General features: G+C 71.9%; 41 protein-coding genes, 1 tRNA gene and 1 pseudogene. 27 read left to right on the top strand and 16 right to left on the bottom strand.

Annotation, left to right across the window (positions count from 1 at the left end):
* Positions 1–150 precede the first annotated feature (150 nt).
* A complete protein-coding gene (gene polA / locus ACFVYK_RS19805) occupies positions 151–2,877 on the bottom strand; it encodes a DNA polymerase I (RefSeq protein ID WP_389775513.1) in 2,727 nt (908 codons plus the stop codon).
* A gap of 337 nt (positions 2,878–3,214) precedes the next feature.
* On the opposite strand from polA, the gene ACFVYK_RS19800 reads away from it, so the two are divergent.
* The 7 genes from ACFVYK_RS19800 (at position 3,215) to ACFVYK_RS19770 (ending at position 12,845) form a co-directional block, all read left to right on the top strand.
* Complete coding sequence (locus tag ACFVYK_RS19800) at positions 3,215–5,506, top strand: FdhF/YdeP family oxidoreductase (protein WP_389775511.1); 2,292 nt, start codon at positions 3,215–3,217, stop codon at positions 5,504–5,506.
* A gap of 49 nt (positions 5,507–5,555) precedes the next feature.
* Positions 5,556–6,023: a PaaI family thioesterase gene (locus ACFVYK_RS19795; protein ID WP_389775508.1), complete on the top strand. Its 468-nt coding sequence runs from the start codon at positions 5,556–5,558 to the stop codon at positions 6,021–6,023.
* Positions 6,024–7,140: 1,117 nt separating this feature from the next.
* Positions 7,141–8,361 carry a branched-chain amino acid ABC transporter substrate-binding protein gene (locus ACFVYK_RS19790; protein ID WP_389775506.1) on the top strand — a complete coding sequence of 407 codons (1,221 nt, stop codon included), beginning with the start codon at positions 7,141–7,143 and terminating at the stop codon, positions 8,359–8,361.
* Between the two features lie 164 nt (positions 8,362–8,525).
* Positions 8,526–9,458 (top strand): branched-chain amino acid ABC transporter permease, encoded by a 933-nt coding sequence (locus ACFVYK_RS19785; protein WP_266651140.1) that lies wholly within the window; start codon positions 8,526–8,528, stop codon positions 9,456–9,458.
* 5 nt (positions 9,459–9,463) lie between these two features.
* Entirely contained in the window at positions 9,464–11,245 is a 1,782-nt protein-coding gene (locus tag ACFVYK_RS19780; protein ID WP_389775517.1) for a branched-chain amino acid ABC transporter permease, read from the top strand.
* Positions 11,246–11,250: 5 nt separating this feature from the next.
* Positions 11,251–12,132 carry an ABC transporter ATP-binding protein gene (locus ACFVYK_RS19775; protein WP_389775504.1) on the top strand — a complete coding sequence of 294 codons (882 nt, stop codon included), beginning with the start codon at positions 11,251–11,253 and terminating at the stop codon, positions 12,130–12,132.
* On the top strand, positions 12,129–12,845 hold the full coding sequence (locus ACFVYK_RS19770) for an ABC transporter ATP-binding protein (protein WP_389775501.1): 717 nt from the start codon (positions 12,129–12,131) through the stop codon (positions 12,843–12,845). The genes ACFVYK_RS19775 and ACFVYK_RS19770 overlap by 4 nt, the downstream gene beginning before the upstream one ends.
* Positions 12,846–12,950: 105 nt before the next feature.
* Here ACFVYK_RS19770 and ACFVYK_RS19765 read toward each other — a convergent pair whose 3' ends face one another.
* On the bottom strand, positions 12,951–13,607 hold the full coding sequence (locus ACFVYK_RS19765) for an ANTAR domain-containing response regulator (protein WP_389775500.1): 657 nt from the start codon (positions 13,605–13,607) through the stop codon (positions 12,951–12,953).
* A 100-nt stretch (positions 13,608–13,707) separates the two neighbouring features.
* Between ACFVYK_RS19765 and ACFVYK_RS19760 the strand changes: the two genes are divergently transcribed.
* A tRNA-Leu gene (locus tag ACFVYK_RS19760) sits at positions 13,708–13,780 on the top strand.
* A 100-nt stretch (positions 13,781–13,880) separates the two neighbouring features.
* Positions 13,881–14,138, top strand: a pseudogene (locus tag ACFVYK_RS19755) (helix-turn-helix domain-containing protein); the annotation flags it as partial.
* Between the two features lie 2 nt (positions 14,139–14,140).
* Here the strand turns inward: ACFVYK_RS19755 and pyk are convergent.
* Positions 14,141–15,577: a pyruvate kinase gene (gene pyk, locus ACFVYK_RS19750; RefSeq protein WP_389775497.1), complete on the bottom strand. Its 1,437-nt coding sequence runs from the start codon at positions 15,575–15,577 to the stop codon at positions 14,141–14,143.
* A 401-nt stretch (positions 15,578–15,978) separates the two neighbouring features.
* On the opposite strand from pyk, the gene ACFVYK_RS19745 reads away from it, so the two are divergent.
* A complete protein-coding gene (locus tag ACFVYK_RS19745; protein WP_389775495.1) occupies positions 15,979–17,790 on the top strand; it encodes a bifunctional metallophosphatase/5'-nucleotidase in 1,812 nt (603 codons plus the stop codon).
* Between the two features lie 268 nt (positions 17,791–18,058).
* On the opposite strand, the gene ACFVYK_RS19740 is transcribed toward ACFVYK_RS19745, so the two are convergent.
* Positions 18,059–19,501: a lysine N(6)-hydroxylase/L-ornithine N(5)-oxygenase family protein gene (locus ACFVYK_RS19740; RefSeq protein WP_389775492.1), complete on the bottom strand. Its 1,443-nt coding sequence runs from the start codon at positions 19,499–19,501 to the stop codon at positions 18,059–18,061.
* Complete coding sequence (locus ACFVYK_RS19735) at positions 19,498–20,862, bottom strand: pyridoxal phosphate-dependent decarboxylase family protein (RefSeq protein WP_389775490.1); 1,365 nt, start codon at positions 20,860–20,862, stop codon at positions 19,498–19,500. The genes ACFVYK_RS19740 and ACFVYK_RS19735 overlap by 4 nt, the downstream gene beginning before the upstream one ends.
* A gap of 173 nt (positions 20,863–21,035) precedes the next feature.
* Here ACFVYK_RS19735 and ACFVYK_RS19730 point away from each other — a divergent pair, with 173 nt between their 5' ends.
* Complete coding sequence (locus ACFVYK_RS19730) at positions 21,036–21,602, top strand: GNAT family N-acetyltransferase (protein WP_389775488.1); 567 nt, start codon at positions 21,036–21,038, stop codon at positions 21,600–21,602.
* A gap of 243 nt (positions 21,603–21,845) precedes the next feature.
* Here the strand turns inward: ACFVYK_RS19730 and pepN are convergent, their stop codons facing one another.
* Both pepN and ACFVYK_RS19720 read right to left on the bottom strand, forming a co-directional pair.
* Positions 21,846–24,347, bottom strand: coding sequence for an aminopeptidase N (pepN, locus tag ACFVYK_RS19725; protein ID WP_389775485.1), 2,502 nt, complete (start codon positions 24,345–24,347; stop codon positions 21,846–21,848).
* A 90-nt stretch (positions 24,348–24,437) separates the two neighbouring features.
* The gene (locus tag ACFVYK_RS19720; protein WP_389775482.1) at positions 24,438–24,824 is read right to left on the bottom strand and encodes a chorismate mutase; all 387 of its coding nucleotides are present in this window, start codon (positions 24,822–24,824) and stop codon (positions 24,438–24,440) included.
* An 85-nt stretch (positions 24,825–24,909) separates the two neighbouring features.
* On the opposite strand from ACFVYK_RS19720, the gene ACFVYK_RS19715 reads away from it, so the two are divergent.
* Complete coding sequence (locus tag ACFVYK_RS19715) at positions 24,910–25,839, top strand: hypothetical protein (protein WP_389775479.1); 930 nt, start codon at positions 24,910–24,912, stop codon at positions 25,837–25,839.
* Between the two features lie 117 nt (positions 25,840–25,956).
* Here ACFVYK_RS19715 and ACFVYK_RS19710 read toward each other — a convergent pair whose 3' ends face one another.
* Positions 25,957–26,889: an SDR family oxidoreductase gene (locus tag ACFVYK_RS19710; RefSeq protein ID WP_389775477.1), complete on the bottom strand. Its 933-nt coding sequence runs from the start codon at positions 26,887–26,889 to the stop codon at positions 25,957–25,959.
* A 1-nt stretch (position 26,890) separates the two neighbouring features.
* Entirely contained in the window at positions 26,891–27,631 is a 741-nt protein-coding gene (locus ACFVYK_RS19705) for an SDR family oxidoreductase (protein ID WP_389775474.1), read from the bottom strand.
* Positions 27,632–27,685: 54 nt separating this feature from the next.
* On the opposite strand from ACFVYK_RS19705, the gene ACFVYK_RS19700 reads away from it, so the two are divergent.
* The 4 genes from ACFVYK_RS19700 to ACFVYK_RS19685 are packed head-to-tail and all read left to right on the top strand — an operon-like array spanning position 27,686 to position 31,053.
* A complete protein-coding gene (locus ACFVYK_RS19700; RefSeq protein WP_389775472.1) occupies positions 27,686–28,447 on the top strand; it encodes an enoyl-CoA hydratase family protein in 762 nt (253 codons plus the stop codon).
* Positions 28,440–29,279, top strand: a complete 840-nt coding sequence (locus ACFVYK_RS19695; RefSeq protein WP_389775469.1) for a CoA transferase subunit A — start codon at positions 28,440–28,442, stop codon at positions 29,277–29,279. The genes ACFVYK_RS19700 and ACFVYK_RS19695 overlap by 8 nt, the downstream gene beginning before the upstream one ends.
* Entirely contained in the window at positions 29,276–29,995 is a 720-nt protein-coding gene (locus tag ACFVYK_RS19690; protein ID WP_389775466.1) for a CoA-transferase subunit beta, read from the top strand. Before ACFVYK_RS19695 ends, ACFVYK_RS19690 begins: the two co-directional genes overlap by 4 nt.
* Complete coding sequence (locus ACFVYK_RS19685; RefSeq protein ID WP_389775464.1) at positions 29,995–31,053, top strand: NAD(P)H-dependent flavin oxidoreductase; 1,059 nt, start codon at positions 29,995–29,997, stop codon at positions 31,051–31,053. Before ACFVYK_RS19690 ends, ACFVYK_RS19685 begins: the two co-directional genes overlap by 1 nt.
* A gap of 334 nt (positions 31,054–31,387) precedes the next feature.
* Here ACFVYK_RS19685 and ACFVYK_RS19680 read toward each other — a convergent pair whose 3' ends face one another.
* From ACFVYK_RS19680 to ACFVYK_RS19670, 3 genes are read right to left on the bottom strand one after another with little or no spacing between them, the layout of a single operon-like run.
* Positions 31,388–32,545 (bottom strand): acetyl-CoA C-acetyltransferase, encoded by a 1,158-nt coding sequence (locus ACFVYK_RS19680; RefSeq protein WP_389775461.1) that lies wholly within the window; start codon positions 32,543–32,545, stop codon positions 31,388–31,390.
* Between the two features lie 53 nt (positions 32,546–32,598).
* Positions 32,599–33,303, bottom strand: a complete 705-nt coding sequence (locus tag ACFVYK_RS19675) for a TetR/AcrR family transcriptional regulator (RefSeq protein WP_389775458.1) — start codon at positions 33,301–33,303, stop codon at positions 32,599–32,601.
* A gap of 26 nt (positions 33,304–33,329) precedes the next feature.
* Positions 33,330–34,121 carry an SDR family oxidoreductase gene (locus ACFVYK_RS19670; RefSeq protein ID WP_389775456.1) on the bottom strand — a complete coding sequence of 264 codons (792 nt, stop codon included), beginning with the start codon at positions 34,119–34,121 and terminating at the stop codon, positions 33,330–33,332.
* A 60-nt stretch (positions 34,122–34,181) separates the two neighbouring features.
* Here ACFVYK_RS19670 and ACFVYK_RS19665 point away from each other — a divergent pair, with 60 nt between their 5' ends.
* Together ACFVYK_RS19665 and ACFVYK_RS19660 are read left to right on the top strand one after the other, a co-directional pair.
* The gene (locus ACFVYK_RS19665; protein ID WP_389775453.1) at positions 34,182–35,324 is read left to right on the top strand and encodes an acyl-CoA dehydrogenase family protein; all 1,143 of its coding nucleotides are present in this window, start codon (positions 34,182–34,184) and stop codon (positions 35,322–35,324) included.
* Positions 35,325–35,344: 20 nt separating this feature from the next.
* Positions 35,345–36,295, top strand: a complete 951-nt coding sequence (locus tag ACFVYK_RS19660; protein ID WP_389775515.1) for an acyl-CoA dehydrogenase family protein — start codon at positions 35,345–35,347, stop codon at positions 36,293–36,295.
* Positions 36,296–36,358: 63 nt separating this feature from the next.
* On the opposite strand, the gene ACFVYK_RS19655 is transcribed toward ACFVYK_RS19660, so the two are convergent.
* Entirely contained in the window at positions 36,359–36,850 is a 492-nt protein-coding gene (locus ACFVYK_RS19655; protein WP_389775450.1) for an FBP domain-containing protein, read from the bottom strand.
* A gap of 121 nt (positions 36,851–36,971) precedes the next feature.
* Between ACFVYK_RS19655 and ACFVYK_RS19650 the strand changes: the two genes are divergently transcribed.
* Positions 36,972–37,544, top strand: a complete 573-nt coding sequence (locus ACFVYK_RS19650; protein ID WP_389775448.1) for a TetR/AcrR family transcriptional regulator — start codon at positions 36,972–36,974, stop codon at positions 37,542–37,544.
* Positions 37,545–37,733: 189 nt separating this feature from the next.
* Complete coding sequence (locus tag ACFVYK_RS19645) at positions 37,734–38,684, top strand: chitosanase (RefSeq protein WP_389775446.1); 951 nt, start codon at positions 37,734–37,736, stop codon at positions 38,682–38,684.
* Between the two features lie 148 nt (positions 38,685–38,832).
* On the opposite strand, the gene ACFVYK_RS19640 is transcribed toward ACFVYK_RS19645, so the two are convergent.
* The 3 genes from ACFVYK_RS19640 to ACFVYK_RS19630 form a co-directional block, all read right to left on the bottom strand.
* Positions 38,833–40,296: a glutamate synthase subunit beta gene (locus ACFVYK_RS19640; RefSeq protein ID WP_389775444.1), complete on the bottom strand. Its 1,464-nt coding sequence runs from the start codon at positions 40,294–40,296 to the stop codon at positions 38,833–38,835.
* Entirely contained in the window at positions 40,289–44,887 is a 4,599-nt protein-coding gene (gene gltB / locus ACFVYK_RS19635) for a glutamate synthase large subunit (RefSeq protein ID WP_389775442.1), read from the bottom strand. The genes ACFVYK_RS19640 and gltB overlap by 8 nt, the downstream gene beginning before the upstream one ends.
* Positions 44,888–45,271: 384 nt before the next feature.
* Positions 45,272–46,003 carry a VIT1/CCC1 transporter family protein gene (locus tag ACFVYK_RS19630; RefSeq protein ID WP_389775439.1) on the bottom strand — a complete coding sequence of 244 codons (732 nt, stop codon included), beginning with the start codon at positions 46,001–46,003 and terminating at the stop codon, positions 45,272–45,274.
* A 282-nt stretch (positions 46,004–46,285) separates the two neighbouring features.
* Here ACFVYK_RS19630 and ACFVYK_RS19625 point away from each other — a divergent pair, with 282 nt between their 5' ends.
* The 7 genes from ACFVYK_RS19625 to ACFVYK_RS19595 are packed head-to-tail and all read left to right on the top strand — an operon-like array spanning position 46,286 to position 54,271.
* On the top strand, positions 46,286–47,368 hold the full coding sequence (locus tag ACFVYK_RS19625; protein ID WP_389775438.1) for an ADP-ribosylglycohydrolase family protein: 1,083 nt from the start codon (positions 46,286–46,288) through the stop codon (positions 47,366–47,368).
* Positions 47,365–48,774, top strand: coding sequence for an ADP-ribosylglycohydrolase family protein (locus ACFVYK_RS19620; RefSeq protein WP_389775435.1), 1,410 nt, complete (start codon positions 47,365–47,367; stop codon positions 48,772–48,774). Before ACFVYK_RS19625 ends, ACFVYK_RS19620 begins: the two co-directional genes overlap by 4 nt.
* Positions 48,775–48,782: 8 nt before the next feature.
* Positions 48,783–49,958 carry an ADP-ribosylglycohydrolase family protein gene (locus tag ACFVYK_RS19615; RefSeq protein ID WP_389775432.1) on the top strand — a complete coding sequence of 392 codons (1,176 nt, stop codon included), beginning with the start codon at positions 48,783–48,785 and terminating at the stop codon, positions 49,956–49,958.
* Positions 49,946–51,358: an ADP-ribosylglycohydrolase family protein gene (locus tag ACFVYK_RS19610; RefSeq protein ID WP_389775430.1), complete on the top strand. Its 1,413-nt coding sequence runs from the start codon at positions 49,946–49,948 to the stop codon at positions 51,356–51,358. The genes ACFVYK_RS19615 and ACFVYK_RS19610 overlap by 13 nt, the downstream gene beginning before the upstream one ends.
* The gene (gene rbsK, locus ACFVYK_RS19605; protein WP_389775427.1) at positions 51,355–52,248 is read left to right on the top strand and encodes a ribokinase; all 894 of its coding nucleotides are present in this window, start codon (positions 51,355–51,357) and stop codon (positions 52,246–52,248) included. Before ACFVYK_RS19610 ends, rbsK begins: the two co-directional genes overlap by 4 nt.
* Positions 52,245–53,441, top strand: a complete 1,197-nt coding sequence (locus ACFVYK_RS19600) for a CaiB/BaiF CoA transferase family protein (protein WP_389775425.1) — start codon at positions 52,245–52,247, stop codon at positions 53,439–53,441. Before rbsK ends, ACFVYK_RS19600 begins: the two co-directional genes overlap by 4 nt.
* The gene (locus ACFVYK_RS19595; protein ID WP_389775422.1) at positions 53,438–54,271 is read left to right on the top strand and encodes an HpcH/HpaI aldolase/citrate lyase family protein; all 834 of its coding nucleotides are present in this window, start codon (positions 53,438–53,440) and stop codon (positions 54,269–54,271) included. Before ACFVYK_RS19600 ends, ACFVYK_RS19595 begins: the two co-directional genes overlap by 4 nt.
* Positions 54,272–54,337: the final 66 nt, after the last annotated feature.

Here is a 54,337-nt window from a genome sequence, read left to right as displayed (position 1 = left end):
GTGCTGGTGCGCCGGTCCCGGGCTGGTGTCCTGCGCCTGAAATTCCTAGGTAGTTCTGGCCGAGTTGCGGACAGTCAACACGCCTGGTCGCGACCGGATTTGGATCGCCACGACGAGGCGGATCCACCGACGGATTGCTGGCGCAGGACACTAGTGGGCCGCCGACTCCCAGTCCGGGCCGGCGCCCACCGAGACGCCCAGCGGGGCCCTGAGGCGGACGGCGTCGACCATCTCGCGGCGGACCAGTTCCTCCACGGCCGCCCGCTCGCCGGGGGCGATCTCCAGGACGATTTCGTCGTGGACCTGGAGCAGCATGCGGGAGGTGAGGCCGGCCTCGCGCAGCGCGCCGTCCACCTTGAGCATGGCGATCTTGACGATGTCGGCGGCCGTGCCCTGGATGGGCGCGTTGAGGGCCATGCGTTCGGCCGCCTCACGGCGCTGACGGTTGTCGCTGTTGAGGTCGGGCAGATAGCGGCGGCGGCCGAACAGGGTCGCCGTGTAGCCCGTCGCCCGTGCCTCGTCGACGGCGCGGCGCAGGTAGTCCCGTACGCCGCCGAAGCGCTCGAAGTAGGCGTCCATGAGGGCTCGGGCTTCGCCCGCGTCGATGTTCAGCTGCTGGGACAGGCCGAACGCCGACAGCCCGTAGGCCAGGCCGTAGGACATGGCCTTGATCTTGCGGCGCATCTCCGCGTCCACCGCGCCGGGCTCGACGCCGAAGACCTGGGAGGCGGCCGTGGTGTGCAGGTCCTCGCCGGAGGTGAACGCCTCGATGAGGCCGGCGTCCTCCGACAGATGGGCCATGACCCGCAGCTCGATCTGGCTGTAGTCGGCCGTCATCAGCGATTCGAAGCCCTCGCCGACGACGAAGCCGCGGCGGATGGCCCGCCCCTCGTCCGTGCGGACGGGGATGTTCTGCAGGTTGGGGTCGGTGGAGGACAGCCGGCCGGTCGCGGCGACCGTCTGGTTGAACGTGGTGTGGATGCGGCCGTCGGCGGCGATCGTCTTGATCAGGCCCTCGACGGTGACGCGCAGCTTCGCCTGCTCGCGGTGGCGCAGCATGACGACCGGCAGCTCGTTGTCCGTCTGGCCGGCCAGCCAGGCCAGGGCGTCGGCGTCGGTGGTGTAGCCGGTCTTGGTCTTCTTCGTCCTGGGCAGACCGAGCTCGCCGAAGAGGACTTCCTGGAGCTGCTTGGGCGAGCCCAGGTTGAACTCGTGCCCGGCCGCCGCGTGCGCCTCCTTCACGGCCTGCTGGACGGCGCCGGCGAACATCTGCTCCATCGCCTCCAGGTGGGCGCGGTCGGCGGCGATGCCATGGCGCTCCATGCGGGCCAGGAGGGCGGAGGTCGGCAGTTCCATGTCGCGCAGCAGGTCGGTCGCGCCGACCTCCTCCAGCCGGCCCCGGAAGGCCTCCCCGAGGTCGACGATCGTGCGGGCCTGCACCATCAGGGCCTCGGCCTCCGCGCTGTCGTCCGCGCCGAAGGCGAGCTGTCCGTCGGCCGCGGCGGCGGGGGCCAGCTCGCGGCCCAGGTACTCCAGGGACAGCGCGTCCAGGTCGAAGGAGCGGCGGCCCGGCTTGACCAGGTAGGCGGCGAGCGCGGTGTCCATGAAGACGCCGGCGACGGACCAGCCGTGCTCGGCGAACACGCGCATGGCGGCCTTGGCGTCGTGCAGGACCTTGGGACGTTCCTCGGCGGCGAGCCAGGCCGCCCACGCGTTCTCGTCGGTCTCGTCGAGTTCCGCCGGGTCGAACCAGGCGGCGGCTCCGCCGCCGGCGGCCAGCGCGATCTCGGCGACCGAGCCCGCGCCCAGCGCCCAGGCGCCGACGGTGGCCACGCCCAGGGTCTGCGTGCCGTGCTCGGCGAGCCAGCCGGCCAGCTCGCCCGTGGCCAGCACCGCGCCGTCCAGCTCGACGCCGGCGGTGATCACCGGGGTGGTCACGGCCTCCTCGCCGCCGGGGTCGACGGCGAACAGGCGCTCGCGCAGCGAGGGGTTCCTGATCTCCAGGGTGTCCAGGACCAGCGCGACGGCCGTGCGGTCGTAGGGGGCGCGCTCCAGTTCGGCGACCCCCTTGGGCAGCTCGACGTCGCGGACCATCTCGGTGAGGCGGCGGTTGAGCTTGACGGCCTCCAGATGGTCCCGCAGGTTCTGCCCGGCCTTGCCCTTGACCTCCTCGACGCGCTCGACGAGCTCCGCGAACGAACCGAACTGGTTGATCCACTTCGCGGCCGTCTTCTCGCCGACGCCCGGGATGCCGGGCAGGTTGTCGGACGGGTCGCCGCGCAGCGCCGCGAAGTCGGGGTACTGGGCGGGCGTCAACGCGTACTTCTCGAAGACCTTCTCGGGGGTGAACCGGGTCAGCTCCGAGACGCCCTTCGTCGGGTACAGCACCGTGGTGTGCTCGGACACCAGCTGGAAGGAGTCGCGGTCGCCGGTGACGATCAGGACCTCGAAGCCGGCGGCCTCGGCCTGGGTGGCGAGGGTGGCGATGACGTCGTCCGCCTCGAAGCCGTCGACCGCGAACCGCGAGACGTGCATCGCGTCGAGCAGCTCGCCGATCAGCTCGACCTGCCCCTTGAACTCGTCGGGCGTCTTGGAGCGGTTGGCCTTGTACTCGGTGAACTCCTCCGAGCGCCAGGTCTTGCGGGAGACGTCGAAGGCGACCGCGAAATGCGTGGGCGACTCGTCACGCAACGTGTTGGCGAGCATGGACGCGAAACCGTAGATCGCGTTCGTCGGCTGGCCCGTCGCGGTGGTGAAGTTCTCCGCGGGCAGCGCGAAGAACGCGCGGTACGCCAGCGAGTGCCCGTCCATGAGCATCAGGCGCGGGCGACTTGCGCCGGTGGGGGTGTCGGTCTTCTTCGCTGCTGTCTCTGCCACGCCCCCGATCCTGCCACGCCCCACTGACACTCGGCTCCGGCCGCCACGGCCCGGCCCGCGAAGCGGCCCGCGCACCCCGCGCCGCGCCCCCGGCACCGACGTCCCCGTGCACGCGCGGACGAGGGCACCCCCATGTCCGCACGCCCGGCCGCGCCCCGGCCCGCTCCCCCGCCCACGCCCCTGTCGGCGCCCGCCGACGCGAGCTCTCCCGCCCGCAGCCCCCGGGCCGTTTTCGTGAGCAGGACCACACGGGATCGTTGTCGGCGCCGCGTGCGAGGATCGCCGTGGCGGCGCGCACGGCACGCGGCCCACCCGGCAGGTCGAAGGAGAGTGCCCGATGGCAAGCAAGCCGCCCAAGAGCGATCCGGTCCAGGACGCGCCGCGGGTCGCCGAGCCCCAGCACGCGGCGGCGGGCCTGCCGGCCGTCGGACACTCCCTGCGCATCGCCAGGCGGCAGATGGGCGTGAAGCGCACCGCGCTGACGCTGCTGCGCGTCAACCAGAAGGACGGCTTCGACTGCCCGGGCTGCGCGTGGCCCGAGCCCGAGCACCGGCACGCCGCGGAGTTCTGCGAGAACGGCGCGAAGGCTGTCGCCGAGGAGGCCACCCTGCGGCGGGTCACCCCCGAGTTCTTCGCCGCGCACACCGTCGCCGACCTCGCCGGCCGCAGCGGCTACTGGCTGGGTCAGCAGGGCCGGCTCACCCATCCCATGTACCTGCCCGAGGGGGCCGAGCGCTACGAGCCGGTGACCTGGGAGCGCGCCTTCGACATCATCGCCGAGGAGACGGCGGCCCTCGCCTCCCCCGACGAGGCCGTCTTCTACACCTCGGGCCGCACCAGCAACGAGGCCGCGTTCCTCTACCAGCTCTTCGCCCGCGAACTGGGCACGAACAACCTGCCGGACTGCTCCAACATGTGCCACGAGTCGTCCGGCTCGGCCCTGATGCAGACCATCGGCGTCGGCAAGGGCAGCGTCCTGCTGGAGGACCTCCACCAGGCCGACCTGATCATCGTCGCCGGACAGAACCCGGGCACCAACCACCCCCGCATGCTCTCCGCCCTGGAGAAGGCCAAGGCGGGCGGCGCGAAGATCATCAGCGTCAACCCGCTGCCCGAGGCGGGCCTGGAGCGCTTCAAGAACCCGCAGACCCCGCAGGGCATGGTCAAGGGCGCCGCGCTCACCGACCTGTTCCTGCAGATCCGCATCGGCGGCGACCAGGCGCTCTTCCGCCTCCTCAACAAGCTCGTCCTGGAGACCGAGGGCGCGCTCGACGAGGCGTTCATCGCACAGCACACCCACGGTTTCGAGGAGTTCGCCGAGGCCGCGCGGTCCGCCGACTGGGACGAGACGGTCATCGCGACCGGTCTGACCCGCGAGCGGATCGAGGAAGCCCTGCGCATGGTGCTCGCCTCACGGCGGACCATCGTCTGCTGGGCCATGGGCCTCACCCAGCACAAGCATGCCGTGCCCACCATCCGCGAAGTCGTCAACTTCCTTCTGCTTCGCGGCAACATCGGGCGCCCGGGCGCGGGCGTGTGCCCGGTGCGCGGCCACTCCAACGTGCAGGGCGACCGCACCATGGGCATCTTCGAGCGGCCGGCGCCGGCCTTCCTGGACGCCCTGGAGAAGGAGTTCGGCTTCGCGCCGCCGCGCGCCCACGGCTACGACGTCGTACGGGCCATCCGCGCGCTGCGCGACGGCGAGGCGAAGCTGTTCTTCGCCATGGGCGGCAACTTCGTGTCGGCCTCCCCCGACACCGAGGTCACCGAGGCGGCCATGCGGCGCGCCCGGCTGACCGTGCACGTGTCGACCAAGCTGAACCGCTCGCACGTCGTCACCGGAGCGCGCGCCCTGATCCTGCCCACCCTCGGACGCACCGAGCGCGATCTGCGGGGCGCCGGCGAGCAGTTCGTGACCGTCGAGGACTCCATGGGCATGGTGCACGCCTCGCGGGGCTCTCTCGCGCCCGCGAGCGCGCACCTGCTGTCCGAGCCGGCCATCGTCTGCCGGCTGGCCCGCCGGGTGCTGGGCGAGGACAGCGCGACGCCGTGGGAGGAGTTCGAGCACGACTACGCGACGATCCGTGACCGCATCGCGCGCGTGATCCCCGGCTTCGAGGACTTCAACGCGCGCGTGCGGGACGCCGACGGCCGCCCCGGCGGCTTCACCCTCCCGCACGCCCCGCGCGACGAGCGCCGGTTCCCCACCGCCACCGGCAAGGCCAACTTCACGGCCGCGCCGGTCGAGTACCCGAAGCTGCCCGAGGGCCGCCTGCTGCTGCAGACGCTGCGCTCGCACGACCAGTACAACACCACGATCTACGGCCTCGACGACCGCTACCGCGGCATCAGGAACGGCCGCCGGGTCGTCCTGGTCAACGCCGAGGACGCGCGCGTCCTCGGGCTCGCCGAGGGCGCGTACGTGGACCTGGTGAGCGAGTGGGACGACGGCGTGGAGCGGCGCGCGCCGGGTTTCCGGATCGTCCTCTACCCCACCCCCCGGGGCTGCGCCGCCGCGTACTACCCGGAGACCAACGTGCTGGTCCCGCTGGACGCCACGGCCGACACCAGCAACACCCCGGCCAGCAAGTCCGTCGTCGTCCGTCTGGAACAATCGAGCACCGACTGAGCGTTTGCTCAGTGACGCCGGATGTGATCGACGAACGGAGCCGGGCCCGATGGGCGAGCAGCAGCACGTGAAGTTCCCGCAAGAGGTCATCGACGAGTACGCCGCCCTCGGCATCGACATCCTCGCCCTGTTCTCCGCCGGGCACCTCGGCTCCCGCATGGGCGTGCAGATCGTCGAGGCGTCCGCGGACCGCGTCGTCGGCACCATGCCCGTCGAGGGCAACACCCAGCCCTACGGGCTGCTCCACGGCGGCGCCTCCGCGGTCCTCGCCGAGACCCTCGGCTCGGTCGGCTCCATGCTGCACGGCGGCAGCACCAAGATCGCCGTCGGGGTCGACCTGAACTGCACCCACCACCGCGGCGTCCGCTCCGGTCTGGTGACCGGCGTCGCCACGCCCGTGCACCGGGGGCGCTCCACGGCCACGTACGAGATCGTGATCAGCGACGAGGAGGGCCGGCGTGTGTGCACCGCACGGCTGACCTGTCTGCTGCGCGACGCCCCCGCCGCCGGGAGCTGACGCCCGGCACCCCGTGCGGTGACACCCGTTGCCCGTCACCGCCCCGGCTGCCTGGCGTCGCGGGCATGACGTCGGTGGGCCCCCCGGGGGGCGGCAGCGACGGCAGTGCTGCTCAGACCGGCCCTGCCGGCGGAGGCGACACCGACGGGCGTGACGCCGACCGGAGCGACGCCGGCGGGGACGGCGACGGCAGGGGCGGAGACGGAGACGGCGACGGCGGGGACGGCGGGGACGGCGACGGCGGCCTTACGCGGCGACGCTCTCCGGGCCGTCGTCACGGCCTGCCCCGTCCTCTCGGCCCGCTCCGGCCCCGCCACGCCCACCGCCGGCCCCGATGAGCCGTGCCCCCCTTGCGGCGCCGAGTCCGCGATCCCACGGACCGTCACCCGACGACGTACACACCGCGCACGCAGCGGGAAGGCAGCAAGGCACGGTATTCGCCGATGAGTTGGCGGACCGTCAGGGACGCGAGAGCCGCGAGGCCCGCGTCGGCCGCGAGGCCCGCGTCGAGCGGTTCCGCCCCCGCGGGCCTGTGAAGGGCTCCTGGCGGTGAACGGCATGGGCGCGGTCGAGCCCGGCGACGGCCCCCGTGGCCGTTCTCCGCGGGCTCCAGGGCTGCCGCCCCCGCCACCCGTTCGCTCGGCCGCCGCTTCGCCCCCGACGCCGGAATGCGGAAAACCGCCGGGGAAAGCGGGCTCGCTTTCGTGGGCGTAACTCTACGTAATGCGCACGCAATACAGCTTCGCCGTTTTCCTCGGGGCCGCCGCTCTGCCCGCGACCTCTCCGCAGCCCTACCGGTCGCCTGCAGCAACGACTTCGCGTCACCACCAAAAAGCCTGAGACGCCTGACTTGATCCGGAGCCGTCCTGCACATTCTCACCATGCGGACAGGACGAATCACCCTGTATTCAGCTGTTCCACCCGCCAAGTACCGCTCTGCATTACCTCGTGTCATAACAAGAGCGTCACAGCCTTCGTCAGACCCTCCTCCACGTTCCCTTCACCCGCCTAGAGTCACGCCCAGTCACCGCGCCACCGGTTTGGAAGTCAATTCGGCCCAGCGCTCGACTCGGCGCGTTCCAGGGGGAACCGCCGTGCCAGGGAAAGGACCTGATTCGTGCGTCAACGTTCGATCATCGCAATAACCGCCGCGCTGTCCGCGGGAGCGCTCACCCTCACCGCCTGTGGCTCACGCGACGATGACAAGGGCGGTGACAGCGGCAAGAAGACCGAGATCATCATCGGCGTTGATGCTCCGCTGACCGGTCAGAACTCGGCCACCGGACTCGGCATTCAGGGCGGCGTCCAGATCGCCGTCGACGACGCCAACAAGAACAACACCGTCCCCGGTGTGACCTTCAAGGTCCAGGCGCTCGACGACAAGGCCATCCCGGCCAGCGGCCAGCAGAACGCCACCCAGCTCGTCAACAACGAGAAGGTCCTCGGCGTCGTCGGCCCGCTGAACTCCGGTGTCGCCACGCAGATGCAGCAGGTCTTCGCGACCGCCAACCTGGTCGAGATCTCGCCGTCCAACACGGCGCCCGAGCTCACCCAGGGCAAGAACTGGCAGACCTCGAAGACGCGCCCGTTCAAGACGTACTTCCGCACGGCCACCACCGACGCCCTCCAGGGCGGCTTCGCGGCCGAGTACGCGTCCACCACGCTGAAGAAGAAGAACGTCTTCGTCGTCGACGACAAGCAGACCTACGGCGCGGGCCTGGCCAAGCTGTTCAAGGCCGGCTTCACCAAGAGCGGCGGCAAGGTCGCCGGCGAGGACCACGTCAACACCGGCGACACCGACTTCTCCGCCCTCGTCACCAAGATCAAGAACTCCAAGGCCGACCTGGTCTACTACGGCGGCCAGTACGACGAGTCGGAGAAGCTCACCAAGCAGCTCAAGGACGGCGGCGTCAAGATCCCGCTGTTCGGCGGCGACGGCATGTTCAGCGACACCTACATCCAGACCGCCGGCAAGACCTCCGAAGGCGACCTGGCCACCTCCGTCGGCCAGCCCGTCGACTCCCTGCCCTCCGCCGCGGACTTCATCAAGAAGTACAAGGCCTCCGGCCTCAAGGGCGACTACGGCACCTACGGCGGCTACTCCTACGACGCCGCGACCGCCATCATCAAGGCGATCGCCAACGTCGTGAAGGACGGCAAGGTCCCCGACGGCGCCCGCGCCAAGATCGTGGACGAGGTCCAGAAGACGAAGTTCGAGGGCATCGCCGGTCCCGTCTCCTTCGACGAGTACGGCGACACCACCAACAAGCAGCTCACCGTCTACCAGGTCGTCGACGGCAAGTGGAAGGCCGTCAAGAGCGGCACGTTCAACGGCTGATGCGATCCGGTCCCAGCTGGGCTCAGCTGACTCCAGTTGATCCCAGCCGATCCGAGATCCGCCGCTAGCTACACCCCAGGGCCGCGCGGCCACGACCACACGTCACCGCGCGGCCCGTCCCCTATGCCCCCGTTCACTCTCCCCACCCACATGGAGGCCATGCGGTGAACACCCTGCCGCAGCAGCTGGCCAACGGGCTGTTCCTCGGCTCGATGTACGGGCTGATCGCCATCGGTTACACGATGGTGTACGGCATCGTCCAGCTCATCAACTTCGCCCACGGCGAGATCTTCATGACCGGAGGCTTCGGCGCACTCACGGTCTACCTCTACGTCCTGCCCGACGGCACATCCATGTGGATAGCCCTGCCGGCGATGCTCATCGGCGGAGGACTCGTCGCCGTCCTCATCGCCGTCGGGGCGGAACGGTTCGCCTACCGGCCACTGCGCGGCGCGCCACGCCTGGCGCCCCTCATCACCGCCATCGGCCTCTCCCTCGCACTCCAGCAGGCCGTCTTCAACTGGTACCCGGACGCCAAGACGGACCGCAACTTCCCCCAGATCGACGCCGGACCCTGGCACATCGGGTCCATCAGCATCAGCAGCGGCTCCCTCTTCGTCATCGTCGCCGCCCCCCTGTGCATGGCGGCCCTCGCCCTCTTCGTCAGCATGTCCCGCACCGGCCGCGCCATGCAGGCCACCGCCCAGGACCCTGACACCGCCCAGCTCATGGGCATCGACACCAACAAGATCATCGTGATCGCCTTCGCCATCGGCGGCTTCTTCGCCGCCGTCGCCGCCGTCTCCTACGGCCTGCGCTACGGCTCGATCCAGTACAACATGGGCTTCCAGATGGGCCTCAAAGCCTTCACCGCAGCCGTCCTCGGCGGCATCGGCAACATCTACGGCGCCATGATCGGCGGCCTCGTCCTCGGCCTCGCCGAAACCATGGCCACCTCCTACATCGACGGCATCCCCGGCATGCAGCAGCTCGGCGGCGGCGGCTGGTCCTCCGTCTGGGCCTTCGTCCTCCTCATCCTCGTACTGCTGTTCAGGCCACAAGGCCTGGTCGGCGAACGCGTCGCGGACAGGGCGTGAACACCATGGCAACCATCGACAACACCGCCGAGATCACCGCCCCCGCGCGCGGCCTGATCGCACTCCCCCAGACCGCCGCGCGCGCCCTCATCGCCACCGGCGCCGTCGCCACCATCGCCAGCACGTTCATGTCCTGGACCTACACCGCCGACTTCCCCGGGGACCTCACCTACTACGGCTCCCCGGCCGGCCTCCAAGTCCTCGACCTCGTCGCCGGCGCGATCACCCTGCTCTTCGCGCTCACCCTCTTCGGCGTCCGCGGCCTGCGCTGGCTCAACCCGGCGAGCGCCACCGCACCCGTCGCCCTCGCCGCCGCCTCCGCGTTCGCCGTCAGCTGGTTCAGCGCCATCGCCATCGCGGTCGACCTCAAAGGCCTCGTCGCCCTCGACCCCGGCGCCTACGTCGCCGCCATCGGCTCCCTGATCGCCCTCATCGGCGCCCTCGCCCTCCCGAGCCCCGGCGACACCTTCAAGGACTGGGTCAGCAAGCCCGACCACATCCCCCCGGCCCGGAACCTCCCCGGCTGGGCCGAGCGCCTCGTCATCACCGGCGCCACCGCCGTCGCACTGATCGTCTTCACCTACGGCATCGGCGTCGACCCCGACGCCAGCGAAACCTTCATCGGCTACCTGCTGCTCGTCATCCTCGGCACCTGGGCACTCCAGGCCGCCGGACTCTTCGACCGGTTCGCCACCCTCAACGCGCACCACAAGGGATTCGCCACCTCCATGGCGTTCCTCGCCGCGGCGATCTTCCCCTTCGTCGAGAACAACGAGCACAACGCCAACCTCGGCGTGAACATCCTCGTCGTCGCCACCGTCGCCCTCGGCCTCAACATCGTCGTCGGCCTCACCGGACTCCTCGACCTCGGCTACGTCGCCTTCCTCGGCGTCGGCGCCTACGCCGCAGCCCTCGTCTCCGGCTCCGAGTTCTCCCGCTTCTCCGGCGTCCAGTTCCCCTTCTGGGCCGCCATGCTCACCGGCATGGCCGCCTCGCTCGTCTTCGGCGTCCTCATCGGCGCCCCCACCCTGCGCCTGCGCGGCGACTACCTCGCCATCGTCACCCTCGGCTTCGGAGAGATCTTCCGCATCTCCGTCAACAACCTCGACGGCTCCTCCGGACCGAACCTGACCAACGGCCCCAACGGCATCTCGATGATCCCGGACCTCGACATCTTCGGGTTCAACCTCGGGAACGCGCACGACATCGGCTCGATCACCCTCGGCCGCTTCGCGAACTACTTCCTGCTGATGCTGATCATCACCGGCATCGTCGTCATCGTCTTCAACCGCGCCGCCGACTCCCGCATCGGCCGCTCCTGGATCGCCATCCGCGAGGACGAGACCGCCGCCACCGCCATGGGCATCAACGGCTTCCGCGTCAAACTCATCGCCTTCGCCCTGGGCGCCTCCCTCGCCGGCCTCGCCGGCACGGTCAGCGCCCACGTCGGCTACAGCGTCAACCCGGCCCCGTACCAGTTCGCCGGCTCCGTACCGCCCAACTCCGCCTTCCTGCTCGCCGCAGTCGTCCTCGGCGGCATGGGCACGGTCAACGGACCCATCCTCGGCGCCACCCTGCTCTACCTCCTCCCCGAGAAGCTCGGCTTCCTGAAGGAGTACCAGCTCTTCGCCTTCGGCGTCGCCCTCGTGATCCTCATGCGCTTCCGCCCCGAAGGCATCATCGCCAACCGCCGACGCCAGCTCGAATTCCACGAAACCGACCAACTCGACATCCCCGAACAAGGCCTGCCCGCCTCCACCGTCGGCGTCACCAAGGCAGGGGCGTAACCCACATGACCACCACCACACCCCTCAGCCCCGTCCTCGAAGCCCGCGGCGTCACCATGCGCTTCGGAGGCCTCACCGCCGTCCGCGACGTCGACCTCACCGTCAACACCGGCGAGATCGTCGGCCTCATCGGCCCCAACGGCGCCGGCAAGACCACCTTCTTCAACTGCCTCACGGGCCTCTACGTCCCCACCGAAGGCAAGGTCTCCTACAAGGGCACCGTCCTCCCGCCCAAACCCCACCTGGTCACCAGCGCCGGCATCGCCCGCACCTTCCAGAACATCCGGCTCTTCGCCAACATGACCGTCCTGGAAAACGTGCTCGTCGGCCGACACACCAGGACCAAGGAAGGACTCTGGTCCGCCCTCCTGCGCGGCCCCGGCTTCCGCAAAGCAGAAGCAGCCTCACGCGAACGCGCCATGGAACTGCTGGAGTTCATCGGCCTGGCACACAAAGCCGACCACCTCTCCCGCAACCTCCCCTACGGCGAACAACGCAAGCTCGAAATCGCCCGCGCCCTCGCCAGCGAACCCGGCCTGCTGCTCCTCGACGAGCCCACCGCAGGCATGAACCCCCAGGAAACCCGGGCCACCGAAGACCTCGTCTTCGCCATCCGCGACCGCGGCATCGCCGTCCTCGTCATCGAGCACGACATGCGCTTCATCTTCAACCTCTCCGACCGCGTCGCCTGCCTCGTCCAAGGCGAAAAACTCGTCGAAGGCACCTCCGAAGTCGTCCAGGGCGACGAACGCGTCGTCGCCGCCTACCTCGGCACCCCCTTCGAAGGCTCCCCCGGCTCCGAGGAAGTCGCCGAAGTCGAAGCAGCCGAAGCCACCGTCGACAACGGCACGGAGAGCACCACCAGCAAGGAAGGAACCGCCCCGTGACCGCGCTGCTCGAGGTCGAAGACCTCAAGGTCGCCTACGGCAAGATCGAAGCCGTCAAGGGCATCTCCTTCTCCGTCGAAGCCGGACAGATCGTCACCCTCATCGGCACCAACGGCGCCGGCAAGACCACCACCCTGCGCACCCTCTCCGGGCTCCTCAAGCCCGCCGCAGGCCGCGTCCTCTTCGACGGCAAACCCCTCACCGGCATCCCCGCCCACAAGATCGTCGCCCTCGGCCTCGCCCACTCCCCCGAGGGACGCCACATCTTCCCCCGGCTGACGATCGCCGAGAACCTGCAACTCGGAGCGTTCCTGCGCACCGACAAAGCAGGCATCGAAAAAGACATCCAGCGCGCCTACGACCTCTTCCCCATCCTCGGAGAACGCCGCAAGCAGGCCGCAGGCACCCTCTCCGGCGGCGAACAGCAAATGCTCGCCATGGGCCGCGCTCTCATGTCCCAGCCCAAACTGCTCATGCTGGACGAACCCTCCATGGGCCTCTCCCCCATCATGATGCAGAAGATCATGGCCACCATCGCCGAGCTGAAGTCCCAGGGCATGACCATCCTGCTCATCGAGCAGAACGCCCAGGCCGCCCTCTCGCTCGCCGACCACGGCCACGTCATGGAGATCGGCAAGATCGTCCTCTCCGGCACCGGACAGGACCTCCTCCACGACGAGTCCGTCCGCAAGGCCTACCTCGGCGAGGACTGACCCACCCCCCTCGCACACCACGAAGGCCCGCGCCCCTTCTCCGGGCGCGGGCCTTCGTCGTACGGCCAGAACAGTGCGGGAACGCGAGCGAGGACGCGAAGGCGACTACCCCTTGTTCGCCTTCTTCTCGTCCGCATCCTGGATGACCGCCTCGGCCACCTGCTGCATCGACATCCGCCGATCCATCGACGTCTTCTGGATCCACCGGAACGCCGCCGGCTCCGTCAGCCCGTACTCCGTCTGCAGAATCGACTTCGCCCGGTCCACCAGCTTCCGCGTCTCCAGCCGCAGCGTCAGATCCGCGACCTCGTTCTCCAGCTCGCGCAGCTCCGTGAAACGCGAGACGGCCATCTCGATCGCCGGGACGACGTCGCTCTTGCTGAACGGCTTCACCAGGTACGCCATCGCACCCGCGTCCCGCGCCCGCTCCACCAGGTCGCGCTGCGAGAACGCGGTCAGCATCAGCACCGGCGCGATCCGCTCCTCGGCGATCTTCTCCGCGGCGGAGATGCCGTCCAGCTTGGGCATCTTCACATCGAGGATGACCAGGTCCGGCCTGTGCTCACGGGCGAGCTCGACGGCCAGCTCACCGTCACCGGCCTCGCCGACGACGCTGTAGCCCTCCTCCTCCAGCATCTCCTTCAGGTCGAGGCGGATGAGCGCCTCGTCCTCGGCGATGACGACGCGGGTCGTCAGCGGAGGCACGTGCGACTTCTCGTCGTCGGGCGCGTCTACGGGCTGGGGCGACTCGGGGGCGGTCACGGGGGCTCCTCGTTCAGGGGCGGGTACTGCTGACAAGAGCCTACCTAGCTGCGGTAAGGTAGTGACACAGCGGGTGACCGCTGACCTTCGTTTCGAAGGGGCCCCGGTAGCCCAGCGGTAGAGGCCATGGATTCAAAACCCATACAGCGTCGGTTCGAATCCGACTCGGGGCACTTTTCCTTGGTTCCCAAGGTCACGAAAGAAAAGCGGATGTTCCCGTTCTCGTGAACATCCGCTTTTTGCTGCGCGTGGCCGCGATCACTCTCACAGAGTGGCCGCATCCACTCCGACGGCTGCCGTATCACCAACTGGACCGAGAAGACCATCGGCGGAAAGCGCAAGCGCTACGAATACCCGCGCTCCTTCTTCACCAACCTGTCCGACGACATCCGGAGGCTCTACACGGACACGCTCGACGAGCTGGGTGTCGAGTGGACCTACTGCCCCCGCAACGGAATCCCCTTCAACGTCTCCGTCGCCCGCAAGGCCTCCGTGGCCCTCATGGACACCCACGTCGGCCCCACATACTGAGGCTACTTCGGGCTGTCGTCCTCGCCCACGTGGTGCACCCGGACGAGGTTCGTGGAGCCCGAGACGCCCGGAGGGGAGCCTGCCGTGATCACGACCACGTCGCCCTTGCGGCAGCGGCCGTAGCGGAGCAGCAGTTCGTCCACCTGGTCGACCATCGCGTCGGTGGACGCCACCGCCGGGCCGAGGAAGGTCTCGACGCCCCAGGTGAGGTTGAGCTGGGAGCGGGTCGCCGGTTCGGGGGTGAAGGCCAGGAGCGGGATCGGGGAGCGGTAGCGGGAGAGGCGGCGGACGGTGTCGCCGCTCTGGGTGAAGGCGACGAGGAACTTCGCGCCGAGGAAGTCGCCGATCTCGGCGGCGGCTCGGGCGACGGCGCCGCCCTGGGTGCGGGGTTTGTTGTTCTCGGTGAGTTCGGGGAGGCCCTTGGCGAGGATGTCCTCCTCTGCGGCTTCGACGATCTTGGCCATGGTGCGGACGGTCTGGACGGCGTGTGCGCCGACGCTGGTCTCGCCGGAGAGCATGACGGCGTCGGTGCCGTCGATGACGGCGTTGGCGACGTCGCTGGCCTCGGCCCTGGTGGGGCGGGAGTGCTCGATCATGGAGTCGAGCATCTGGGTGGCGACGATGACGGGCTTGGCGTTGCGTTTGGCCAGTTTGATCGCGCGTTTTTGGACGATGGGGACCTGTTCCAGCGGCATTTCGACGCCGAGGTCTCCGCGGGCGACCATGATGCCGTCGAAGGCGGCGATGATCTCGTCGATGTTCTCGACGGCCTGGGGTTTCTCGATTTTCGCGATGACGGGGAGGCGGCGGCCTTCTTCGTCCATGATGCGGTGGACGTCGAGGATGTCGCGGCCGCTTCTGACGAAGGAGAGGGCGACGACGTCGAAGCCGATGCGCAGGGCCCAGCGGAGGTCTTCTTCGTCCTTTTTGGAGAGTGCCGGGACGGAGACGGCGACTCCTGGGAGGTTGAGTCCTTTGTGGTCGGAGACCATGCCGCCTTCGATGACGCGGGTGTGGACGCGTGGGCCGTCGACGTCGGTGACTTCGAGGCAGACCTTTCCGTCGTCGACGAGGATGCGTTCGCCGGGGGTGACGTCGTCGGCGAGGCCGGCGTGGGTGGTGCCGCAGTGGGTGCCGTCGCCTGCGACGCCTTCTTCGACGGTGATGGTGAAGGTGTCTCCGCGTTCGAGGAGTACGGGGCCTTCGGTGAAGTGGCCGAGGCGGATCTTCGGGCCTTGAAGGTCGGCGAGGGCGCCGACGCTGTGGCCGGTTTCGTCGGAGGCCTTGCGTACGTGGTGGTAGCGCTCCTCGTGTTCGGCGTGGGTGCCGTGGCTGAGGTTGAAGCGGGCTACGTCCATACCGGCGTCGACCAGGGCTTTGAGCTGGTCGTATGTGTCGGTGGCGGGGCCCAGGGTGCAGACGATTTTCGCTCGGCGCATGTTTCGAGCTTATGTCTTACCGGTGGGTAGGGAATTGGGGGCACATGGCGGCCCAATGGCGCGTGGATGAAGGCGTGTTGACAAGTAATAAATTGTGCGGTCGGCCGCTCTGATGAGCATTTTCTCGAATGGGTGAATTCGGAGGCGGGAGGAATAGGGGGGGCCGATCAGGTGAGGCGGGCGTCGCGGGTGGTCGCCGTCCGCCGGGTTCACGCGGGGGTGCGGGTTCATGACGGGCGGAGGGGAAGGTCGTACGTCCTGCTTGTCACGGCTTTTCCTGGTCCGTGTGCGCCGTTGACCGTGCTGGTCACCAGATCGCAACCTCCTGGATCTGTTGCCGTCGGCCGTGACCGGGTCAGAATCTACGCGCGTCATTGGCCTTCCCCCGAGGAGTACGAGACATGCCGTTGAACCGCCGGAAGTTCCTGAAGAAGACCGCCGTGACCGGGGCGGGGGTGGCGATCGCCGGCGCGGTGGCGGCTCCGTCGGCGCAGGCCGCGGCGGGGAAGCCGGCGCGGCCGGTGCGGCAGCCGAAGCGGTACGCGTTGACGGTGATGGGGACGACGGATCTGCACGGTCACGTCTTCAACTGGGACTACTTCAAGAACGCGGAGTACAAGGACGCGGCGGGCAACGCGCAGGGGCTGGCGCGCATCTCGACGCTGGTGAACCGGATCCGTCAGGAGAAGGGGCGGGAGAACACCCTGCTCGTGGATGCGGGCGACACGATCCAGGGGACGCCGCTGACGTATTACTACGCGAAGGTGGATCCGATCACCGCCAAGGGCGGTCCGGTGCATCCGATGGCGCAGGCCATGAACGCGATCGGGTACGACGCGGCGGCATTGGGCAACCACGAGTTCAACTACGGCATCGAGACGCTGCGGAAGTTCGAGTCGCAGTTGCGTTTTCCGCTGCTCGGGGCGAACGCGGTGGACGCGAAGACGTTGAAGCCGGCGTTCGCTCCGTATGTGATGAAGACGTTCTGTGTGAAGGGCGCGCCGCCGGTGAAGGTGGCGGTGCTCGGTCTGACGAATCCCGGTATCGCCATCTGGGACAAGGCGTACGTGCAGGGCAGGTTGGCGTTCCCGGGGCTGGAGGAGCAGGCGGCGAAGTGGGTGCCGAAGCTGAAGTCGCTGGGTGCGGACGTGGTGATCGTGTCGGCGCACTCGGGGTCGTCGGGTACGTCGTCGTACGGTGATCAGTTGCCGTATGTGGAGAATTCGGCGGCTCTGGTCGCGCAGCAGGTGCCGGACATCGACGCGATTCTGGTCGGCCACGCGCATGTAGAGATTCCCGAGCTGAGGGTGACGAACGCGAAGACGGGCCGGACGGTGGTGCTGTCGGAGCCGTTGGCGTTCGCGGAGCGGTTGTCGGTGTTCGACGTGTCGCTGGTGTTCCAGAAGGGGAAGTGGGCCGTCGAGTCCGTTGCGTCGAAGGTGGTGAACACCAACACGGTGGCGGACGATCCGAAGATCACGAAGTTGCTGGGCGACGAGCACGCGAAGGTCGTGGCGTACGTCAACCAGGTGGTGGGGTCGGCGACGGAGACGTTGACGACGGTGGAGGCGCGGTACAAGGACGCCCCGATCATCGATCTGATCACGAAGGTGCAGGAGGACGTCGTGAAGGCGGCGCTGGCGGGGACGTCGTATGCGTCGCTGCCGGTGATCGCGCAGGCGTCGCCGTTCTCGCGGACGTCGGAGATTCCGGCCGGTGAGGTGACGATCCGGGATCTGTCGAGTCTGTACGTGTACGACAACACGCTGGTGGCGAAGTTGCTGACGGGTGCGCAGGTGCGGGCGTACCTGGAGTATTCGGCGGAGTATTTCGTGCAGACGGCGGCGGACGCGGTGGTGGACGTGGAGAAGTTGACCAACGCGAACAACCGGCCGGATTACAACTACGACTATGTGTCGGGGTTGTCGTACGAGATCGATGTGGCGCAGGCGGCGGGTTCGCGGATCAGGAATCTGACGTACCGGGGTGCGGCGTTGGACGATGCCCAGCAGTTCGTGTTCGCGGTGAACAACTACCGGGCCAACGGCGGAGGCGCGTTCCCGCATGTGGCGTCGGCGCAGGAGTTGTGGTCGGAGTCGACGGAGATCCGTACGCGGATCTCGGAGTGGGTGACGGCGAAGGGTGTGCTGGATCCGAAGGACTTCGCTTCGGTGGACTGGAAGTTGACGCGTAACGGTACGCCGGTGTTCTAGGGGTTCCGGACACACGGGTTGCGGACACACGGGTCCCGGACACACGGGTCCCGGGCTCGCGGAGTTCCTGAGTCCGTGGTGCCGGAGTTCGGGGTGCCGGAGTTCGGGATGCCGGAGTTCGGGGTGCCGGAGTTCGGGGTGCCGGAGTTCGGGGTGCCGGAGCGATGTGCGGTGGGCGGTGGTTCATGCGGTGGCCGGGTCGGTCGCTGCGTGAATCACCGCCCTTTCGCTTGCGTCGGCTGTCGGCGCCTCGCGCGGGCCGTGGCTGCTACCAGCGGTCCACGAGGGGGGTGAGGGCGGGCGCCTGTCGGGCCGATGGGACGCGGTGTTGTCGGTCCTGTTCGAGGCCGAAGGTGGTGAAGGCGGTGCGGGTGGGCAGGGGGTAGGGCTCCTTGGCGGTGAGGGTGTTGAGGATGGTGGCGCTGCGCCAGGCGGTGAGGCCGAGGTCGGGGGCGCCTACGCCGTGGGTGTGGCGTTCGGCGTTCTGGACGTAGACGTTGCAGCCGGTGGCGGTGACGGAGGGGTCGAGGACGAGGCGGAACTGCTCGTCGATGCGCGGCCGTTCGCTGCTGTCGCGGCGGATGTAGGGGTCGAGGCCGGCGAGGATGCGGTCGAGGGGGCGTTCGCGGTGGCCGGTGGCGAGGACGACGGCGTCGGTGGTGAGGCGGGTGCGGGTGTTCTGCTGGAGGTGTTCGAGGTGGAGTTCGATTCTCGTGGTGGCGATGCGTCCCGCGGTGCGGACGCGCACGCCGGGGGTGAGGACGGTGTCGGGCCAGTCGCCGTCGAGGGTGCGGCGGTAGAGCTCGTCGTGGATGGCGGCGAGGGTGCCTGCGTCGATGCCCTTGTGGAGTTGCCACTGGGCGTCGGTGAGGCGGTCCCGGACGTTTTCGGGGAGGGCGTGGAAGTAGCGGGTGTAGTCGGGGGTGAAGTGTTCGAGGCCGAGTTTGGAGTACTCCATGGGGGCGAAGGCGGGGGTGCGGCCGATCCAGTGGAGCTGTTCGCGGCCGGTGGGGCGGTGGCGCAGCAGGTCGAGGAAGATCTCGGCGCCGGACTGTCCTGAGCCGACGACGGTGATGTGGCCGGCGGCGAGGAGGGTGTCGCGGTGGGCGAGGTAGTCGGTGGCGTGGACGACGGGGACGCCGGGGGCGTCGACGAGGGGGCGCAGGGGGTCGGGGACGTGGGGTTCGGTGCCGACGCCGAGGACGATGTTGCGGGTGTGGGTGCGGCCGAGGGCTTCGGCTTCGCCGTCGGTGTCGAGGTGGGTGAAGTCGACTTCGAAGACGTCGTGTTCGGGGTTCCAGCGGACGGCGTCGACCTGGTGGCGGAAGTGGAGTCCGGGGAGGTTGTCGGCGACCCAGCGGCAGTAGGCGTCGTATTCGGCGCGGTGGGTGTGGAAGCGCTCGGCGAAGTAGAAGGGGTAGAGGCGGTGGTGGGTCTTGAGGTAGTTGAGGAAGGTCCAGGGGCTGGTGGGGTCGGCGAGGGTGACGAGGTCGGCGAGGAAGGGGACCTGGACGCGGGCGCCGTCGATGAGGAGGCCGGGGTGCCAGTCGAAGCGGGGGCGTTGTTCGTAGAAGACGGCGTCGAGTTCGGCGAGGGGGTGGGCGAGGGCGGCGAGGGAGAGGTTGCTGGGGCCGATGCCGATGCCGACGAGGTCGCGGGGGGTGTGGGTGTCGTGGGGGGTGTCGGCGCGGTGGGGTGGGGGCGTGGTCATGTGGGGGTGTTTCCTTCCACCAGGTGCAGGAGGGCGGTCAGGTCGTCGGGGCGGGTGTGGGGGTTGAGGAGGGTCGCTTTGAGCCAGAGGCGGCCGTCGAGGCGGGCGCGGCCGAGGACGGCGTGGCCTTCGGTGAGGAGGCGGCGGCGGATGTCGGCGACGGTGGTGTCGTCGGCGCCGGTGGGGCGGAAGAGGACGGTGCTGATGGTGGGCGGGGCGTGGAGTTCGAGGCGGGGGTGTGCGGTGATGAGGTCGGCGAGGCGCCGGGCGTGGTCGCAGACCTGGTCGACGAGGGCGCCGAGTCCGGTGCGGCCGAGGGTCTTGAGGGTGACGGCGATCTTGAGGACGTCGGGGCGGCGGGTGGTGCGCAGGGAGCGGCCGAGGAGGTCGGGGAGGCCGGCTTCGGTGTCGTCGGGGGCGTTGAGGTAGTCGGTGTGGTGGTGCAGGACGGTGAGGTCGTGCGGGTCGTGGACGGCGAGGAGTCCGGCGGCGGCGGGTTGCCAGCCGAGTTTGTGCAGGTCGAGGGTGACGGTGTGGGCGGTGTCGAGGCCGGTGAGTCGGGGGCGGTGGCGGTCGCTGAAGAGGAGTCCGCCTCCGTAGGCGGCGTCGATGTGGAGGCGGGCGCCGTGGGTGCGGCACAGGGCGCCGATGGCGGGGAGGGGGTCGATGAGGCCGGCGTCGGTGGTGCCCGCGGTGGCGGCGACGAGGACGGGTGGGCGGGGGCCGGGCGGGGTGAGGGCGCGGTGGAGTGCGGTGGGGTCGAGGGTGCCGGTGGGGGTGGGCAGGACGAGGGGTGGGGGGAGGCCGAGGAGCCAGGCGGCGCGGGGCAGGGAGTGGTGGGCGTTGGCTCCGCAGACGAGGCGGAGGGTGGGGCCGTGGGTTTCGCGGGCGAGGAGGAGGGCGAGTTGGTTGGCTTCGGTGCCGCCGGTGGTGACGAGGGCGTCGGCGAGGCCGGCGTGGGCGGCGAGGGCTCGGGTGACGAGGGCTTCGAGTGCGGAGGCGGCGGGGGCCTGGTCCCAGGAGTCGAGGGAGGGGTTGAGGGCGCAGGCGGCGAGGTCGGCGGCGGTGGCGACGGCGAGGGGTGGGCAGTGCAGGTGGGCGGTGCAGTGGGGGTGGGCGGGGTCGGCGGAGCCTTCGGCGAGGGCGCGCACGAGGGTGGCCAGGGCGTCGGGGTCGCCGTCGGTGGGCAGGACCTCGCCCGCGGCGTGGGCGAGTCGGGCGGTCACGGCGTCGGGGCCGCCGGCGGGGAGGGGGCCGCCGCGGGTGCGGGCGCCGGCGTCGAGTGCGTCGAGGACGGTCGCGAGCAACGGCCGGAGGGCGTCGGGTCCTTGTGGACCTGAGGCGAGGGGTGGCGTGCTCATGGAGCTCCTGCGGGCCGGTGCGGGGCAGCGGGGTTCCAGCTTGTACGCGGTGGTGCGGGCGCGCCCGGAAGCCCGGAGATCGGTACTCGAAAGGGGGTACTCCCCCAGGGGGAACGCGGCGGGGGTGTGTGCCCCCTGCCGGATGTCGTCGACGGTCGAGTGAGGTGTGGAGCGTGGAGAAGCCGAGGGTGGAGCGGGTGCCGGGGCTGGAGTTGGAGGGCGAGCCGGTGGTGTTGCGTGAGCCGGGTCCCGAGGACGAGGCGGCGCTGCTCGCGCTGTTCGAGGAGTGCGAGGACTGGTTCGTCGCGGCGACGGGGCTGCCGTCGGCGCCGGGTGATGTGCAGAGCCTGTTCTACGCGCTGCCGGAGGGGGCCGCGCCGCAGGACAAGGTGCTGCTGTTGGTGGAGTGGGCGGGGTCGGTGGCCGGCGTGGTGGACGTGGTGCGGGATCACCCGGAGCCGGGGGCGGTGGCGGTGGGGATGTTCCTGCTGGCTCCGGAGGCCCGGCGGCGGGGGCTGGGGCGGGCGGTGGCCGGCGCGTTGCTGGCGCGGGCGGAGGGCGTCACGCGCGTGACGGCGACGGTCCCGCCGGGCTGGGAGCCGGGGGAACGCTTCCTCGAGCGGTCGGGCTTCGTTCTGGAGGAGGCGGATGTGGCGCCGGCTGCCGGGGTGGGCAATCGGCGGGCGGGGCCGCGCGAGGCAGGCGTGCGGCGGGCGGAGCTGCGCCGGGACGCGCCGTAGGGGGTCTCCGTCCGGACGCGCGACCCCGCACGCGGCCGGCCGGCGTCGTCGGTCTGTGTCGTCGGTCTGTGTCGTCGGTCTGCGTCGTCGGTCTGTGTCGCCCTCTACGCCGTCGGTCCGAGTCGCCGGTCTACGCCATCGGTTGAAGTCGCCGGTCCGCTTCGCCGGTCCGTGTCGTGGGCGCGGGGCGTGGGCGGGGGTGCTGACGGCGGTGCCGGGCGGGCGGCACCGCCGTCGTCGGGGTCAGGACGAGGTGGGCCGGTGGGCGGTGCGGACCCGCAGGGCTCGGGTGAGGTCGTCGAGCTGGTCGACGAGTTTGCGGCGCAGGGCCGGGGTGGGTCCGGCGGTCGCGAGGCACGCCTCGCCCAGGCGCAGGGTGTCGGCGTCGACGGCGTGGGCGGGGAACGCCCAGCGCCCCACGGCCTCGGCGATGGCGGGGCCGCGGCGGGCGGCGACGGCGACGGCGTCCTCGAAGAAGCGGGGGACGTAGCCGCTGACGAGGTCGGCCTGTTCGGGCTGCCAGAAGCCCTGGGCGGTGGCGTTGAAGAGGTAGTTGGACAGGCCGTCGGAGGAGAACATCGCCGCCCAGGCCTGTTCCTTGGCGGCCTGGTCGGGGAGGGCGGCGCGGCAGCGGGCGGCGCCTTCCTGGCCGGCGGCGGAGGGGTCGCGGTGGAGTTCGGCGGTGATGGCGTCGGCGTCGGTGGCGCCGAGGACGGCGAGCCGGGCGAGGACGCGCCAGCGCAGGTCGGGGTCGAGTTCGGGTCCGCCGGGGACGGTGCCGTCGGCGAGCCAGGCGGCGATGGTGTCGGGGTGGGCGGCGACGGCGATGTAGTGGCGTACGGCGACGAGGCGCAGGCCGGGGTGGTCGCCGTCCTCGGTGCGGCGGATGAGGTCGCGGCACAGGGCGGCGAGGGCGGCGAGGGCGGCGGGGCGCTGCTCGGGGGTGACGTAGCGGTCGGCGATCTGGCCGGCGGCGAAGGCGAGGACGGCCTGGACGAGGGCGAGGTCTGTTTCCTGCGGGAGGTGGGCGCGGGCGGCGTCGAGGTAGGCGGTGGGGGCGAGTTCGCCGTCGCGTACGGCGTCGCGCAGGGCGTTCCAGACGACGGCGCGGGTGAGCGGGTCGGGCAGGCCGCAGAGGTTGGCGCGGACGGTCTCGAAGGACTCGGGGTCGAAGCGGATCTTGGTGTAGGTGAGGTCGCCGTCGTTGAGCAGGAGGAGGGCGGGGCGCTTGCCGATGGGTTGGGGGGCGCTCTGCGGGATGTCGACTTCGAGGCGGCTGCGCAGGGTGAGGTGGCGGCCTTCGTCGGCGAGGTCGAGGTCGTAGAGGCCGACGGCGACGCGGTGGGGGCGGCTGCCGTGGTGGGTGACGGTCAGGGCGCGGTCGCCGTTGGCGCCGCTGACGGTGGGGGTGAGGGTGTCGACGCCGGTGGTGCGCAGCCAGGCGTCGGCCCAGGCGTGGACGTCGCGTTCGGTGTGGGCGGCGAGGGAGTCGATGAAGTCGGCGAGGGTGGCGTTGGCGAACCGGTGGCGCGCGAAGTGGGTGTTGATGCCGGCGAGGAAGTCCTTCTCGCCGAGCCAGGTGACGAGTTGGCGCAGCGCGGAAGCGCCCTTGGCGTAGGAGATGCCGTCGAAGTTGAGCAGGGCGGAGGCGGTGTCGTCGACGTCCTCGGGGGCGACGGGGTGGGTGGAGGGGCGTTGGTCGGCGTCGTAGCCCCAGGGTTTGCGGACGACGCCGAACTCGGTCCAGGTGCCGTCGAAGCGGGTGGCTTCGGTGAGGGTCTGGTAGCCCATGTACTCGGCGAAGGACTCGTTGAGCCAGATGTCGTCCCACCACTGGAGGGTGACGAGGTCGCCGAACCACATGTGGGCCATCTCGTGGGCGATGACCATGGCGCGGGTCTGGCGTTCGGTGTCGGTGACGGCGGAGCGGTAGACGAACTCGTCGCGGAAGGTGACGAGGCCGGGGTTCTCCATGGCGCCGGCGTTGAACTCGGGGACGAACGCCTGGTCGTAGGAGTCGAAGGGGTAGGGCTCCTCGAACTTCTCGTGGTAGCGGTCGTAGCAGGCGCGGGTGATGTCGAGGATCTCGTCGGCGTCGGCGTCGAGGTAGGGGGCCAGGGAGCGGCGGCAGTGCAGGCCGAGGGGCAGTCCGCGGTGTTCGGTGCGCACGGTGTGCCAGGGGCCGGCGGCGACGGCGACGAGGTAGGTGGAGACGAGGGGGGTGGAGGCGGCCTTCCAGCGGCCTTCGCCGAGGTGTTCGGTGATGCCGTTGGCGAGGACGGTCCAGTTCTCGGGGGCTTTCACCGACAGGTCGAAGACGGCCTTGAGGTCGGGTTGGTCGAAGGCGGCGAAGACGCGCTGGACGTCGTTCATGAACAGCTGGGTGTAGAGGTAGGTCTCGCCGTCGGTGGGGTCGGTGAAGCGGTGCATGCCCTCGCCGGTGCGGGAGTAGGACATGTCGGCCCGGACGCGCAGTTCGTGGTCGCCGGCGCTGAGGCCGTGCAGGGCGAGCCGGTTGTCGTCGAGCGTTCCGGGGTCGAGGGGCTCGCCGTCGAGGGTGACGGAGTGCAGGGTGTCGGGCCTGACCTCGACGAAGGTGTCCCCGTTGGCGCGCGCGGCGAACCGGATGACGGTGACGGACTCGAAGGTCTCGTCGCCGGTCGTCAGGTCGAGCTCGATGGTGTAGCGGTGGACGTCGAGGAGCTTGGCACGGCTTAGCGCTTCGTCGCGCGTCAGTACGGACATGCACGACATGCTGCCTGATGCCGCAGGCCGGGCACAGGGGCGGATCGGTACGCGTGCTTTGTCGCTTCTCGCGCCGGGGCGCCTGACCGGTCAGTCGCCGGTGGGGGCGGCGGTGTCCTCGGCGATGCGCTCGTGGTGGCGGATGACCTCACCAATGATGAAGTTGAGGAACTTCTCGGCGAACGCGGGGTCGAGTTTGGCGTTCTCGGCGAGGGTGCGCAGCCGTTCGATCTGGCGGGCCTCGCGGGCGGGGTCGGCGGGGGGCAGTTGGTGGCGGGCCTTGAGGTGGCCGACCTGCTGGGTGGCCTTGAAGCGTTCGGCGAGCATGTGGACGACGGCGGCGTCGATGTTGTCGATGCTGTCGCGCAGACGGGCGAGCTCCTGGCGGACGGCGGGGTCGGCGTCAGCGGCGGCGGGGTCGACGACGGCGGCGCCGGGTGCGGGGGCGTCGCCGGTGGGGGTGTTGCTGATGGTCATGGGCGATCACCCTAGGGCATGCCTGTGCGGGCGGACGCGCTGCCCGTAGAGTGGAATCGGGTGCACGCGTCCTGGGGGTGATGGCGTGGCCGACGGCGGGCCGGTCGAGCATGGATTTCCGCATCTGGAGACGGTGCGGGCGGCTGTCACGGCGTTGTACCGGCGGTTGTCGTACGACACCGTGCAGCAGTTCGCGACGAGTGTGCCGCCGGCCGATGTGGCCTTCTGCGACGGCGACGACCTGCATCTGGGGGCCCAGCGGGTGGCGCGTGAGCTGGTGCGGCATTTCCGGTTGCCGGACGCGCGGATGATCGTGGCGTTCCGGGAGATGCAGCATGCGGCGAACGTGGAGCTGACGGCGGGCCCGGAGTACTTCGTGGAGCTGAACGACCGTTTCCGGGGGCATCGGCGGGACATCGGGGCGGCTCTGGCGCACGAGATCATGCATGTGTACCTGCACCGGGTGGATCTGTCGTTCCCGGGGACGCGGGACAACGAGATCCTGACGGACACGGCGACGACGTATCTGGGGGCGGGCTGGCTGCTGCTGGACGCGTACCGGGAGGACGGGGCGTCGTCGCAGAAGCTGGGGTATCTCACTCCGGAGGAGTTCGGGTACGTGCTGGCGAAGCGGTCGCTGGTGTTCGGCGAGGATCCGTCGGTGTGGTTCACCAGTGCGCAGGCGTACAGGGCGTACGAGCGGGGGCTGGAGCGGGCCCGCCACGACGAGCGGCAGCCTCCGCTGACGGCGGCGGGCTGGGCGGGCCGGCGGCGCTATGCCCATGACCGCCGTCAGGCGCAGGGGCCGGCGGCGCGGGGGCAGGGGCCCGCGGCGGCGGCCGGGACCGGGGGCGGCGCGGGGGGCGTGCGGTACGCGTTCGCGGCGGATCCGGCGGGGCCGTTGCGGGTGACGTTTCCCTGCCCCACCTGCCATCAGCGGATCCGGGTGCCGGTGCGGGGGCGGGTGCGGGCACGGTGCGGGTTGTGCCGCACGGTGCTGGAGTGCGACACGTAGGGGTCGGTGCGACACGTAGGGGTCGGTGCGACACGTAGGGGTCGGTGCGACACGTAGGGGTCGGTGCGACAGGTAGAGGTCGTCGGGGCGGAGCGCGGCGCGCGGGGCCGGCGCGGTTCAGGCGCCGTAGACCGCTCCCGGGGGCGGGGCCAGCGCCAGGAGTTCGTGTACGGCCTCCCCCAGTTCTGCCGGTGTCCACCGCGCTCCCTTGTCCAGGGTGGGGCCGGGGCGCCAGCCGTCCATGACGGTGATGCGGCCACCCTCGGTCTCGAAGACGCGTCCGGTGACGCCCTCGCTGGCGGCCGAGCCGAGCCAGACGACGAGCGGGGAGACGTTGTCGGGGGCCATGGCGTCGAAGCCGGTGGCGGGGGCGGCCATGGTCGCGGCGAAGGCGCGTTCCGTCATGCGGGTGCGGGCGGCGGGGGCGATGGCGTTGACCTGGACGCCGTAGCGGGCGAGTTCGGCGGCGGCGACGAGGGTCAGGGCGACGATGCCGGCCTTCGCGGCGCTGTAGTTGCCCTGTCCGACGGAGCCGAGGAGTCCGGCGCCGCTGGAGGTGTTGACGATCCGGGCGGTGGGGGTGCGGCCGGCCTTGGACTCGGCGCGCCAGTGCGCGGCAGCGTGTCTCAGGGTGAGGAAGTGGCCCTTGAGGTGGACGCGCAGGACGGCGTCCCAGTCGTCCTCGTCGAGGTTGACGAGCATGCGGTCGCGCAGGAATCCTGCGTTGTTGACGAGGGTGTCGAGGCGGCCGTAGGCGTCCAGGGCGGTCGTGACGAGGGAGGCGGCGCCCTCGGGGGTGGCGATGTCCGCGTCGTGGGCGATCGCCTCACCGCCCGCCGCGCGGATCTCGGCGGCCACGGCGGCGGCCGGGCTGTCGGGGCGGGGGGTTCCCGTTGGGTCGGGGGTGCGGGGGGTGCCGTCCAGGGCGACGCCGAGGTCGTTGACGACGACGCGGGCTCCCTGGGCGGCGAAGGCGAGGGCGTGGGCGCGTCCGAGGCCGCGTCCGGCGCCGGTGACGGCGACGACGCGTCCGTCGCTGATTCCGCTCATGTCAGGTCTCCTTGTCGGCCGTCGCGGCGTCGAGGAAGGCGGGGCGTTCGCCGCCTCCGTGGATGAGCAGGCTCGCGCCGCTGATGTAGCGGGCGGCGTCGGAGGCGAGGAAGACGGCCGCGGCGCCGACGTCGGCGGGGTCGGCGAGCCGGCCGAGCGGGACGGTGCGGGCGACGGCCTGGACGCCGTCTTCGTCGCCGTAGTGGAGGTGGCTGAGTTCGGTGCGGACCATGCCGACGACCAGGGTGTTCACCCGCACCCGGGGGGCCCATTCCACGGCCATGGAGCGGGCGAGGCTCTCCAGGCCGGCTTTGGCGGCGCCGTATGCGGCGGTGCCGGGTGAGGGGCGGGCGCCGCTGACGCTGCCGATCATCAGGAGGGAGCCCCGGGTGCGTGCGAGGTGGTCGTGTGCGGCCAGGGAGACGGTCAGGGGGGCGATCAGGTTGAGTTCGATCACGCGCGCGTGCCGTTGCGCGTCGCCCTGGTCGAGCCGGCGGTAGGGGGCGCCGCCTGCGTTGTTGACGAGGACGTCGAGCCGGGGCAGTTCGGCGAAGAAGGCCTGGACGGCGTCGGCGTCGCGTACGTCCAGCGGCCGGAACCGTGCCCGGTCCAGGGGGGTGTGCGGCGGGCGGCGGGCGCAGACGACGACGTCGGCGCCCGCGCGGGCGAGGGAGCGGGCGATGCCGGCGCCCACGCCGCGGGTGCCTCCGGTGACGACGGCGACCTTCCCGTTCAGCTCCATTCGCTGCTACCTTCCACCTAACAAACGTTTGGTGGAAAGGTAGCTGATGCTTCCATGGGTGTCTCCACCTCGTCCCCGGAAAAGGGGATTTCGCTCGTCGTCGTCGACTTCCCGCCGGTGAACGCGCTGCCGGTGGCCGGCTGGTTCGCCCTGGCGGACGCGGTGCGCGCGGCCGGCCGCGATCCGGCGACGCGCTGCGTGGTACTGGCCGCCGAGGGGCGGGGGTTCAACGCGGGCGTGGACATCAAGGAGCTCCAGGCGCGGGGCGGGGAGGCGCTCGTCGGCGCCAACCGGGGCTGCCACGAGGCCTTCGCGGCGGTGTACGAGTGCGAGGTGCCCGTGGTGGCGGCGGTGCGCGGCTTCTGCCTGGGCGGCGGGATCGGCCTGGTGGGCAACGCGGACGTGATCGTGGCGAGCGAGGACGCCGTGTTCGGGCTGCCCGAGCTGGACCGGGGCGCGCTGGGCGCGGCCACGCATCTGGCCCGGCTGGTGCCCCAGCATCTGCTGCGCGCCCTGTACTACACCGCGCGCACGGTCACGGCGGCCGAGCTGCACGCGCACGGCTCGGTGTGGCGGGTGACTCCCCCGGACGAACTGGGGCGGGCCGCAATGGAGTTGGCCGGTGAGATCGCCGCGAAGGACGGTGAGCTGCTGCGGCTGGCGAAGGCGGCTCTCAACGGCATCGATCCGGTGGACGTGCGGCGCAGCTACCGCTTCGAGCAGGGCTTCACCTATGAGGCGAGCGTCGGCGGGGTCGCCGACCGGGTTCGCGACACCTTCGGCTCGGCAGCCGACGAGAGGGGCTCGGGTGAGTGACAAGACGATGAGCGCCGACGAGGCCGTCTCCCGTCTGGAGAGCGGCATGACCGTCGGCATCGGCGGCTGGGGCTCGCGCCGCAAGCCGATGGCTCTGGTGCGGGCGCTGCTGCGCTCGCCGGTCACCGATCTGACGGTGGTCTCGTACGGCGGGCCGGACGTCGGCATGCTCGCGGCGGCCGGACGGATCCGCAGGCTGGTCGCCGCGTTCGTCACCCTCGACTCGATTCCCCTCGAACCGCACTACCGCGCGGCCCGCGAGCGGGGCGCCTTCGCGCTGACCGAGGTCGACGAGGCGATGTTCCTGTGGGGGCTGCGCGCGGCCGCGCACCGGTTGCCGTTCCTGCCGGTGCGCGCGGGCCTCGGCTCGGACGTGATGCGGGTCAACCCCGAGCTGCGCACGGTGACGTCGCCGTACGAGGACGCGGAGACGTTCGTGGCCATGCCGGCCCTGCGGCTGGACGCGGCCCTGGTGCACGTCAACCGGGCCGACCGGCGGGGCAACGGACAGTACCTGGGCCCGGACCCGTACTTCGACGACCTCTTCTGCGAGGCCGCGGACACGGCGTACGTCAGCTGTGAACGGATCGTCGACACGGCCGAGTTGACCAAGGAGGCGCCGCCGCAGTCGCTGCTGATCAAGCGGCACACGGTGACGGGCGTCGTCGAGGCGCCGGGCGGGGCGCACTTCACGTCCTGCGCGCCCGACTACGGCCGGGACGAGGCGTTCCAGAAGCGGTACGCGACCACGCCGTGGGCGGAGTTCGCGGCCCGGTTCCTCGCCGGGGACGAGCAGGCGTACCGGGCGGCGGCGGCCGGGGAGGCGACATGAGCGCGGTGACCCGGGCGGAGTACTGCGTCGTGGCCTGCGCGGAGGCGTGGCGGGGGGCGGGCGAGATCCTGGCGAGCCCGATGGGCGTGATCCCCTCGGTGGGCGCGCGGCTCGCCCGGCGTACCTTCGCGCCGGAGCTGCTGCTGACCGACGGCGAGGCGCTGCTCGTCGACGGCGACGGCTCGGTGGAGGGCTGGCTGCCCTACCGTCAGCATCTGGCGCTGGTGACCGGAGGCCGGCGGCACGTGATGATGGGCGCGAGCCAGATCGACCGGTACGGCAACCAGAACATCTCCTGCATCGGCGACTGGGCGAAGCCGGTGCGCCAGCTGCTGGGGGTGCGGGGCGCTCCGGTCAACACCCTGAACAATCCGACCAGTTACTGGGTGCCCCGGCATTCGCGGCGGGTGTTCGTGGCGAAGGTCGACATGGTGTGCGGGGTGGGCTACGACCGTGCGGCGGGCGCGCGTCACCACCGCATCCCGCGGGTGGTCTCCGACCTGGGCGTGTTCGACTTCGCGACGCCCGACCACTCGATGCGGCTGGCGTCGCTGCATCCGGGGGTGAGCGTAGGGCAGGTCCGCGAGGCGACGGCGTTCGACCTCGTGATCCCCGGCGAGGTGCCGTACACGCGGGAGCCGACGGCTGCGGAGCTGCGGTTGATCCGTGAGGTGATCGATCCGGACGGCGCCCGCGCCCGGGAGGTGGCGAGCTGATGGAGACGGCGCTGACCCGGCTGGTCGGGGTGCGCCACCCGATCGTGCAGACCGGGATGGGATGGGTGGCGGGTCCGCGGCTGGTGTCGGCGACGGCGAACGCGGGGGCGCTGGGCGTCCTGGCCTCCGCCACCATGACCCTGGACGGACTGCGGGCGGCGGTGCGGGAGGTGAAGGCCCGCACGGACGCGCCGTTCGGCGTCAACCTGCGGGCCGACGCGGCGGACGCCGGCGACCGGGTGCGGATCATCGTCGACGAGGGGGTGCGGGTGGCGTCCTTCGCGCTGGCGCCCTCGCGCGAGCTGATCGCCGAGCTCAAGGCGGCCGGCGTCGTGGTCATCCCCTCGGTCGGGGCTCGCCGGCACGCCGAGAAGGTCGCCGCGTGGGGCGCGGACGCGGTGATCGTGCAGGGCGGCGAGGGCGGCGGCCACACCGGCGAGGTGGCCACGACGGTGCTGCTGCCGCAGGTGGTGGACGCCGTGGACGTCCCGGTGGTGGCTGCGGGCGGGTTCTTCGACGGGCGGGGGCTGGTGGCGGCGCTGGCGTACGGGGCGGCGGGCGTGGCGATGGGCACGCGGTTCCTGCTCACGTCGGACTCGCCGGTCCCGGACGCGGTGAAGGCCCGGTATCTGGCGGCGACGGCGCGGGACGTGACCGTCACCCGCGCGGTGGACGGTCTTCCGCACCGCATGCTGCGCACGGAGCTGGTCGGCGCTCTGGAGGACGCGGGCCGGGCCAGGGCCCTGCTGCGGGCGGTGCGGCACGCGGCGGGCTTCCGCAGGCTGTCGGGTCTGACCTGGCGGCAGATGGTCCACGACGGGCTGGCGCTGCGTCACGGCAGGGACCTCGCCTGGAGCCAGGTGCTGCTCGCCGCGAACACGCCGATGCTGCTGCGCTCGGCGATGGTGGAGGGGCGTACGGACGCGGGGGTGATGGCCTGCGGACAGGTCGCCGGTGTGATCGACGACCTGCCGTCGTGCGCGGACCTGGTGGAGCGCGTCGTGCGGGAGGCGTCGGAGCTGCTGACGTCCCTGAGCCACCGGGAGACCACCGGCTGACCGCACGGCCGCGCGGCCGCCGCACCCCCTCGTGACGGCGGCGCCGTCCCGGACGGCCCCCGCAGCTTCTCCGCCGCCTTCAGATCCGCTTTCCCCCGCAGTACACCCGCGGGGCGACCGGCGCCGACGGCAGGGCGGTGACGGTCTGATGCCGGTAGCTCGGTGGAGATGGCCTGGATGCCGTCCGGCTGCGACATCTGGTAGGCCGCGTTGTCGACGACGCGCACCCCCCGGGCGGCAGAGGCCTCGCGGGCGGCGGCGACCCGCGCCGTACCGCGTCCGCGGAAGGCCGGCTCCGGCCGCGCCGGCACGGCTCCGGCCGCCGGCCCGCCCCTCACAGCCGCTCGACGATCGTGACGTTGGCCTGGCCGCCGCCCTCGCACATCGTCTGCAGGCCGTAACGGCCGCCGGTGCGTTCCAGTTCGTGCAGGAGGGTCGTCATCAGCTTCGCGCCGGTCGCGCCGAGCGGGTGGCCCAGGGCGATCGCGCCGCCGTTGACGTTGACCCGCTCCGGGTCGGCCCCGGTCTCCTTGAGCCAGGCCAGGACGACGGGCGCGAAGGCCTCGTTGATCTCGACGAGGTCGATGTCGTCGATCGTGAGCCCGGTCTTCTTCAGGGCGTGCGCGGTGGCCGGGATCGGGGCGGTGAGCATGCGGATGGGGTCCTCGCCGCGCACGGAGAGGTGGTGCACGCGGGCCCGGGGGCGCAGCCCGTGGGCGCGGACGGCGTCCTCGGAGGCCAGCAGCAGGGCGGCCGCCCCGTCGGAGACCTGCGAGGAGCAGGCCGCGGTGACGGTGCCGCCGTCGATGACGGGCTTCAGCGCCGCCATCTTCTCCAGGGAGGTGTCCCGGCGCGGCCCCTCGTCGGCGGTGACGTCCCCGAGGGCGACGGTCTCGCGGGCGAAGCGACCCTCGTCGAGGGCGCGGACCGCCCGCCGGTGCGAGCGCAGGGCGAACTCCTCCTGGTCCCGGCGGGTGATGCCCCACTTGGCGGCGATCATCTCCGCGCCGGCGAACTGGTTGACGGGCCGGTCACCGTAGCGGGCGCGCCAGCCCTGGCTGCCGGCGAACGGGCCCTGGGTGAAGCCGAGCGGCTCGGCGGCCTGCCGGGTGGCGAACGCGATCGGGATCTGCGACATGTTCTGCACGCCGCCCGCGACCACCAGGTCCTGGGCCCCGGACAGCACGCCCTGCGCGGCGAAGTGCACGGCCTGCTGCGAGGAGCCGCACTGGCGGTCCACGGTCACGCCCGGCACCTCCTCGGGCAGTCCGGCGGCCAGCCAGCAGGTCCGTGCGATGTCCCCGGCCTGCGGGCCGACGGTGTCCAGGCAGCCGAAGACCACGTCCTCGACGGCCGCCGGGTCGACGCCCGCGCGCGCGAGGAGTTCCTTGAGCACATGCGCCCCGAGGTCGGCCGGGTGCACCCCGGACAGACCTCCCGCGCGCCGCCCCACGGGCGTACGGACCGCTTCGACGATGTAGGCCTCGGCCATGGCGACTCCCTCGGACGAAGGGGAACTTGCTGGGACTGTTCGCGCCGTGCTGGTCAGATGTCGCTGGAACGATGTCGCTGGGTCAGATCTCGCTGGTCAGATGTCGCAGCTCGGATGTCGCTGCTCAGATGTCGCTGGTCACCGGGCTGTTCTCGTACAGCGATCCCGTCCAGCACCATCGACAGGTACTGCCGGGCGATCTCCTCGGGGCTGTGCTGTCCGCCGGGCCGGTACCAGGACGCGGCGACCCAGACGGTGTCGCGGACGAAGCGGTAGGTGAGCCGGACGTCGAGGTCGGCGCGGAAGACCCGTTCCGCCACGCCGCGTTCCAGTGTGGACAGCCACGCCTTCTCGAACCTGCGCTGCGATTCGGCGAGGAACGCGAACCGTTCCTGCGCGACGAGCTGCCGGCTCTCCTTCTGATAGATCGCGACGGCGGCCCGGTGCCGGTCGATCTCCCGGAACGACTCGGTGACCAGTGCTTCGAGGGTCTCGCGGGGGCCCGTGCCGGCGGCCAGGACGGTGTCGTAGCCGTCCCACAACTCGTCGAGGAAGGTGCGCAGGATCTCTTCGAGCATCGACTCCTTGGAGTCGAAGTGGTAGTAGAGGCTGCCCGCGAGCATGCCCGCGTGGTCGGCGATCTTGCGCACGGTGGTGGCGTTGTAGCCCTGCTCGGCGAAGACCTCGGCGGCCGTGTTGAGCAGTTCGCCGCGGCGCGCGGGGGCGGCGGTCACCTGGGGTTTCTTCTTGGTCGGCACGGGTCCATTGTGGGCTGCTCCGGTCGTCAGGCGTGCTGGCTGCTGACGGCGACGACCTCGCCCGTCATGTACGAGGAGTAGCCGGAGGCAAGGAACACGATCACGTTGGCCACCTCCCAGGGCTGCGCGTACCGCCCGAAGGCCTCGCGTCCGGTCAGTTCCGCCAGCAGGTCGGGCGTGGTGACCTTCACCAGGTGCGGGTGCATGGCGAGGCTCGGCGAGACGGCGTTGACCCGCACCCCGTAGGCGGCCGCCTCGACGGCCGCGCAGCGGGTCAGGGCCATCACGCCCGCCTTCGCGGCGGCGTAGTGCGCCTGTCCGGCCTGGGCGCGCCAGCCGACGACGGAGGCGTTGTTGACGACGACGCCCCCGCCGCCGTCCGCCCGCATCAGCCGCAGGGCGGCCCTGGTGCACCGGAAGGTGCCGTTCAGCGTGACGTCCAGGACGCGCGTCCACTGCTCGTCGCTCATGTCGGCGAGCGGTGCGGTCCCGCCCAGCCCGGCGTTGTTGACGACGACGTCCAGCCGCCCGTGCGCCGCGACGGCGGCGTCGAACAGCGCCCGCACCTGACGCTCGTCGGTGACGTCGCAGGGCAGGGCCGCCACCGCCGCCGGGCCGAACTCCTCGGCGAGTTCGGCCTCGTAGTCCTTGAGGCGGCGCGAGTGGGCGTCGCTGATCAGGACGCGCGCGCCCTCCTCCAGGAAGCGGCGTGCGGTGGCGCCGCCGATGCCCGCGCCGGCCGCCGCGGTGATGACCGCGCTGCGTCCGTCGAGCAGCGCGTGCCCGGGAACGTACGGCGGACCCTCGACGTTCGTCATGACAGCACGCTAACCTACCAAACACTTGTTAGGGAAGAACGTCCGGGAAAGAGGGTGGCCGTGGACCTCGCACACTCCCCCGCCGACGAGGCGTTCCGCGCCGAGGCCCGGGCCTGGCTGCGCGCGCACGTGCCGGCTAAGCCACTGCCCTCGCTGGAGACCGCCGAGGGCTTCGCCGCACACCGCGCGTGGGAGGCGGAGCTGGCCGCGGACTGCTGGTCGGCGGTGAACTGGCCGGCCCGCTACGGCGGCCGGGACTGCGGGCTGACGCGCTGGCTGCTCTTCGAGGAGGAGTACTACGCGGCGGGCGCTCCGGCCCGGGTCAGCCAGAACGGCGTGAGCCTGCTCGCCCCCACCCTGTTCGACCACGGCACCGAGGAGCAGCGGTCCCGCGTGCTGCCCGCGATGGCCGCGGGCGAGGTCGTCTGGGCGCAGGCCTGGTCGGAGCCCGAGGCCGGCTCCGACCTGGCGGCGCTGCGCGCCAAGGCGGTCCGCGCGCCCGGCGGCTGGCGGCTGAGCGGCCAGAAGGCGTGGTCCTCGCGCGCGGCCTTCGCCGACCGCGCCTTCGGCCTGTTCCGCACCGACCCCGACGCGGGCGCGCCGCACCAGGGCCTCGGCTACTTCATGTTCGACCTGCGGGCCCCCGGCGTCACCGTGCGCCCGGTGGGCCGCCTCGACGGGAAGCCGGCCTTCGCGGAACTGTTCCTGGACGAGGTGTTCGTGCCAGAGGAGGACGTGATCGGCCGGCCGGGCGAGGGCTGGCGCATCGCGATGTCGACGGCGGCCAACGAGCGCGGGCTCACCCTGCGCTCCCCCGGCCGCTTTCTCGCCTCGGCGGAGCGTCTGCACGCCCTGTGGCGGGCCCAGGGCAGTCCGCCGAGCGCCGCGGACCGGGTCGCCGACGCCCTGATCGGCGCCCGCGCGTACCAGTTGTTCACCTGGGCGGCCGCCTCCCGCTTCCTGGCCGGCGAGCGGCTCGGCCCGGAGTCGAGCCTGAACAAGGTGTTCTGGTCCGAGTACGACATCGCGCTGCATGAGACGGCGCTGGATCTTCTGGGCGAGGAAGGGGAGTTGGGAGACACGGACTGGGCCGAGCGGTACGTCTTCTCCCTCGCCGGGCCGATCTACGCCGGCGCCAACGAGATCCAGCGTGACATCGTCGCCGAGCGCCTGCTCGGCCTGCCGAGAGGACGGCGCCCATGACCGGGTCACGGCCCGCGCCGATGCGGTTCCTGCTCGACGCCGAACAGCGGGCGTTCGCCCGGTCGCTGGACGCGATGCTGACCGCGGCCGGCACCGCGGCGGCGGTCCGCGACTGGAGCCGCGGCGACCGGGCCCGCGGGCGCGCGCTGTGGTCCCGGATCGCCGACGCGGGCGTCTTCGCCCTGGCGGTCCCCGAGAAGTACGACGGGCTCGGGCCCCGGCCGGTGGAACTGGCGGTGGCCTTCGTGGAGCTGGGGCGGCACGCGGTTCCGGGCCCGCTGGTGGAGACGGTCGCCGCGGCGGCCCTGCTGCTCGACGCCGGGCCGGCCGAGCGGTTCCTGGCGGCGCTGGCCTGCGGCGGATCGACGGCGACGGTGGCCCGCGAGGGCTCTTACGCCCTGGACGGCGACGCGGCCACGCTCCGGCTGTCCCTGGCCGCCGACGGCCTGCGGCTCGCCCCCGGGCACGGCCCGGTGCGGCCGTCGCTGGACCCGGCCCGTCGTCTCACCCGGCTGCTGCCGGGCGGCGAACTCCTCACCCCGGCCCCGGTTGTGGAGCGCGCGCTGCTGTGGGCCCGGCTCGCCACCGCCGCCCAGGCCCTCGGCGTCGGCCTGGCGCTGCTGGAGCGGACGGTGGCCCACGTCGGCCGGCGCGTCCAGTTCGGCGTGCCCATCGGCTCGTTCCAGGCGGTCAAACACCGGCTGGCCGACGTGAAGATCGCCCTGGAGTTCGCCCGCCCCCTGGTCCTGGGGGCCGCCGTGACGATGACCGCGGCGGACGTCGCCGCGGCGAAGGCGAGCGCCTGCGAGGCGGCGTACACGAGCGCGCGCGCCGCGCTCCAGTTGCACGGCGCGATCGGTTACACGGCGGAGCACGACCTGTCGCTCTGGCTCACCAAGGCCCGCGCGCTGCGCACGGCGTGGGGCAGCCCGGACGAGTGCCGCGCGGAGGTCCTGCGCGCCCACCCGTGACGTGCCGGGCGCGGACGACCCGCCGATGCCGGGGGCGGTGCGCGCGTGCGCGCCCTCAGGCGGTCACGCGGTCACCTTGGCGAGGAACGCGGCCAGGTTGGCCACCATGCGTTCGATCTTCTCGTCCAGGGTGATCGTCTCGTGCAGCCGGGCCCCCGCGCCCGCGTCGCGCTTGCCCCGCACGTACAGCGAGCAGGCGAGGTCGCTGCAGATGTACGCCCCCACGGAGTTGCCCTGCTGGCCGGCCCTGCCCGCCTTGGGCGCGACCATCAGCGAGACGCCGCCGGAGTGGGTGGTCAGGCACATGGTGCACATGCTGCGCCGGGCCTGCCAGGAGCCCGAGTCGGTCGAGCGCAGTTGCAGGGCTCGGGGCCGGCCGTCCAGCTCCATGACCAGGTAGCCCCGGTCGGGGGCCTGGGGGTCGCGCCAGCCGAGGTAGTCGAGGTCGTCCCAGGGCCGGTCGTCCAGGTCGCGCGGCACGGACAGGCGCTTGGCCTCGCCCTTGGTGCAGTTCACGAAGGCGGCGCGGATCTCTTGTTCGGTCAGCGGCTTCATGTCGGCCAGGCTAATTTGCCTAAAGTCTTTAGGCAAATACTTAGAAGGTCATGGGTGACGCATAATGGCCGTCGGCAGGCAGCTCGCTGCGCAGGGCGACGGTTCCGGGCGGGAGACGATCATGGGGCGCGTAGGGCTGAGCACGGAACGCCTGGTCCGGGCGGGCGCGGAGCTGGCCGACGAGGTCGGCTTCGACCAGGTGACCGTCTCGGCGCTGGCCCGACGCTTCGACGTCAAGGTCGCGAGCCTGTACTCGCACGTGAGGAACTCCGACGATCTGCGCACCCGGATCGCCCGGCTGGCGCTGGCCGAGCTCGCCGACCGGGGGGATATCGCGCTGGCCGGGCGGGCCGGCAAGGACGCCCTGACCGCGCTGGCCGGCGTCTACCGCGACTACGCCCGCGAGCACCCCGGCCGCTACGCCGCGGCCCAGCTGAGACTCGACCCCGAGGCGGCGGCCGCGAGCGCGGGCGGCCGGCACGCCCGCATGACCCGGGCGGTCCTGCGCGGCTACGACCTGGCCGAGCCCGACCAGACCCACGCCGTGCGCCTGCTGGGCAGCGTCTTCCACGGCTACGTCAGCCTGGAGCTGGGCGGCGGGTTCAGCCACAGCGCCCCCGACACCCAGGAGACCTGGACGCGGATCCTGGACGCCCTGGACGTGCTGCTGCGCAACTGGCCGCCCGAGGGGTGAGCGCCCGGCCGGACGGCGTGGAAGGAACCCGCGTCGTCCACCGCCCGCTTCGCGGGCACGGGCAGTTCGTCGAGCGACGGGTCGGCGCTCAGCCTCTCCCGACCCTCCGGACCCGCCCATCCGTTCGCACGCCGGTTGATGGGGATGGAATGACAAGGAGCACGACATTCCGCCTCTAGGGTGTGCGGCATGAAACGTGCCGCCGCCCTGGTCTGCGCCGCCGTGGCGTCGACGGCGTATCTGCTCGTCCCCGCACCGACCGCGGGACCCGCACGGGACGAACGCCCCGCCCGGCCCGAGCGCCTCGCGCAGGCCGAACGGCGGGCGGCGGCCGAACGACCCGCACAGCCCGCCCGGTCGGCACACCCCTCGCGCCGCGCACCGGCGGAGCGATCCGCGCAGGACCGGCGACCCGCCCGGCCGGCGGCCGCGGCCGGTCTCGCCGCCCCGGCGCAGAAGGAACTGGCCCAGCAGATCGTGGCCAGCGCGGAGAACGGCACCCTGGACTGGCGCAGCGCGTACGGCTACGTCGAGGACATCGGTGACGGCCAGGGCTACACGGCGGGCCTGATCGGCTTCTGCACCGGCACCCACGACCTCCTCACCCTCGTCGAGGGCTACACCCGCGGCCGCCCGGACAACGCGCTGGCCCGATACCTGCCCGCCCTGCGCCGGGTCGACGGCACCGACTCGCACGCGGGCCTGGACCCGGGTTTCCCGGCCGCCTGGCGCGCCGAGTCCGAGGTCCCCGCCTTCCGGGCCGCGCAGGACGCCGAGCGCGACCGCGTCTACTTCGATCCGGCGGTCCGTCGGGGCCGTGCCGACGGGCTGGGGGCGCTGGGTCAGTTCATCTACTACGACGCGCTGGTCTTCCACGGTCCCGGCGCGGGTCCCACCAGCTTCGACGGCATCCGGGCCCGTGCGATGCGCCGGGCCCGCACCCCGGCCGAGGGCGGCGGGGAGGCCGCCTACCTCGGCGCGTTCCTCGACGCCCGTCGCCGCGCCATGCTGATCCGGCACCCCGGCGTCGACACCTCACGCGTCGACACGAGCCAGCGCCGCTTCCTGGGAGAGGGCAACCTCGGGCTGCGTCCGCCGCTGCGCTGGCAGGTGTACGGGGAGACGTTCCGCGTCCCGTAGGGGAACCCGGCCGGGCGGCGACGCCGGTCCGGCCGGGTGCGCCGGACGTGCCGCGGCGCCTGCCGGTCCGGTCGGGGACATGGCAGGCGCCGCGTAGTGTTCCGCACGCCTTTGTACGGGACGTTCAGAGTGCCCCGGTGAGGGGACGTCAGACCATCAGGGAACGGTCCGTCGGGCGGATCGGGGCCGGCAGCTCGCTGGCGCCGGTGAGGAACCGGTCGACGCCGCGGGCGGCCGAGCGGCCCTCCGCGATCGCCCACACGATGAGCGACTGGCCGCGGCCCGCGTCGCCGGCGACGTACACGCCCGGCACGTTGGTCGCGAAGTCGGCGTCGCGGGCGATGTTGCCTCGCTCGTCGAGGTCCAGGCCGAACTGCTCGACGAGACCGTTCTCGCGGTCCGTGCCGGTGAAGCCCATCGCCAGCGTCACCAGCTGGGCGGGGATCTTGCGCTCCGTGCCCGGCTTCGGGGTCAGCCTGCCCTCGACGAACTCGACCTCGCTGAGGTGCAGCCACTGGACGTTGCCGTCCTCGTCGCCCTCGAAGTGGGTGGTGGAGACGGAGTAGACCCGCTCGCCGCCCTCCTCGTGCGCGCTGGTGACCTTGTACAGCATGGGGAAGGTCGGCCACGGCTGGGAGACCGCGTCCCGCTCCTCGCCCGGGCGGGGCATGATCTCCAGCTGGGTGACGGAGGCCGCGCCCTGCCGGTGAGCCGTGCCCACGCAGTCGGCGCCGGTGTCGCCGCCGCCGATGACGACCACGTGCTTGCCCTCGGCCGAGATCGGGGGCGCCACGAAGTCGCCCTCCTGCACCTTGTTGGCCAGCGGCAGGTACTCCATCGCCTGGTAGACGCCCTTGAGCTCACGGCCGGGGACCGGCAGGTCCCGGGCGGTCGTGGCGCCGGCGGCGATGACGATGGCGTCGTAGCGCTTCTTGAGGTCGGTCGCCCTGAGGTCGCGGCCGATCTCGATGCCGGTGCGGAAGCGGGTGCCCTCCGCGCGCATCTGCTCGATGCGGCGGTTGATGTGCCGCTTCTCCATCTTGAACTCGGGGATGCCGTACCGCAGGAGGCCTCCGATGCGGTCCGCGCGCTCGTAGACGGCGACGGTGTGGCCGGCCCGGGTCAGCTGCTGGGCGGCGGCCAGGCCCGCCGGGCCCGAGCCGATGACCGCGACCGTCTTGCCGGACAGGCGCTCGGGCGCCTGCGGGGCGACGTCACCGGTCTCCCACGCCTTGTCGATGATCGAGACCTCGACGTTCTTGATGGTGACCGGCGGCTGGTTGATGCCGAGCACGCACGCCGACTCGCAGGGGGCCGGGCACAGCCGCCCGGTGAACTCCGGGAAGTTGTTCGTGGCGTGCAGCCGCTCCGACGCGGCCGACCAGTCCTCGCGGTAGGCGTAGTCGTTCCACTCGGGGATCAGGTTCCCCAGCGGACAGCCGTTGTGACAGAACGGGATGCCGCAGTCCATGCACCGGCTGGCCTGCTTGCCGATGATCGGCAGCAGCGAGCCGGGGACGTAGACCTCGTTCCAGTCCTTCAGCCGCACGTCGACGGGACGGGACTTGGCGACCTCGCGGCCGTGGTTCAAAAAGCCCTTGGGGTCAGCCATTGGTCGCCGCCTCCATCATCTTCTCGGTGATCTCGGACTCGGAGAGTCCCGCCTGCTCGGCGGCGTCCTTGGCGGCGAGCACTGCCTTGTACGCACTGGGGATGATCTTGCTGAAGCGCTCCGCGGCCACGTCCCAGTCGGCCAGCAGCTTCTCGGCGACCGTGGAACCGGTCTCCTCGGCGTGGCGGCGCACCACGTCGTGCAGCCACTGCTTGTCCGCGTCGTCCAGTGCCTCGACGGCGGCCAGGTTGCCCGCGTTGACGTTGTCGCGGTTCAGGTCGATCACGTAGGCGATGCCGCCGGACATGCCGGCCGCGAAGTTGCGGCCCGTCTCGCCGAGGACCACCGCGTGACCGCCGGTCATGTACTCGCAGCCGTGGTCGCCCACGCCCTCGGAGACGACCGTCGCGCCGGAGTTGCGGACGCAGAACCGCTCGCCGGTGCGACCGCGCAGGAACAGCTCGCCACCGGTCGCGCCGTAGGCGATGGTGTTGCCCGCGATGGTCGAGAACTCGGCGAGGTGGTCGGCGCCCCGGTCGGGACGGACGATCACCCGGCCGCCGGAGAGGCCCTTGCCGACGTAGTCGTTGGCGTCGCCCTCCAGGCGCAGCGTGACGCCGCGCGGGAGGAAGGCGCCGAAGGACTGGCCGGCGGAGCCGGTGAAGGTGATGTCGACGGTGTCCTCGGGCAGGCCCGCGCCGCCGAACTTCTTCGTCACCTCGTGGCCGAGCATGGTGCCGACCGTGCGGTTGATGTTGCGGATGGCGACCTGGGCGCGCACCGGCTGGGCGTCGGTCGCGGAGTCCGCGGCCAGGGCGTCGGCGGCGAGCTTGATCAGCTCGTTGTCGAGCGCCTTCTCCAGGCCGTGGTCCTGCGCGACGACCTGGTGCAGTGCGGCGCCCTCGGGCAGCGCGGGCACGTGGAACAGCGGGGCGAGGTTGAGGCCCTGGGCCTTCCAGTGGTCGACGGCGCGCTCGACGTCGAGGACCTCGGCGTGGCCGACGGCCTCCTCGATCGAGCGGAAGCCCAGCTCGGCGAGGAGTTCGCGGACCTCCTCGGCGATGAACCGGAAGAAGTTGACGACGTACTCGGCCTTGCCGGCGAAGCGGTCGCGCAGCACCGGGTTCTGGGTGGCGATGCCGACGGGACAGGTGTCCAGGTGGCAGACGCGCATCATGACGCAACCGGAGACGACGAGCGGGGCGGTCGCGAAACCGAACTCCTCGGCGCCGAGCAGCGCGGCGATGATCACGTCCCGGCCGGTCTTGAGCTGGCCGTCGGTCTGGACCACGATCCGGTCGCGCAGGCCGTTGAGCAGCAGGGTCTGCTGGGTCTCGGCGAGACCGAGCTCCCAGGGGCCGCCCGCGTGCTTGAGCGACGTCAGCGGCGAGGCGCCGGTGCCGCCGTCGTGGCCGGAGATGAGGACGACGTCCGCGTGCGCCTTGGACACACCCGCGGCGACCGTGCCGACGCCGACCTCGGAGACCAGCTTCACGTGGATCCGCGCCTGCGGGTTCGCGTTCTTCAGGTCGTGGATCAGCTGGGCCAGGTCCTCGATCGAGTAGATGTCGTGGTGCGGCGGCGGCGAGATCAGACCGACACCGGGAGTGCTGTGCCGGGTCTTGGCGACCCACGGGTAGACCTTGTGGCCGGGCAGCTGGCCGCCCTCGCCGGGCTTGGCGCCCTGGGCCATCTTGATCTGGATGTCGTCCGCGTTGACCAGGTACTCGGAGGTCACGCCGAAGCGGCCGGAGGCGACCTGCTTGATGGCGGAGCGGCGCGCCGGGTCGTACAGGCGCTCCGGGTCCTCGCCGCCCTCACCGGTGTTGGACTTGCCGCCCAGCTGGTTCATGGCGATGGCGAGGGTCTCGTGCGCCTCCTGCGAGATGGAGCCGTACGACATGGCGCCGGTGGAGAAGCGCTTGACGATCTCGGAGATCGGCTCGACCTCCTCGAGGGGGATCGAGGGACGGTCCGACTTGAGTCCGAACAGACCGCGCAGCGTCATGAGGCGCTCGGACTGCTCGTTCACACGGTCCGTGTACTTCTTGAAGATGTCGTAGCGGGCCGTGCGGGTGGAGTGCTGGAGGCGGAAGACCGTCTCGGGGTCGAACAGGTGCGGCTCGCCCTCGCGGCGCCACTGGTACTCGCCGCCTATGTCCAGGGCGCGGTGCGCCGGCGCGATGCCGGAGGCGGGGTAGGCCTTGGCGTGGCGGGCGGCGACCTCCTTGGCGACGACGTCGATGCCGATGCCGCCGATCTTGGTGGCGGTGCCGCTGAAGTAGCGGGCGACGAAGGCGTCGTCGAGACCGACGGCCTCGAAGACCTGGGCGCCGCGGTAGGAGGCGACGGTGGAGATGCCCATCTTGGACATGACCTTCAGGACGCCCTTGCCGAGCGCGTAGATCAGGTTGCGGATCGCCTGCTCGGGCTCCATGCCGTCGAGGAAGGTGCCCGCGCGCAGCAGGTCCTCGACCGACTCCATGGCCAGGTACGGGTTGACGGCGGCGGCGCCGAACCCGATCAGCAGGGCGACGTGGTGGACCTCGCGGACGTCGCCGGCCTCGACCAGCAGGCCCACCTGGGTGCGCTGCTTGGTGCGGATGAGGTGGTGGTGGACGGCCGAGGTGAGCAGCAGCGAGGGGATCGGCGCGTGCTCGGCGTCGGAGTGGCGGTCGGACAGCACGATGAGCCGGGCGCCGTTGTCGATGGCGGCGTCGGCCTCGGCGCAGATCTCGTCGATCCGCGCGGCCAGCGCCTCGCCGCCGCCGTGCACCCGGTAGAGGCCGGAGAGCGTGGTGGCCTTGAAGCCCGGCATGTCGCCGTCGGCGTTGATGTGGATGAGCTTGGCCAGCTCGTCGTTGTCGATCACCGGGAAGGGCAGGGTGACCGAGCGACAGGACGCGGCGGTGGGCTCCAGCAGGTTGCCCTCGGGGCCCAGGGAGGAGCGCAGCGAGGTGACGAGCTCCTCGCGGATGGCGTCCAGCGGCGGGTTGGTGACCTGCGCGAACAGCTGGGTGAAGTAGTCGAAGAGCAGCCGCGGGCGGGCCGAGAGCGCGGCGATCGGCGAGTCGGTGCCCATGGAGCCGAGGGGCTCGCCGGCGGTCTTGGCCATCGGCGCGAGGATGAGGCGCAGCTCTTCCTCGGTGTAGCCGAAGGTCTGCTGACGGCGGGTGACCGAGGCGTGGGTGTGCACGATGTGCTCGCGCTCGGGCAGGTCGATCAGCTCGATCTCGCCGGCCTCGAGCCATTCGGCGTAGGGGTTCTCGGCGGCGAGCTGCGCCTTGATCTCGTCGTCCTCGATGATGCGGTGCTCGGCGGTGTCGACGAGGAACATGCGGCCGGGCTGCAGGCGGCCCTTGCGGACGACCCTGGCGGGGTCGATGTCGAGGACGCCGACCTCGGAGCCGAGGACGACGAGACCGTCGTCGGTGACCCAGTAGCGGCCGGGGCGCAGACCGTTGCGGTCGAGCACGGCGCCGACCTGGACGCCGTCGGTGAAGGTGACGCAGGCCGGGCCGTCCCAGGGCTCCATCAGCGTGGAGTGGAACTGGTAGAAGGCGCGCCGGGCCGGGTCCATGGAGTCGTGGTTCTCCCACGCCTCCGGGATCATCATCAGCACGGAGTGGGGCAGCGAGCGGCCGCCGAGGTGGAGCAGTTCGAGCACCTCGTCGAAGGACGCCGAGTCGGAGGCGTCCGGCGTGCACACCGGGAAGATCCGCTCGATGGCCTTGTCGTCCGCACCGAACAGGTCGGAGACGAGCTGCGACTCGCGGGCGGTCATCCAGTTGCGGTTGCCCTTGACGGTGTTGATCTCACCGTTGTGCGCGACGAAGCGGTACGGGTGTGCGAGCGGCCACGACGGGAAGGTGTTCGTGGAGAAACGCGAGTGGACGAGCGACACCGCCGAGGCGAAGCGGCGGTCGGACAGGTCCGGGAAGAAGGGCTCCAGCTGGCCGGTGGTCAGCATGCCCTTGTAGACGATCGTCCGCGCGGAGAGCGACGGGAAGTACACGCCGGCCTCGCGCTCGGAGCGCTTGCGCAGCACGAACGCCTTGCGGTCGAGGTCGATGCCCTGCGACCGGCCGTCGGTGACGAAGACCTGCCGGAAGGCGGGCATCGTCGAGCGGGCGGTGGCGCCCAGCAGCTCCGGGGCGACCGGCACCTCGCGCCAGCCGAGGACGGTGAGGCCCTCTTCGCCGGCGATCGTCTCGATCTGCGAGACGATGTCCGCCATGCCGTCCTCGGGGAGGAAGGCGATGCCGACGGCGTAGTGGCCGGCCTCGGGAAGCTCGAATCCGGCGGCCTCGCGGAAGAAGGCGTCCGGGACCTGGGTGAGGATGCCCGCGCCGTCGCCGGAGTCCGGCTCGGAGCCGGTGGCGCCCCGGTGTTCGAGGTTGCGCAGCACGGTGAGCGCCTGCTCGACCAGCGCGTGGCTCGCCTCGCCCGTGAGGGTCGCCACGAAGCCGACGCCGCAGGCGTCGTGCTCGTTGCGGGGGTCGTACATACCCTGCGCAGCAGGGCGAGCATCCATGAAGGACCAGTTCTGGCCATTCGCGGAATGCTGGGACGGCTGGCGCGGCGTACGCATCGGCTCTCCCGTCGTCGTCTCAAGTGGCAATGTCTGCTGGCGAAGGGACGACGTTGGCCCTCTGCGTAACGCAAAATTTCGTGCAGGTTACATGATGGAGCGGTTCTCGGGAACCGGATACTCCGTTCCAGCATGCGGACGCCACGGGCCGACGGCGGGGTACCGCGGACGTGGCTCAAAAGTATGGGGGGACCGGACGGGAGGCGATCGATCAGACCGTGGCCCGCCGGGCCGGAGGGGGCGGGGGGAGCGGGCGTCACCCACCCCGCGAGTGCACCGCAGGCGTCATTGCCCACAGCGCTTACGGCTCATGCCCGTTGGTGAAGCCGCCGAAACCAGTCAGTAACAACTACTTATGCGGCCCAACGCATAAGTACGATCGGTCTATCCTACGGCCGTTCCGAACAAGCTGCCCAGGGCGTACGTCACACCGGCCGCCGCCCCGCCGAGGGCGAGCTGCCGCAGCCCGCTGAACCACCAGGTCCGCGCGGTCACCCGGGCCACCACCGCGCCACAGCCGAACAGTCCGACGAGCGCGAGCAGCACGGCCGGCCACAGCGAGGCGGCCCCCAGCAGATAGGGCAGCACGGGCAGCAGCGCGCCCAGCGCGAACGCCCCGAAGCTGGACACGGCCGCCACCAGCGGCGAGGGCAGGTCGGAGGGGTCGATGCCCAGTTCCTCGCGGGCGTGGATCTCCAGCGCCTGCTCCGGGTCGCGGGAGAGCTGCTGGGCGACCTGCCGCGCCAGCGCGGGCTCCACGCCCCGGGACACGTACAGCGCGGCGAGCTCCGCCTCCTCGTCCTGCGGGTGCTTCTTCAGCTCCCGCCGCTCCACGTCCAGCTCGGCCTCGACCAGTTCACGCTGGGAGGCGACGGAGGTGTACTCGCCGGCGGCCATGGAGAAGGCGCCGGCGGCCAGCCCCGCGAGACCGGTGATGACGATGGTCTGCTGACCGACCGACCCGCCGGCCACGCCGGTCATCAGGGCGAGGTTCGAGACCAGGCCGTCCATCGCACCGAACACGGCGGGGCGCAGCCAGCCTCCGGTGACGTCCCGGTGGGTGTGGTTGTCACGGTGCGCCTCGTGCAGGGACGCCTCGGTCTCGATGATGGCCATGAAGATCCCCCAGGGACGGAAGAGATTAGCTAAGCCAAAGCTAACTCTGGACACATTCTAATTTCTGACAACACCAAAGTACGCGGGCGGATTCCTCGCCGCCAGCTAGGAAAGGCTGAGCTAACCTGCGGCTTTACCGTCGAGCGCTCATTCGAGAAGGTGTGCGCACAGATGTCGACCGGGTGACATGAGGGAAATTCAGGCGGGGGTCAACCGCCGACGGTGGGACACATCCGCTGACGGTTCCGCGCCCGTGCGGATCCCCCGGAGGAGAGGCCGCCCATGCCGACGATCCGTGACCGAGCCCGCGGCGCGATGCTCGGTCTGGCCGTGGGAGACGCGCTGGGCGCCCCCGCGGAGAACCTGAAGCCGTCCGAGATCCGCGCCCGGTGGGGCCGCATCACGGGCTACGTCACCGACCGGCCGGCCGGCACCGACGACACCGAGTACGCGATCTTCTCCGGCCTGCTGCTGGCCCGCCACGGCTCGGCGCTCACCCCGGCCCATGTGGAGTCGGCCTGGCACCAGTGGATCGCCGACCTCGACGAGGGCCCCTTCCGCGGCGCCGGCTTCAGCGAGCGCGGCACCCTGGAGAACCTCCGCCGCGGCCTGGCGGCGCCCATCTCCGCCCAGCACCGGCACGCCTGGAGCGACGGGCTGGCCATGCGCGCCGCGCCCTTCGGCGTCTTCGCCGCGGGCCGTCCGGCGGAAGCGGCCCGGCTGGTCGCGATCGACGGCGCGGTGAGCCACGACGGCGAGGGCATCCACGGCGGACAGGCCGTCGCGGCGGGGGTCGCGGCGGCCATGGCCGGAGCGCCGCCGGCCGCCGTGGTGGCCTCGGCCCTGGCGGTGATCCCCGAGGACTCCTGGACGGCGCGCTCCCTGCGCAGGGCGGTGGCGGTGGCCCACCGGGGCGAACGGGCGGTGCGCTCCGCCGTCGTCATCGGCGGCTACCCGTGGACCGACCTCGCGCCCGAGGCGGTCGCCCTCGCCTTCGGCGCGTACGCGGCGGCCGACGGCGACTTCCGCGAAGCCGTCCTGACCGCCGTGAACATGGGCCGCGACGCCGACACCACGGCGGCGGTGGCCGGCGCCCTGGCCGGCGCGACGCGGGGAGTCGCGGCGATCCCGCCGGACTGGGCGGCTGCGATCGGCCCGGCCCGGGGCAGCTGCCTGCCCTCGATGGCGGGACACCACGTCCTGGACGTGGCGGAGCTGCTGGTGCCCGAAGAGGGCGGCAAGTGGGGCGAGGGAGTGGTCGTGGAGAACCTCGTGCCGAGCCTGACAGGCCTCGGCCGGCCCCCCGCCCCCGACCCGTCCGCCTTCATCCTGGCGGCCAACGACAGTGCGGAGGCGGGCGAATGACGACAGGGACGGCCACGGCGAACCCCGACGAACCCCCGACCGCCGCCCCCCAGGACACCCCGCCGCGGACCCCCTCACCCGGCCATGGGAGCCGCACGCGGCAGGGCGACACGCGCCGCGCCGGCGATACCGACGCGATCCCGGGCGACGCCGTGCACGTCGTCGCCGCCCACCCCCAGCAGGGCGACGCGCGCGACGGAGCCGGGGGCGAGGACGACACCCGGTCCGCCCGGTCCGCCCGCTGGACCCGCTCGACGCACTCCGTCCGCACGGTCCGCCCCGCCCCTCCGCATGCGGAGGGGCGCGTCGCGGGTCTTCTGCTCGGCCTCGCCGCGGGGGACGCCGCCGGCTGGCCCGCCGCCCGGCACCGCGCGGCCCGGATGCCCGAGTGGACCCGCCGTCTCACCCGCGAGCTCGACACCTTCGCCGAGCACAACGCCACCACCACCCTCCCCGTCCCCATCGCCCTGAACCAGCCCCCCGAGCCACTGCGCCTGGGCCCCTCCGACGACGCCGAGTGGGCGGCGTTCGCGGCCGAGGCGCTGCTGCGGGCCGGCGACGACGCCCTCGGCGACCTGAGCCGCGAACGCCGCACGCGCGCCGCGATCGACCTGGCCTGGAACGCGATCGCCTGTGAGGTGGCCGCCGCGGCCGACCGCGCCCCCGAGGTCGAGTCCGCCGTCCTGCCGCTGCGCGCGCGCATCTCCGTGCGGGCCGGTCTGGGCAATCTCGCCGCCGGTCTGCGACCCCCCGCCACCGGCCACGACAACCCCCACTACTTCGACGACGCGGCCTGCGTCCGAGCCTGCGTCCTGGCGGTGGCCCACCCCGGCGACCCCCGACTCGCCGCCGAACTGGCCGAGTTCGACGCCCGCTACACCCAGGACGGCGACGGAGTGCACGGCGCGCGGGCGATGGCGGCGGCCCTGGCCCTGGCCCTCGTCGGCGCGGACCCCGAGGACTGCGTGGCGGCGGCGCTGGCCGAGCTCCCCGAGCACACGGAGATCGGCCGCAACGCCCGGCACGCGCTCCGGCTGGCCCGCGACGCCGACAGCGCCTTCGCGCTCGTCCCCCTGCTGGAACACCAGATCGTCGACCACGTCTACAGCTACGGCATCGCGGCGGCGGAGACGGTCCCGGTGGCCCTCGCCCTGGCGACGGCGTCGGGCGGCCGCATCGGCGAGGCGGTCCCGGAGGCGGCCTGTCTGTCCCGGGTCGCGGACTCGGCCCCGGCCCTGGCCGGCGCGCTGACGGGCGCGCTGGGCGGCGGCGAGGCGATCCCCGCCGCGTGGCGCGACAGCTGCCGCACCCTCTCCGGCTGCGTCCTGCCCCGCCTCACCGGCACCGACCTGGTGAAACTCGCCGAACTCCTGGAAGCCGCACAACCGGCCCCACCAGGAGGATGATTCCGGGCATGACGCCCAAAGCATCGGAAAGCACCGGCGCACCCCTGGAAGAACGCATCACCGGCGCCCTCGTGGGGGCCGCCGTGGGCGACGCCCTCGGCGGCCCCGTCGAGGGCTACTCCCCCGAGCAGATCCTCCAGCGGCACGGCGGCCGGGTGCACGGCGTCGTCGGCCCCTGGAACGGCGACGACTGGCGCACCGCCCGCCCCATCGCCCCGTACCACAAGGGCGACGGCCACGTCACCGACGACACCTTGATGACCCATGCGCTGATCAGGGTCTACGCCACGGTCCGCGACCACCTGGACGCCTACGCCGTCGCCGACCACCTGGTGCCCGACCTGATGACGACCCCGCGCTGGATCCCGGAGCTGGAGGCGGAAACACTGCCCCTGCACCGGCTCTTCCTCGCGGAGAAGTGGCTGGTGACGAAGGTCCACTACGGCCATGCCGACCCGCGCGAGGCCGGCGTCGGCAACATCGTCAACTGCGGCGCCGCGATGTACATGGCCCCCGTCGGGCTGGTCAACGCCGCCGCTCCGGAGAGCGCGTACGCCGAGGCCCTGGACGTCGCGGGCGCCCACCAGTCGTCGTACGGCCGTGAGGCGGCCGGGGTCTTCGCGGCGGCGGTGGCGGCGGCCTGCGCGCCACGGGCGACGCCGGAATCGGTGGTCGCGAGCTGTCTGTCCCTGGCGAAGGACGGCACGCGCGCGGCGATCGAGGCGGTCTGCGAAGCGGCGACCCGCCACACCGACTTCGAGTCCGCTCTCGTCCCGCTCCGGGAGGCGGTGACGCCGTTCGACACGGTCGGCCCCGACTACCGCCGGCCCTCACTGGCCGCCCGCCGCCCCTCCCGGGTCCACGCGATCGAGGAACTCCCCGTCGCACTGGGCATGTTGCTGGTCGCCGGCGGCGACTACCGGCACGCGGTGCTCGGCTCCGTGAACTACGGCCGCGACTGCGACTCCATCGCCACGATGGCCGGCGCGCTGGCCGGCGCGCTGGGCTCGCCCGTCCCGGACGACTGGGCCAAACAGGTCTCCGGGGCCAGCCGGCTCGACCTCTGGCAGCCCGCGGCGACGCTCGTCGAGGTCACCGGGGAGATCTTCGAACGCGACGTCCGCCGCCGCCGCGCCCACGAGCAGGCGTTCCGCGCCCTGGGAGGCCCGCGATGCTCCGACTGACCTGGGTCCAACCGGAGGACCTCCTCGGGCACGAGCTGCGCCAGGCCGCCCAGGACGGCCGGGCGGCGGGGGCGGTCGCCGCCCGCTGGAAGGCCGCGGGCGGCTGCGAGGCGCCGGTCCGGGCGGGCGCCTCGCCGCAGCGCGCCTCCCGCTACCTGCGCCTCCTCGCCGAGGACCTCCTGGACGAACTGGCCGACCTGCCCAGCCGCTCGGCGGAGGACGAGCCGACGGAACTGGCGAAGATCAGGGCCCTGTGCCCGCGGTGGCCGAGCCGGCCGGCCGACGCCCGCCCTCCCGCCCCTCCTACCGCCCCCGCCCCGGCCCTGGAGACGGCCCGGCTGGAGGCGGCCTGGCTGGGCCGGGCCGCCGGCTGCCTCCTCGGCAAACCCGTCGAGAAACTCCCCCCGGACGCCATCCGCGCCCTCGCCCAAGCGGCCGGCAACTGGCCCCTCACCGGCTACTTCACCGCCCGAGGAGTCCCCCGGCCCCTCCTCGACGCCCACCCCTGGAACCGCCGCTCCGCGAACACCTCGCTCGCCGAGAACATCGACGGCATGCCCGAGGACGACGACCTCAACTACCCGCTGCTCAACCTGCTCCTGCTCCAACGCCACGGCAAGGACTTCACCACCGCGGACGTCGCCCGGCTCTGGCTCGACGAACTCCCGCCGGGCCGCACCTTCACCGCCGAACGCGTCGCCCTGCGCAACCTGCTCTGCGGCGTCGAACCCCCGCACACCGCCCGCCACCGCAACCCCTTCCGTGAATGGATCGGCGCCCTGATCCGCGCCGACGTGCACGGCTGGACCAACCCCGGCGACCCCGCGGCCGCCGCGGAACAGGCCCACCGCGACGCCTGTCTCACCCACACCGCCAACGGCGTCTACGCGGCGATGTTCACGGCGGCCGTCATCGCCGCGGCCGCGACCGGCGCCCACGACGTCCACGCCTGTCTGCGCACCGGACTGACCGTCGTCCCCCCGCGCTCGCGCCTGGCCCGGGCCGTCGAGCACGCCGTCCGGCTCGCCGACGAACACCCCGGCCCCGACGGATTCGACGCCGTCGTGGACGAACTCCACGCCGCCCACCAGGGATACCACTGGGTCCACGCCGTCCCCAACACCGCCCTGATCGCCGCCGCCCTCACCCACGCGGACGGCGACTTCACCCGCTCCGTCCGCGGCGCAGTGGCCGGCGGCCTGGACACCGACTCGGCCGGCGCGACCGCCGGCGGCGTCGCCGCCCTGCTCGCCGGCGACCCGGCCGCCCTCCCCGACCACTGGACGGCCCCCCTCAAGAACCGGCTGGCCACCTCCGTCGCCGACCTCAACGGCGTCGGCTTCGACACTCTGGCCCATCTGACCTGGTCCCTCACCCACCGGGAGGCTTCCCGCCCATGACCGACATCGTCGTGCTCGGCAGCACGAACATGGACCTCGTCGCCTACGTCGAGAAACCCCCGCAGTGGGGAGAGACCGTGACCGGACGGGAGTTCCGCACGATCCCCGGCGGCAAAGGCGCCAACCAGGCCATCGCCGCCGCCCACGCGGGCGGGGCGGTCTCGGTGATCGGCGCGGTCGGCAACGACGCCTTCGGCGCCCGGCTGCGCTCCACCCTCGAACACTCGGGGGTCAACACCGACCACCTGCGCACCGTCGAGGCGCCTTCGGGCACCGCGCACATCGTCGTGGACGACGAGGGCGGCAACGCCATCGTCGTCGTCCCCGGAGCCAACGGCACCGTCGACCACCTCGCCCCCGGCGACGAGGGCCTCATCGCCTCCGCCGACGCGCTCCTGCTGCAACTGGAAGTCGCCCTGGCCGCGGTCGTCGCAGGCGCCCGGGCAGCCCGCGCGCACGGCGTCCGGACGATCCTCACCCCGGCCCCCGCCCAGCCGTTGCCGCCCGAACTGCTGGCCGCCACCGACCTGTTGATCCCCAACGAGCACGAGGCCGCCGCGCTCACCGGGCGCACCGACCCGCACGAGGCGGCCCGCGCCCTGTTGGACAGCGTGCCCGAGGTGGTCATCACGCTGGGACCGGCCGGCAGCCTGTACGCGGCTCGCGGCGCCGACCCCCTGACCGTCCCCGCCCCGCGCGTCACGGCCGTCGACTCGACCGGCGCGGGCGACACCTTCGTCGGCGCCCTCGCCGTGGCCCTCGGCGAGGAACGCCCCGTGCGGGAGGCGCTCGCCTGGGCGGCGGCCGCGGCGGCGCTGTCGGTGCAACGCGCCGGCGCGTCCGCCTCGATGCCGTACCGCTCCGAGATCGAGACGCAGTACGCCTCATGACCGGGACGACCCCTCCCCTGCACGGTGTGCGCGTCCTCGACCTGGCCACCCTCTTCGCCGGCCCCCTCGCCGCCACGATGCTCGGCGACTTCGGCGCGGAGGTCGTCAAGGTCGAGCACCCCGACCAGCCCGACCCCTCCCGAGGTCACGGCCCCGCCAAGGACGGTGTGGGTCTGTGGTGGAAACTCCTCGGCCGCAACAAGCGCGCCATCACCCTGAACCTCTCCAAGCCGGGCGGCCGCGCCACCCTGCTGCGGCTGGCCGCCACCGCCGACGTGATCATCGAGAACTTCCGCCCCGGCACCCTGGAGAAGTGGGACCTGGGCTGGGAGGAGCTGTCGGCGGCCAACCCGCGACTGGTCCTCGCCCGGGTCACCGCCTTCGGCCAGTTCGGCCCCTACGCGCACCGCCCCGGCTTCGGCACCCTCGCCGAGGCGATGAGCGGGTTCGCGGCCATCACGGGAGAGCCGGACGCCCCTCCGACGCTCCCGCCGTTCGGCCTGGCCGACTCGATCGCCGGCCTGGCCACCGCCTACGCCGTCATGACGGCCCTCGCCGCCCGCGACCGCACCGGCGAGGGCCAGGTCGTCGACATGGCGATCATCGAGCCCATCCTGACCGTCCTCGGCCCCCAGCCCCTCTGGTACGACCAGCTGGGCTACGTCCAGGCCCGCACCGGCAACCGGTCCGCCAACAACGCCCCCCGCAACACCTACCGCACGGCCGACGGAGACTGGGTCGCCGTGTCGACCTCGGCGCAGTCCGTGGCGGAACGGGTGATGCGCCTGGTCGGCCGGCCCGACCTGATCGAGGAGCCCTGGTTCGCGACCGGCGCGGACCGGGCCGCCCACGCGGACGTCCTCGACGAGGCGGTCGGCGCCTGGATCGCCGCCCGTACCCGCACCGACGTCCTCGCCGCCTTCGAGAAGGCGGAGGCGGCGATCGCCCCGGTCCAGGACGTGCGGGACGTGATGACCGATCCCCAGTACCAGGCGCTCGGCACGGTCACCGCGGTCGAGGACCCGGAACTGGGGCGCATCCGCATGCAGAACGTCCTCTTCCGTCTCTCGGCCACCCCCGGCGCGATCCGCTGGGCCGGCCGCCCGCACGGCGCCGACACGGAGACCGTCCTGACCGAGCTGGGCCTGACGCCGGCCGAGCTGGCCGCCCTGCGCACGGAGGGCGCTGTATGACAGCGACCCCTCTGACCTGGCTCTATGTTCCCGGCGATCGCCCGCAGACCGTCACCAAGGCCCTGGCCTGCGGTGCCGACGTCGTGATCGTCGACCTGGAGGACGCGGTCGCCCCGGACCGCAAGGAGTACGCCCGCACAGCCACCGCCGAACGCCTCCGCGAGCCCCAGCCGGTCCCCGTCCACGTCCGGGTCAACGCCCTGGACACCCCGTTCGCCGCGGCGGACCTGCGCACGATGGCCGCCCTGCCCGGCGTCCGCGGCCTGCGCCTGCCCAAGGTCACGTCCCCGCACCAGATCACCCGCGTCGCCCGGACGGCGGCGCGGGCCGACGGCGGGGCCACCCCGCTGCACGCCCTGCTGGAGACGGCCCTCGGCGTCGAACACGCCTACGCCATCGCCTCCGCCCACCCCGCCCTGCGGGGCATCGCCCTCGGCGAGGCGGACCTCCGCGCCGATCTGGGCGTCCGTGCGGACGCCGGCCTCGACTGGTCCCGGTCCCGTGTGGTCGTCGCCGCCCGGGCCGCCGGTCTGGCACCGCCGCCCCAGTCGGTCCACCCCGACATCCGCGATCTGGACGGCCTCGCCGTCAGCTGCGCCCACGGCCGCACCCTCGGCTTCCTGGGCCGCGCCGCCATCCACCCCCGGCAACTCCCGATCATCGAGCGGGCCTATCTGCCCACCCAGCAGGAACTGGAGGACGCCGAGACGATCGTGAAGGCGGCGGCCGCCGAACCGGGCGCCCAGGCCCTCCCGGACGGCCGCTTCATCGACGCCGCGGTGGTGGCGGCCGCCCGGCGCACCCTGTCGCTGGCGTCCCGCGGCGGCTGAACCTCCCGGCAGACGCCGAGACGATCGTGAAGGCGGCGGCCGCCGAACCGGGCGCCCAGGCCCTCC

Origin of the sequence: Streptomyces sp. NPDC058291 (assembly GCF_042880855.1) — a bacterium.
Taxonomy (GTDB): domain Bacteria; phylum Actinomycetota; class Actinomycetes; order Streptomycetales; family Streptomycetaceae; genus Streptomyces.
Note: the sequence above shows the minus strand (reverse complement) of the source record. Positions and strands in the feature narration are given on the sequence as shown.

Excerpts from the sequence above, each read along its gene's own strand:
- pepN (WP_389775485.1), bottom strand. The coding sequence starts at position 24,347 with ATGTCCGTACTGACGCGCGACGAAGCGCTAAGCCGTGCCAAGCTCCTC.
- ACFVYK_RS19745 (WP_389775495.1), top strand. The coding sequence starts at position 15,979 with ATGCCGTTGAACCGCCGGAAGTTCCTGAAGAAGACCGCCGTGACCGGG.
- ACFVYK_RS19800 (WP_389775511.1), top strand. The coding sequence starts at position 3,215 with ATGGCAAGCAAGCCGCCCAAGAGCGATCCGGTCCAGGACGCGCCGCGG.
- ACFVYK_RS19630 (WP_389775439.1), bottom strand. The coding sequence starts at position 46,003 with ATGGCCATCATCGAGACCGAGGCGTCCCTGCACGAGGCGCACCGTGAC.
- ACFVYK_RS19735 (WP_389775490.1), bottom strand. The coding sequence starts at position 20,862 with ATGAGCACGCCACCCCTCGCCTCAGGTCCACAAGGACCCGACGCCCTC.
- ACFVYK_RS19660 (WP_389775515.1), top strand. The coding sequence starts at position 35,345 with ATGCGGTTCCTGCTCGACGCCGAACAGCGGGCGTTCGCCCGGTCGCTG.
- ACFVYK_RS19640 (WP_389775444.1), bottom strand. The coding sequence starts at position 40,296 with ATGGCTGACCCCAAGGGCTTTTTGAACCACGGCCGCGAGGTCGCCAAG.
- ACFVYK_RS19720 (WP_389775482.1), bottom strand. The coding sequence starts at position 24,824 with ATGACCATCAGCAACACCCCCACCGGCGACGCCCCCGCACCCGGCGCC.
- ACFVYK_RS19780 (WP_389775517.1), top strand. The coding sequence starts at position 9,464 with ATGGCAACCATCGACAACACCGCCGAGATCACCGCCCCCGCGCGCGGC.
- ACFVYK_RS19740 (WP_389775492.1), bottom strand. The coding sequence starts at position 19,501 with ATGACCACGCCCCCACCCCACCGCGCCGACACCCCCCACGACACCCAC.
- ACFVYK_RS19595 (WP_389775422.1), top strand. The coding sequence starts at position 53,438 with ATGACAGCGACCCCTCTGACCTGGCTCTATGTTCCCGGCGATCGCCCG.
- ACFVYK_RS19645 (WP_389775446.1), top strand. The coding sequence starts at position 37,734 with ATGAAACGTGCCGCCGCCCTGGTCTGCGCCGCCGTGGCGTCGACGGCG.
- gltB (WP_389775442.1), bottom strand. The coding sequence starts at position 44,887 with ATGCGTACGCCGCGCCAGCCGTCCCAGCATTCCGCGAATGGCCAGAAC.
- ACFVYK_RS19710 (WP_389775477.1), bottom strand. The coding sequence starts at position 26,889 with ATGAGCGGAATCAGCGACGGACGCGTCGTCGCCGTCACCGGCGCCGGA.
- ACFVYK_RS19700 (WP_389775472.1), top strand. The coding sequence starts at position 27,686 with ATGGGTGTCTCCACCTCGTCCCCGGAAAAGGGGATTTCGCTCGTCGTC.
- ACFVYK_RS19600 (WP_389775425.1), top strand. The coding sequence starts at position 52,245 with ATGACCGGGACGACCCCTCCCCTGCACGGTGTGCGCGTCCTCGACCTG.
- ACFVYK_RS19775 (WP_389775504.1), top strand. The coding sequence starts at position 11,251 with ATGACCACCACCACACCCCTCAGCCCCGTCCTCGAAGCCCGCGGCGTC.
- ACFVYK_RS19625 (WP_389775438.1), top strand. The coding sequence starts at position 46,286 with ATGCCGACGATCCGTGACCGAGCCCGCGGCGCGATGCTCGGTCTGGCC.
- ACFVYK_RS19690 (WP_389775466.1), top strand. The coding sequence starts at position 29,276 with ATGAGCGCGGTGACCCGGGCGGAGTACTGCGTCGTGGCCTGCGCGGAG.
- ACFVYK_RS19610 (WP_389775430.1), top strand. The coding sequence starts at position 49,946 with ATGCTCCGACTGACCTGGGTCCAACCGGAGGACCTCCTCGGGCACGAG.
- ACFVYK_RS19620 (WP_389775435.1), top strand. The coding sequence starts at position 47,365 with ATGACGACAGGGACGGCCACGGCGAACCCCGACGAACCCCCGACCGCC.
- ACFVYK_RS19680 (WP_389775461.1), bottom strand. The coding sequence starts at position 32,545 with ATGGCCGAGGCCTACATCGTCGAAGCGGTCCGTACGCCCGTGGGGCGG.
- ACFVYK_RS19615 (WP_389775432.1), top strand. The coding sequence starts at position 48,783 with ATGACGCCCAAAGCATCGGAAAGCACCGGCGCACCCCTGGAAGAACGC.
- ACFVYK_RS19685 (WP_389775464.1), top strand. The coding sequence starts at position 29,995 with ATGGAGACGGCGCTGACCCGGCTGGTCGGGGTGCGCCACCCGATCGTG.
- ACFVYK_RS19670 (WP_389775456.1), bottom strand. The coding sequence starts at position 34,121 with ATGACGAACGTCGAGGGTCCGCCGTACGTTCCCGGGCACGCGCTGCTC.
- ACFVYK_RS19655 (WP_389775450.1), bottom strand. The coding sequence starts at position 36,850 with ATGAAGCCGCTGACCGAACAAGAGATCCGCGCCGCCTTCGTGAACTGC.
- ACFVYK_RS19705 (WP_389775474.1), bottom strand. The coding sequence starts at position 27,631 with ATGGAGCTGAACGGGAAGGTCGCCGTCGTCACCGGAGGCACCCGCGGC.
- ACFVYK_RS19650 (WP_389775448.1), top strand. The coding sequence starts at position 36,972 with ATGGGGCGCGTAGGGCTGAGCACGGAACGCCTGGTCCGGGCGGGCGCG.
- rbsK (WP_389775427.1), top strand. The coding sequence starts at position 51,355 with ATGACCGACATCGTCGTGCTCGGCAGCACGAACATGGACCTCGTCGCC.
- pyk (WP_389775497.1), bottom strand. The coding sequence starts at position 15,577 with ATGCGCCGAGCGAAAATCGTCTGCACCCTGGGCCCCGCCACCGACACA.
- ACFVYK_RS19795 (WP_389775508.1), top strand. The coding sequence starts at position 5,556 with ATGGGCGAGCAGCAGCACGTGAAGTTCCCGCAAGAGGTCATCGACGAG.